At 48.9% G+C, this 57,671-nt stretch carries 52 protein-coding genes and 1 other annotated feature (2 of these 53 cut by a window edge); of the genes, 37 read left to right on the top strand and 15 right to left on the bottom strand.

Annotated elements, in window-relative coordinates; genetic code table 11:
• The 9 genes from eno to HFE64_00485 all read left to right on the top strand — a co-directional run.
• Positions 1-1,144, top strand: partial view of a phosphopyruvate hydratase gene (gene eno, locus HFE64_00525; protein ID MCI8631961.1) — the 3' portion only. Its footprint begins 122 nt before the window's first position; the window shows 1,144 of its 1,266 coding nt (coding positions 123-1,266); the start codon falls outside the window, past its left edge; the stop codon is at positions 1,142-1,144.
• Between the two features lie 77 nt (positions 1,145-1,221).
• Entirely contained in the window at positions 1,222-1,548 is a 327-nt protein-coding gene (locus HFE64_00520; protein MCI8631960.1) for a cupin domain-containing protein, read from the top strand.
• Positions 1,549-1,722: 174 nt separating this feature from the next.
• Entirely contained in the window at positions 1,723-1,983 is a 261-nt protein-coding gene (locus tag HFE64_00515) for an AbrB/MazE/SpoVT family DNA-binding domain-containing protein (GenBank protein ID MCI8631959.1), read from the top strand.
• A gap of 1 nt (position 1,984) precedes the next feature.
• Positions 1,985-2,380: a putative toxin-antitoxin system toxin component, PIN family gene (locus tag HFE64_00510; GenBank protein MCI8631958.1), complete on the top strand. Its 396-nt coding sequence runs from the start codon at positions 1,985-1,987 to the stop codon at positions 2,378-2,380.
• 86 nt (positions 2,381-2,466) lie between these two features.
• Positions 2,467-3,624: an MFS transporter gene (locus HFE64_00505; GenBank protein MCI8631957.1), complete on the top strand. Its 1,158-nt coding sequence runs from the start codon at positions 2,467-2,469 to the stop codon at positions 3,622-3,624.
• Entirely contained in the window at positions 3,621-4,460 is an 840-nt protein-coding gene (locus HFE64_00500; protein MCI8631956.1) for an ROK family protein, read from the top strand. Before HFE64_00505 ends, HFE64_00500 begins: the two co-directional genes overlap by 4 nt.
• 153 nt (positions 4,461-4,613) lie before the next feature.
• Positions 4,614-5,621 (top strand): sugar phosphate isomerase/epimerase, encoded by a 1,008-nt coding sequence (locus tag HFE64_00495; protein ID MCI8631955.1) that lies wholly within the window; start codon positions 4,614-4,616, stop codon positions 5,619-5,621.
• 66 nt (positions 5,622-5,687) lie between these two features.
• On the top strand, positions 5,688-6,614 hold the full coding sequence (locus HFE64_00490) for a sugar phosphate isomerase/epimerase (GenBank protein ID MCI8631954.1): 927 nt from the start codon (positions 5,688-5,690) through the stop codon (positions 6,612-6,614).
• An 11-nt stretch (positions 6,615-6,625) separates the two neighbouring features.
• A complete protein-coding gene (locus tag HFE64_00485; GenBank protein MCI8631953.1) occupies positions 6,626-7,540 on the top strand; it encodes a sugar phosphate isomerase/epimerase in 915 nt (304 codons plus the stop codon).
• Positions 7,541-7,611: 71 nt separating this feature from the next.
• On the opposite strand, the gene HFE64_00480 is transcribed toward HFE64_00485, so the two are convergent.
• On the bottom strand, positions 7,612-8,208 hold the full coding sequence (locus tag HFE64_00480; GenBank protein MCI8631952.1) for a sel1 repeat family protein: 597 nt from the start codon (positions 8,206-8,208) through the stop codon (positions 7,612-7,614).
• 157 nt (positions 8,209-8,365) lie between these two features.
• On the opposite strand from HFE64_00480, the gene HFE64_00475 reads away from it, so the two are divergent.
• Genes HFE64_00475 through HFE64_00465 form a run of 3 tightly spaced genes read left to right on the top strand, consistent with a single transcriptional unit; the run spans position 8,366 to position 10,830 of the window.
• The gene (locus HFE64_00475; GenBank protein MCI8631951.1) at positions 8,366-9,826 is read left to right on the top strand and encodes a hypothetical protein; all 1,461 of its coding nucleotides are present in this window, start codon (positions 8,366-8,368) and stop codon (positions 9,824-9,826) included.
• 57 nt (positions 9,827-9,883) lie between these two features.
• Positions 9,884-10,339 carry a GNAT family N-acetyltransferase gene (locus tag HFE64_00470; GenBank protein MCI8631950.1) on the top strand — a complete coding sequence of 152 codons (456 nt, stop codon included), beginning with the start codon at positions 9,884-9,886 and terminating at the stop codon, positions 10,337-10,339.
• Between the two features lie 26 nt (positions 10,340-10,365).
• Complete coding sequence (locus tag HFE64_00465) at positions 10,366-10,830, top strand: AAA family ATPase (protein ID MCI8631949.1); 465 nt, start codon at positions 10,366-10,368, stop codon at positions 10,828-10,830.
• 6 nt (positions 10,831-10,836) lie between these two features.
• On the opposite strand, the gene HFE64_00460 is transcribed toward HFE64_00465, so the two are convergent.
• Positions 10,837-11,718, bottom strand: a complete 882-nt coding sequence (locus tag HFE64_00460) for an EamA family transporter (protein MCI8631948.1) — start codon at positions 11,716-11,718, stop codon at positions 10,837-10,839.
• Between the two features lie 170 nt (positions 11,719-11,888).
• On the opposite strand from HFE64_00460, the gene HFE64_00455 reads away from it, so the two are divergent.
• The 5 genes from HFE64_00455 to HFE64_00435 all read left to right on the top strand — a co-directional run bounded on the left by HFE64_00455 (position 11,889) and on the right by HFE64_00435 (position 17,884).
• On the top strand, positions 11,889-12,983 hold the full coding sequence (locus tag HFE64_00455; protein MCI8631947.1) for a hypothetical protein: 1,095 nt from the start codon (positions 11,889-11,891) through the stop codon (positions 12,981-12,983).
• A gap of 40 nt (positions 12,984-13,023) precedes the next feature.
• Positions 13,024-13,284, top strand: a binding site (T-box leader).
• Positions 13,285-13,321: 37 nt separating this feature from the next.
• Complete coding sequence (locus tag HFE64_00450) at positions 13,322-15,064, top strand: proline--tRNA ligase (GenBank protein ID MCI8631946.1); 1,743 nt, start codon at positions 13,322-13,324, stop codon at positions 15,062-15,064.
• Positions 15,065-15,083: 19 nt separating this feature from the next.
• Positions 15,084-16,460 carry an MATE family efflux transporter gene (locus tag HFE64_00445; GenBank protein MCI8631945.1) on the top strand — a complete coding sequence of 459 codons (1,377 nt, stop codon included), beginning with the start codon at positions 15,084-15,086 and terminating at the stop codon, positions 16,458-16,460.
• Positions 16,453-17,313 carry a metallophosphoesterase family protein gene (locus tag HFE64_00440; protein MCI8631944.1) on the top strand — a complete coding sequence of 287 codons (861 nt, stop codon included), beginning with the start codon at positions 16,453-16,455 and terminating at the stop codon, positions 17,311-17,313. Before HFE64_00445 ends, HFE64_00440 begins: the two co-directional genes overlap by 8 nt.
• Before the next feature lie 82 nt (positions 17,314-17,395).
• The gene (locus HFE64_00435; GenBank protein ID MCI8631943.1) at positions 17,396-17,884 is read left to right on the top strand and encodes an ATP-binding protein; all 489 of its coding nucleotides are present in this window, start codon (positions 17,396-17,398) and stop codon (positions 17,882-17,884) included.
• Between the two features lie 323 nt (positions 17,885-18,207).
• On the opposite strand, the gene HFE64_00430 is transcribed toward HFE64_00435, so the two are convergent.
• From HFE64_00430 to HFE64_00380, 11 genes are all read right to left on the bottom strand, one after another.
• A complete protein-coding gene (locus tag HFE64_00430; GenBank protein ID MCI8631942.1) occupies positions 18,208-18,696 on the bottom strand; it encodes a GNAT family N-acetyltransferase in 489 nt (162 codons plus the stop codon).
• A gap of 27 nt (positions 18,697-18,723) precedes the next feature.
• Positions 18,724-19,362: a hypothetical protein gene (locus tag HFE64_00425; protein MCI8631941.1), complete on the bottom strand. Its 639-nt coding sequence runs from the start codon at positions 19,360-19,362 to the stop codon at positions 18,724-18,726.
• A 441-nt stretch (positions 19,363-19,803) separates the two neighbouring features.
• Positions 19,804-20,706, bottom strand: coding sequence for a DUF4097 domain-containing protein (locus HFE64_00420; GenBank protein ID MCI8631940.1), 903 nt, complete (start codon positions 20,704-20,706; stop codon positions 19,804-19,806).
• Positions 20,703-21,305 (bottom strand): DUF1700 domain-containing protein, encoded by a 603-nt coding sequence (locus HFE64_00415; GenBank protein MCI8631939.1) that lies wholly within the window; start codon positions 21,303-21,305, stop codon positions 20,703-20,705. The genes HFE64_00420 and HFE64_00415 overlap by 4 nt, the downstream gene beginning before the upstream one ends.
• Positions 21,298-21,618, bottom strand: coding sequence for a PadR family transcriptional regulator (locus HFE64_00410; GenBank protein MCI8631938.1), 321 nt, complete (start codon positions 21,616-21,618; stop codon positions 21,298-21,300). The genes HFE64_00415 and HFE64_00410 overlap by 8 nt, the downstream gene beginning before the upstream one ends.
• Before the next feature lie 128 nt (positions 21,619-21,746).
• On the bottom strand, positions 21,747-22,229 hold the full coding sequence (locus tag HFE64_00405) for a hypothetical protein (GenBank protein ID MCI8631937.1): 483 nt from the start codon (positions 22,227-22,229) through the stop codon (positions 21,747-21,749).
• Positions 22,230-22,243: 14 nt separating this feature from the next.
• Complete coding sequence (locus HFE64_00400; GenBank protein MCI8631936.1) at positions 22,244-25,321, bottom strand: hypothetical protein; 3,078 nt, start codon at positions 25,319-25,321, stop codon at positions 22,244-22,246.
• Position 25,322: 1 nt separating this feature from the next.
• Complete coding sequence (locus HFE64_00395; GenBank protein MCI8631935.1) at positions 25,323-26,429, bottom strand: hypothetical protein; 1,107 nt, start codon at positions 26,427-26,429, stop codon at positions 25,323-25,325.
• A gap of 20 nt (positions 26,430-26,449) precedes the next feature.
• Complete coding sequence (locus HFE64_00390; GenBank protein MCI8631934.1) at positions 26,450-27,841, bottom strand: MATE family efflux transporter; 1,392 nt, start codon at positions 27,839-27,841, stop codon at positions 26,450-26,452.
• Positions 27,842-27,870: 29 nt separating this feature from the next.
• Positions 27,871-28,365 (bottom strand): 8-oxo-dGTP diphosphatase, encoded by a 495-nt coding sequence (locus tag HFE64_00385; protein ID MCI8631933.1) that lies wholly within the window; start codon positions 28,363-28,365, stop codon positions 27,871-27,873.
• Positions 28,366-28,386: 21 nt separating this feature from the next.
• Positions 28,387-29,319, bottom strand: a complete 933-nt coding sequence (locus HFE64_00380) for an AEC family transporter (GenBank protein ID MCI8631932.1) — start codon at positions 29,317-29,319, stop codon at positions 28,387-28,389.
• A 167-nt stretch (positions 29,320-29,486) separates the two neighbouring features.
• Here HFE64_00380 and HFE64_00375 point away from each other — a divergent pair, with 167 nt between their 5' ends.
• The 9 genes from HFE64_00375 to HFE64_00335 all read left to right on the top strand — a co-directional run bounded on the left by HFE64_00375 (position 29,487) and on the right by HFE64_00335 (position 41,286).
• Positions 29,487-31,082, top strand: a complete 1,596-nt coding sequence (locus HFE64_00375; GenBank protein MCI8631931.1) for a DUF3502 domain-containing protein — start codon at positions 29,487-29,489, stop codon at positions 31,080-31,082.
• Positions 31,079-32,602, top strand: coding sequence for a hypothetical protein (locus tag HFE64_00370; GenBank protein MCI8631930.1), 1,524 nt, complete (start codon positions 31,079-31,081; stop codon positions 32,600-32,602). Before HFE64_00375 ends, HFE64_00370 begins: the two co-directional genes overlap by 4 nt.
• 169 nt (positions 32,603-32,771) lie before the next feature.
• Entirely contained in the window at positions 32,772-34,475 is a 1,704-nt protein-coding gene (locus HFE64_00365) for a family 20 glycosylhydrolase (protein MCI8631929.1), read from the top strand.
• A 294-nt stretch (positions 34,476-34,769) separates the two neighbouring features.
• Complete coding sequence (locus tag HFE64_00360; GenBank protein ID MCI8631928.1) at positions 34,770-36,182, top strand: AAA family ATPase; 1,413 nt, start codon at positions 34,770-34,772, stop codon at positions 36,180-36,182.
• Positions 36,172-36,888, top strand: a complete 717-nt coding sequence (locus tag HFE64_00355; protein ID MCI8631927.1) for a hypothetical protein — start codon at positions 36,172-36,174, stop codon at positions 36,886-36,888. The genes HFE64_00360 and HFE64_00355 overlap by 11 nt, the downstream gene beginning before the upstream one ends.
• Before the next feature lie 48 nt (positions 36,889-36,936).
• Positions 36,937-38,688: a M3 family oligoendopeptidase gene (locus tag HFE64_00350; GenBank protein ID MCI8631926.1), complete on the top strand. Its 1,752-nt coding sequence runs from the start codon at positions 36,937-36,939 to the stop codon at positions 38,686-38,688.
• 649 nt (positions 38,689-39,337) lie between these two features.
• Complete coding sequence (locus HFE64_00345; GenBank protein MCI8631925.1) at positions 39,338-39,766, top strand: NUDIX domain-containing protein; 429 nt, start codon at positions 39,338-39,340, stop codon at positions 39,764-39,766.
• Positions 39,767-39,779: 13 nt separating this feature from the next.
• Positions 39,780-40,784, top strand: a complete 1,005-nt coding sequence (locus tag HFE64_00340) for a beta-lactamase family protein (GenBank protein MCI8631924.1) — start codon at positions 39,780-39,782, stop codon at positions 40,782-40,784.
• Positions 40,747-41,286, top strand: coding sequence for a hypothetical protein (locus HFE64_00335; GenBank protein MCI8631923.1), 540 nt, complete (start codon positions 40,747-40,749; stop codon positions 41,284-41,286). The genes HFE64_00340 and HFE64_00335 overlap by 38 nt, the downstream gene beginning before the upstream one ends.
• Before the next feature lie 7 nt (positions 41,287-41,293).
• On the opposite strand, the gene HFE64_00330 is transcribed toward HFE64_00335, so the two are convergent.
• A complete protein-coding gene (locus HFE64_00330; protein ID MCI8631922.1) occupies positions 41,294-41,854 on the bottom strand; it encodes a GNAT family N-acetyltransferase in 561 nt (186 codons plus the stop codon).
• A gap of 490 nt (positions 41,855-42,344) precedes the next feature.
• On the opposite strand from HFE64_00330, the gene HFE64_00325 reads away from it, so the two are divergent.
• Genes HFE64_00325 through HFE64_00310 form a run of 4 tightly spaced genes read left to right on the top strand, consistent with a single transcriptional unit; the run spans position 42,345 to position 47,495 of the window.
• A complete protein-coding gene (locus HFE64_00325; GenBank protein MCI8631921.1) occupies positions 42,345-43,412 on the top strand; it encodes a DUF1016 domain-containing protein in 1,068 nt (355 codons plus the stop codon).
• 29 nt (positions 43,413-43,441) lie between these two features.
• Positions 43,442-43,807 (top strand): hypothetical protein, encoded by a 366-nt coding sequence (locus HFE64_00320; GenBank protein ID MCI8631920.1) that lies wholly within the window; start codon positions 43,442-43,444, stop codon positions 43,805-43,807.
• Complete coding sequence (locus HFE64_00315; protein MCI8631919.1) at positions 43,804-44,904, top strand: DNA repair exonuclease; 1,101 nt, start codon at positions 43,804-43,806, stop codon at positions 44,902-44,904. Before HFE64_00320 ends, HFE64_00315 begins: the two co-directional genes overlap by 4 nt.
• A 2-nt stretch (positions 44,905-44,906) precedes the next feature.
• Positions 44,907-47,495, top strand: a complete 2,589-nt coding sequence (locus tag HFE64_00310; protein ID MCI8631918.1) for an AAA family ATPase — start codon at positions 44,907-44,909, stop codon at positions 47,493-47,495.
• 93 nt (positions 47,496-47,588) lie between these two features.
• Here the strand turns inward: HFE64_00310 and HFE64_00305 are convergent, their stop codons facing one another.
• Positions 47,589-48,539 (bottom strand): alpha/beta hydrolase, encoded by a 951-nt coding sequence (locus HFE64_00305; protein MCI8631917.1) that lies wholly within the window; start codon positions 48,537-48,539, stop codon positions 47,589-47,591.
• 288 nt (positions 48,540-48,827) lie between these two features.
• On the opposite strand from HFE64_00305, the gene HFE64_00300 reads away from it, so the two are divergent.
• The 7 genes from HFE64_00300 to HFE64_00270 all read left to right on the top strand — a co-directional run.
• The gene (locus HFE64_00300) at positions 48,828-49,361 is read left to right on the top strand and encodes a TetR/AcrR family transcriptional regulator (protein ID MCI8631916.1); all 534 of its coding nucleotides are present in this window, start codon (positions 48,828-48,830) and stop codon (positions 49,359-49,361) included.
• A gap of 154 nt (positions 49,362-49,515) precedes the next feature.
• On the top strand, positions 49,516-50,622 hold the full coding sequence (locus tag HFE64_00295) for an anaerobic sulfatase maturase (protein ID MCI8631915.1): 1,107 nt from the start codon (positions 49,516-49,518) through the stop codon (positions 50,620-50,622).
• Between the two features lie 86 nt (positions 50,623-50,708).
• The gene (locus HFE64_00290) at positions 50,709-53,729 is read left to right on the top strand and encodes a DUF4981 domain-containing protein (GenBank protein ID MCI8631914.1); all 3,021 of its coding nucleotides are present in this window, start codon (positions 50,709-50,711) and stop codon (positions 53,727-53,729) included.
• Positions 53,729-54,613: a hypothetical protein gene (locus HFE64_00285; GenBank protein ID MCI8631913.1), complete on the top strand. Its 885-nt coding sequence runs from the start codon at positions 53,729-53,731 to the stop codon at positions 54,611-54,613. Before HFE64_00290 ends, HFE64_00285 begins: the two co-directional genes overlap by 1 nt.
• 465 nt (positions 54,614-55,078) lie before the next feature.
• The gene (locus tag HFE64_00280) at positions 55,079-55,993 is read left to right on the top strand and encodes a sugar ABC transporter permease (GenBank protein ID MCI8631912.1); all 915 of its coding nucleotides are present in this window, start codon (positions 55,079-55,081) and stop codon (positions 55,991-55,993) included.
• A 19-nt stretch (positions 55,994-56,012) separates the two neighbouring features.
• Complete coding sequence (locus HFE64_00275; protein ID MCI8631911.1) at positions 56,013-56,936, top strand: carbohydrate ABC transporter permease; 924 nt, start codon at positions 56,013-56,015, stop codon at positions 56,934-56,936.
• 108 nt (positions 56,937-57,044) lie between these two features.
• Positions 57,045-57,671, top strand: the beginning of a protein-coding gene (locus HFE64_00270; GenBank protein MCI8631910.1) for a hypothetical protein. Its footprint extends 1,122 nt past the window's final position; 627 of the gene's 1,749 nt are visible here — the first part of the coding sequence; it begins with the start codon at positions 57,045-57,047; the stop codon falls past the right edge of the window.

Here is a 57,671-nt window from a genome sequence, read left to right as displayed (position 1 = left end):
CGGTGCGTCGACCGGTATCTATGAGGCGCTGGAGCTGCGCGACGGAGATCCGTCCCGTTATGGCGGCAAAGGAGTCACCAAGGCCGTGCATAATGTACAGGGCTGCATTTTCCATGCGCTCAAAGGGATGAACGCCAGCGAGACGATGCAGATCGATACGGCCATGCTAAAAGCAGACGGTACACCGGACAAGTCGCGCCTTGGCGCAAATGCCATTTTGGCCGTTTCCATTGCCTGTGCCCGCGCAGCAGCCAAAAGCCTCAGGCTGCCGCTTTACCGCTTTTTAGGCGGAATCAATGGCAAGGTGCTGCCAGTACCGATGATGAACATTTTAAACGGCGGTGCGCATGCAGCCAATTCGCTTGACGTACAGGAATTTATGATCATGCCGGTGGGCGCGGCAGATTTTAAACAGGGACTGCGCTGGTGCAGCGAGGTGTTCTGGATGCTGAAGGGTATTTTAAAGGAAAAGGGTCTTACGACGGCTGTTGGAGATGAGGGCGGATTTGCGCCGGATCTGCATAGTGACGAGGAAGCGATTGACTGCATTCTGGAGGCCATTGTCAAGGCAGGCTATGAGCCAGGCCGCGATTTTAAGATCGCGCTCGATGCGGCGGCCAGTGAATGGAAGGCCGAGATGACCGGAAAGTACCGCATGCCTAAATCGGGCAAAGAGCAGAGCAGCGATGAGCTGATCGATCACTGGGAAAAACTGTGTGATCGCTATCCGATTGCTTCTATTGAGGACGCGCTTGATGAAGAGGACTGGGAAGGTTGGCGCAGGCTCACCGAAAAGCTGGGAGACCGCGTGCAGCTGGTAGGCGATGATCTGTTTGTGACCAATACCGAGCGGCTGCAAAAAGGGATCAGCATGGGCTGCGCGAATGCAATCCTGATTAAGCTTAATCAAATTGGGACGCTTTCTGAGACGCTGGACGCCATTCAGATGGCACAGAAGGCAGGCTATAAAACGATCATTTCTCACCGATCCGGCGAGACGGAGGACACGACGATTGCAGATCTGGCGGTGGCCGTGAATGCAGGACAGATTAAAACGGGCGCGCCGAGCCGCAGCGAACGCGTGGCCAAATATAACCGTCTGCTGCAGATTGAAGAGGAAAAAAATCTTGACAGACGAGGGTAAGCCGCACTACAATGAACGAAAAAAGAGCCGGTGAAGGATAGCCGGCTCGGAACATATATGGAAAGGAAAGATGGATCATGAAGACAGTAGTTATGGAAGAGGCTTACGGCGGCAAAGGAAATGTAGTGCTGAAGCATCTGCTGGATGAAAAGCAGCTAAACGGAAAGTGCGGTCTGTATGCAGAGGTCACGATTGCGCCGGGCTGCTCCTTGGGCTATCACGAACATCATCATGAAAGTGAAACCTATTTTATCATAAAGGGACAGGGAAATTATAATGATAACGGCAGCATCCGCCCGGTGAAGGCAGGCGATGTGACCTTTACGCCGGATGGCTGCGGACATGGCATTGAGAATACAGGCGATGAGGATCTGGTCTTCATGGCGCTGATCATTTTGGATTAAAAACGAAGGAAATATTATAGAAACGTGCAGTTTGCATTGCAAAGCGTAAAGCCGGTTGCAGCAAGCTGCACGTTTTGTATATTTAAAAATAGGTTTACTTTTTATTAGAAAAGAGTATAATAAAAGTAAATCTCAAATTTCCTTTAGATTTAAAGAATAGAAAGGGGAGTTTTTATGAATTTAGCAAAAATTTCTGCAAACGGACAAATTACTGTGCCGGTAGAAATTCGTCGTTTACTAGGTCTAAAATCAGGTGATAAGATTTTATTTTACCAAAAGCAGGACGGAGAGATTGTTTTGAGCAATGCCTCCGCACAGGCAATTCACAAAGCGCAGGCCGCTTTTTCAGGTGCCGCTGAGGCTATGGGAATTACAAGTGAGGAGGATGTGCAGGCGCTTGTAGACGAAGTACGGTACGGAAAAAAAGGAAAGTAAAATGAGAATATTGGTCGATACAAACATTCTTTTTTCTGCGCTGGTTTTTCCAAAGTCAAAACCAGCGCAAGCTTTGTTTTATATAGCTGATAATCATGAGATGGTATTGTGTGATCGCAACATCATGGAATTACGGGATATCTTAAGGCGGAAAGCCCCTAATTTTTTGCCAGATGCCGAAATTTTCTTGGCGGAAATGTCTTATGAGCTGATCCCCGCGGTGAATTATACAGAAAAACTGATACGTGATGCAAAGGATCAGCCAATTTTAAATGCGGCTATTGTATTTGATGTGGATATCATTCTGACTGGAGATAAAGATTTTTTAAGTCTTGAAATGGAGCATCCAAGATGCATGAGTGTTGCACAGTTTTTTGAAAGTTACGGCTGCGACTAAGATATGCTTGACAGTAGCAGAGTCTAAGCAATACAATGCAGGTAAACAGATATGGCAAATTGATATGCAAAAGGGAGAAACAGAAAATGGACGCATACAAACGCATTAACCGCCTGCTGCGGGTGATTCAGTTTACCTACCTTTCGGCACTGGCAAGCTTTATCAACTATCTGGTTCTATATCTTAACGATATTGGATTTTCAGAGATGTATATCGGCGTGATTCATGCGGCGGGCGCCGGCATGATGCTGGTCATTCAGATGGCGCTGGGCAGGATTCTGGACAAAAAGCAGTGCTTCCGGCAGGTTGTAGCGGCCGTGCTAAGCTTCTGCATCCTAGGCGTGGCAGCCATGCCCTTTGTGAAAAGCTGGATTTTTTTGGAGCTTGTGATTATCATTTTGCTGTACGCTATCATCAAACAGTTCGGCAATGTGTTTGACCTGTGGACCTATCAGCTCAAGGCAGAATATCCAGAGGTAACCTACGGCAGTACGCGGGGAATCGGGTCGGTAGGTGAAGGTGTGGCCACCTTTGCGCTGGGCTATTTGATTGCATGGTTTGGCTTTGGCGCGATGTTTATTGTCACGGTCGTGCTGCTGGCTTTGGCTTTATTTACGGCCATGCAGATGCCCAATCCGGCGCGGCAGCCGGCTGCAGAAGCAGAAGCGAAAAACTGGCGCATGGTTTTAAATAGCCAGCTGGTGCTGTATTTAATGAGCTTTTTAATCATGAAAATTGCGGTAACGCTAATCAGTACTTTTTGTTCGCTCATGGTACAGCGGCTGGGCGGCGGCAGCGAATGGTACGGCTTCATCATTTTGCTTTGCGGCATTACAGAGCTGCCGGTGTTCATCTGGCTCGGACGCTCCTGCAAAGGACCGAAAGCGCAGCTGTGGTACAAGATCTGCATTCTCATAGGACTTACCGGCAGTGTAATGGATGCGTTGGCGCCCAATATCCCGATTTTTGTTGTAGGGCGCGTTATGCTCACGGTAGTCTATGTAATTTATACAGTAGCGAATCTGGAATATGTGAGAACCCATGTGAATCCAGCCTACCAGGGGCAGGTCATGCTGCTGATTGGAGCAGTTTCCAGCAGTATCGGCTACATGGCCTCCAGCCTGCTCGGCGGATACCTGCTGGAGCTTGGCGATCAGGTAGTGATGGCGGTGGTCATGGCAGCCTTATTTGCCATATCATGGATCTTACATAGTGCGGCATTCAATAAAAGGAGGAGCATATGAGCTTAGAAAAATGGATCGGAGTTGATCAGGGCTGCACCAAAATGCTGCTTACAGCTGAGTACAACGGACAGTGGATCGATGAGAAGGTGCCCACGGGTCTCGATGTAACGCAGGCCTATCTGCACGAGCAGATCGACGCTTTCATCGCAAGGCTGCCCTTTAAGCCGGAAGGCATCGGCATGGGCGTGGTCGGCCTTGTGGAGAAGGATGAGCTGGTGCTCAGCGACACCAAAGGGCTGCAGGGCATGAAGGCCGCAGACTTTGCGAGCCCCGGCTGCCCCTGCCACATCATCAACGATGTGAAGGCAGCCACGGTAGAAGAGGCCTCTTATTACGGCGATGAGGACTGCATGGTGCTGATCATGGCCGGAAGCGGCTTTGCCATGGGCGTCAAAGAGCAGGGGCGCATCCTGCTGGGCCGCCATGGCTGGGCCGGTGAGCTGGGCTCGTTGATCTATCCGCTTGATGGAAAGCTGCAAAGCCTCGATTCCATTTCCGGCGGCCTTGGCATTTTAAAGCGCGCCGGCATCAGTGCACAGGAGGTGCATGAGCGCCTTGCCGCACAGGATCCGGAGATGACAGCGCTCATCCGCCAGGCGGGAACCTATTTCGGTATCGCCTTAGTGGATATCGTCCATACCTTTAATCCATCCCATATCGTGATCGGCGGCAGCACCCCGAGCTATCCGGGCTATATGGAGGCCGCTAAAGAAATTCTTTTGCAGCATGCGCTGCCTACGATGCTGGCTGATTGTGAGCTTGCAGAGCCGCATGACCTTAAACGCATTGTTGCACTGGGGGCCCGCAGGTTCGCATATGCCCAGAGTCGCATATGAAAAATCTAAAATTGTTCAGGATAATACATGGACGAATTGACAATTAGATATTAAAATAACTTTAAAAAGATCCGAAGAAAGATCGCTGGATCGTTTTGCGCCTTAGGCGCGCATGCGTGAAAACGCAAATTAAATTTAAAGGAGATTATACCAATGGCTATGAATTTAGGTATTAGCAGCTACTGCCTGTCCAGAAAGCTGTACACTGATGAAATGACCCTGTTCGATATCATGGATTGGGCAAAAGAGCATGGTGCTACTCATTTTGAGATCGTTCCGTTTGGTCTTCCGCTGATGCAGGAAGATGGCAAAACTCCTAACAAAGAGTTTGCTGAGCAGATTAAAGAGCATGCTGCAAAATTGAACCTGCCTCTGTCTGCATTCTCTCTGAATGCTTGCTTCATCAGACCTGCTGATGAGGAAGAGACTGTTGAGCAGAAGTATGCTAACGAGCTTGCTCGTGTAAAGGATTATATCAACCTGGCACATATCATGGGCATCAAGAAAATGCGTGTAGATATGTGCTCCGGTCAGCAGCCCCACGGCGAGAACACTCCCGAGCAGTTCGAGATTGATTTCCCGCAGCTGGTAAAGGCAGCTCAGGAAGTGGCTGATTATTTGGCTACTTTGGGCATGGGCCTGACGCTGGAGAACCACGGCCTGTACGTAAACGGCGCAGACCGCGTAATCCGTATTCTGAAGGCAGCTAACCGCCCGAACATCGGTCTGACGGTTGACGTTGGTAACTTCCTGTGCGTAGACGAGGATCCGGAAGTGAACGTAGCAAAGGCAATCAAATATGCTGATATGGTTCACTTGAAAGACTTCTACATCCGCAGCAACGAGACCATGTTCCCGCAGGATGGTATGTACACTACCTTTACCAACATGTCTAAGCCGGTTAGACAGGATGGCAAGAGAAAAGAAGAGAACGGCCCGAAGATTGCTAGATTCGGTTATGTTGGTACCGCTGCTAAGAACAAAATCCTGCGCGGCGCTATCATCGGCCAGGGCGATATGAATATGTGGAAGATTCTTGAGATCATCAAGAAGTCCGGTTATGAGAAAGAGATTTCTCTGGAGTTCGAGGGTATGGAAGATTGTGTTGCTGGTACCTACTATGGTCTGGAGACCGCTCGCTATATCTGGGATCGCATCTAATTAGCACCTTAAACACTGAAAAGGCTCAAGCGTATGCTTGGGCCTTTTTTGATCAAAGGAGGAAGCATGCAATACGGATTCAGCAATTATAGCTTTTGGAGTCTGCTCGAGAGCGGTGCGCTGTCGCTGGAGGGCCTTTTTGAGTGGCTGCACCAAAATGGCTGCGACCATGTGGAGCTGGCTGATTTTGCTCTTGACCTGCATCAGCCCGGCATGCCGGAAAGAGTGGCGGAGCTGGCTGCTCTTCACCAGCTGTCCATATCCGCCTACAGCGCCGGATCGAGCATAGCGCAGCTGGAGGGCCAAGCTTATGAGGCAGAGCTTGCCAGACTGAAGGGCGAAATCGATATTGCGCATCGGGCAGGCGCGCCGCTGCTTCGCAGCGATCTGGTCAAAGTGCTCACGCAAAGGGATGCCACGGATATAGAGGAATATGAAAGGCTGTTTCCCATTATGGTGAAAAGCGCGCAGGCGCTGGCAGATTATGCGGCGCAGTACGGTATGGAGGTGACAGTTGAAAACCATGGCACGCTGATGAATGGCGGCGACCGCGTGCGGCGGCTTATTTTGGCGGTAGATCGGCCCAACTACGGCTGTACGCTGGATGTGGGCAATGCAGTATGTGTGGATGAGGATCCGCTCGTCTGCGTGCAGACGCTGCTGCCCTTTGCAAAGCGCATTCACATCAAGGATTTTTATATCCGTGAGGATGCTTATGCAATCGGCGCACGCTTTAAAGATGGGTACGAGGTTGGCGGCGGTCCGCGCGTGTTAGGAAACGGCAGCTGGCTGACCACCAAGCACAAGAGATATCTGCGCGGTGCGATTGTCGGCCATGGCGATCTGGCGCTGCGCGGCATCCTGCAGGAGATCGTGGCCTCCGGCTACGACGGACATTTAACGATTGAATTTGAAGGTATGGAGGAGCCCATGCTGGCCTGCCGGATTGGTATGCAGAATCTTAAGCAGCTGACGGCGCTGGCAGAGGAATAAGGAGGAATAAAATGAAATTTGGAATTAGTAATTATAGCTTTTTTAAAGCATTATCCAGCGGAAAGATGTCTTTGGAGAATGCTTTTGAGTGGCTGCACGAGCTAGGCTGTGATCATATTGAGCTGGCTGATTTTGTTGTAGATTTGCACCAGCCCGGCATGGCCGAAAAGGTGACGGAGCTATCGGCAAAATATGGACTGGCTGTGTCTAATTATAGTGCCGGTTCGAGGCTGGCGCAGGTAGAAGGCGAAGAGTATGAGGCAGAGCTTAGTCGTCTTAAAGGGGAAATCGATCTGGCACATGCCATTGGTGCGCCGGCAATCCGCTGTGATCTGGTGCGGATGTTTGGCAGTGATGACCCCACCAGTATTGAAGAGTTTGACCGGTTATTCCCCAAAATGGTGAAGGGTGCGCAGGATCTGGCGGATTATGCGGCTGGCTATGGCATGGACGTACTGCTGGAAAACCATGGTACGTTTGCCAATGGCGGCGACCGTGTGCGCCGGCTGGTACTGGCAGTGAATCGACCGAACTATGGCTGTACAATCGATGTGGGCAATGCGCTTTGTGTGGATGAGGATCCGATGATCTGTGTGGAGACGCTGCTTCCCTTTGTAAAGCGCGTGCATATTAAAGATTTTTATATTCGTAAGGATGCCTATGCGATTGGCATGAAATACGGAGATGAGCAGCAGCCAAAGGACATCACAGGAAATAGATGGTTTACAACCAGACACCATCGCTATCTGCGCGGCGCCATTGTCGGCCATGGCGATATTGATCTTCGAAGCGTAATCGGGACGCTTGTAGCTTCCGGCTATGACGGAGATATGACCATTGAATTTGAAGGCATGGAGGATGAGATGCTGGCCTGCGAGATCGGCATGCGCAACCTCAAGCAGATGGTAGCGATGGCGCAGAAGTAAGTGATTGAAAAGTATAATGAAAAAGCGTTAAGGCCGAAGATGACCTTAGCGCTTTTTTTTGCGTTGGTGTTTTAAAAATGCTCTTTTAAGAAGGCCTCCGCAAGATTGCCGGAGTTGATGGTGGTTATCAGATCCAGATCTGCAATTTTATGAACAAAATCATGCTTTGCCTGCTGGGCGGCTTTCTGAAAATAAGCTTCGGCCACGCTTTTAGAGGCGGGAGAACCCTTGCCATGATAATACATCAGACCGCATTCATAGGAAGCGGGAGCAGAGCCGCCTGCGGAAGCCTCTTTATAGCAACCGAGAATAAAAGCGTTATCCACCGGATCGCCATGTCCCTGCGCATGAAGCAGGGTATAGTAATACTGCGCTTTGGCGTATCCCTCTGAAGCAGCATCGGCAAACCAGTTGATAGCATCATAATAGTTCTTGTTTGGATTGAGGTCCGAACAGCACCACAAGCCGCATTGTACCTGAGCTTCGTGGTGTCCCTGCTTGGCGGCCTTTTGGAACCAGATATAGGCTTTTTCATGATCGGGAGGAGAGTTTTTCAAAAGCGTTTTAGCATAATAAAATTGCTCTTCTGCATCAGTCGGTTCAGGTGACGGCTTAACGGCTTCGATCGTTTCGATTTTCTTTTTCTTGCCAAATCCAAATAAACCCATTGTCAATTCTCCTTAAGTAATTTTATACCTCATTATAAAAAAGAAAAGATATGGATGCAAGGGAAAATTTGTCTAATAAAAAGTATAATTGACGAACCATTTTGTTGATGATAAACTGGATGCAGATCAATATAGATGAGAAGAAAGGGGACTAATTATGAAGAGAAAAATGTATGCTGTTTATGTGGTCCTATGTGTCTTTTTAGGAGGGATTAGCTTATTTGGCTGCAATCAGAAGTCATCTACGATTTGCATCGGATGGAGCATTTCTGCGGAAAATGCCTCTGCCAGCTGGCAGGAGACACTTTCCCAGAAAGAAGAAAAGGATAATGCATATCTGCAGGAGCAGGGAAAGTCATATCGACTGGAATATCGAATGATCGTTTTGGATGAGACAGCAGATTTGAAAGAGCAGCTAAAAGGAATCGATTTATTATATGGAAGTGATTGTAATTTTACGATTGAACAGCTGCATGAGCATTTTTTGGATTTATCAAAAGAGCTTACAGACGGAAGGCTTCGGTCCTTATATGACAGTATGCCGGAAATGTACTGGGAGTCACTGCAGCTTGAGGGCGCTATTTTTAATACGGTCAGGTTTACGCCGCCGCCCACACAGGGGCTATGGATTGATAGATCGGTTTTAAAGGAGCTGAAGCTGGAAGTGCCAGAGGAACTTATCGGGCAGCCGCTTGATAAGTGGAAGGATTTTTTTGCTGCCATTTATGAGGCGAATGGACATAAACCATTCATTGATCGGCCTGAGATAACAACTAGCAATGCATCGCCTGTTTTAGTGGGAAACACTTGGGAGGCTCATTTTCAAATGATTGCACCGCATTTGGGAATTGCCTATGATGAACCGGAATTAGGTGTGCAGTGTGTTTATGAAAGTGAATACGCAAAAAAGATGAACCAGATTTGGAAGGAATATTTTGAGGCTGGGTATATAGGTAACCGATGGGATCCGGCTGATAAAGAGACATTGTTTGTCAGAACCCATGTCAGCTATGCGTTGAGACCGCATGATATACAAGAGGTTTACTGGGTATATCCGTTACAGGAATATGGATATAGTACGAATGCATGGACAGACAGGCGAAATCCATATAATTTAGAGCTAGAGGTCACAAAAGCTGCTGCCGATAAAGATAGTGTATATGAGTTCCTATGTAATCTGGCAGAAGATCAGGAGTTTGCGCAAACTATCTGTGCACAGGAGGTGGGGTATAAGTTTTTTACGCCTATGACACAAATCATGAACCCTATTGGCGGGGCATCTACTTTGCTGAATGGGTTTACAGAACCACAGCAGGAAAACAGAAGTCTGATTATTGAACAGTATGAGAAGATGAAGCACTGCCCGGCCCCGGGATTTGTATTTATGCGGACAGAAGCTATAGAAGAAGAGCTACAAAAGATAGACCGGCTCATTTATGCGGAGAGCGATGCAGGCACAGTGCGTTATAATGTAATTGGACAAATGGTAAGTGGCAGCATGGACTGGGCCGATTATGAAAAAGCACTGGATACTTTTGTACAGCGGCTTTATGAGGAAGGCCTGGAGGAAGTGATCGAAGAAGCCAATCGTCAGCTAAAAGAATATATGGGTACTTAAAATACGAGGCCGCTCTCCGGCCATATAAAAGAAAAAATAAAGAAAAAGGAGGAGAAGATGCGAATTATTCAATATGAGGATGCCTACCGGGATGACATGATTTTCATGGTCTTAGAAGCAAAAAACGCCCTCGGGCGCGTGCCGCGGCTGAACGAAGACCTGTTGGATATTCACCGGTATTATCTTTCATGCGGCGGCATGTTTTGGCTTGCTCTTGATGAGCAAAGTAGAGTTGTTGGCTGCCTTGGCTATAACCGATACAATCAGGACACCGCAAAGCTGCACCGCCTTTACATCAAATATACCATGAAAAGGCAGGGGCTGGGGTCCAAACTGCTGGAGACGGCCGAGCAGTACCTAAAAGAAGCAGGGTACCGCTATGCCATCGTGCATCTCGGCGGCAAGGAATACTTCGAATCCAGGCAGTTCTATCCCAAACATGGCTACAGAGAATATAAAGAAGCCCATATGTATAAAGATTTACTTAACATACAAGGAGGCAGGTTCAGTTGAAGCATATATATCTGATCGGCGGGGCGATGGGCATCGGCAAAACCACAGTATGTCAGATCCTAAAGCGCAAGCTGCCAAACGCCGTATTTTTAGACGGAGACTGGTGCTGGGACGCCAGCCCGTTTCAAGTAACAGAAGAAACAAAGGCCATGGTCATGGACAACATCTGCTATTTGCTGAATCAGTTTATTCATTGCAGCGCATACGACAACATCCTCTTTTGCTGGGTCATGCACGAGCAGTCCATCATCGATGCGATTCTTGCCCGCTTGGACACAGAAGGCTGCCTAGTGAAAAACATTTCTCTTATCTGCAGCGCAGAAAAATTGACCAAGCAGCTGCAAAAGGATATCCAATCCGGCGTGAGAATGCAAAGCAGTATAGAGCGTAGCCTAGCAAGACTCCCATTGTATGCAGGACTGAAAACGATAAAGATCGATACAGAGAAGCTCACAGCCGAAGAGGTGGCGGATCAAATTAAAAACGGGTAAATCGATTTACGAAATCCCCAGCAGAACAATACTGACAATACCAATCGCGATCATCAGATAGCCGTACTTGGTACGGCCTTCTTTATAATGCAGCAGAGAAAGCAGATAAACGGAAACGGTGGCAAGCGTACTCTGCAGCGGATAGACAACGGTAGAAGGCAGATACTGCAGCGAATACATAATCAAAATATTGCCGCCCGAAGAGCCGAGGCCGCAGAGCAGCGAGCTGGTCAAAAAAGCCTTAGGCTGCGCTGTAATTTCAGAAAAATGTCCTCCGCGTAATTTATGTACCAAAAGCATCAGCCAGCAAACCGAAGCGCCAATCAGAAATGCCCAGAAATTAAACACCATGATGCTGCTATCCTGAGCCCATTGGACCGACATGTTTTGAATCGTACTTAAGCAGCCATTGAGCAGCGTAGTCAGCAGTGTAATCGGCAGCCATATCTTAGCCGGTATATAAACGGAAGTGCTGTTTTTAGCTTCGCCGTCACGCCAAGAAAGAATCAGCACCAGCAAAACACAGAGAAGGCCAAGCCCTTTAGGCAGGTTCATGGGCTCGTGAAAAAGCGTTAAGCCAACCGTAATAGGTACCACGGAGCTCATGCCGTAAATGAGCTGGATAAGCCCCATCGGTCCCTTGGAATAGGCAATCAGCAGGAGATATACCGTGGCCACAAAGATGATGCCGAACAGAGCGGCAAGCAGCAAAAGCAGTCCGGAGGGTTTGGCGATCCCCCCTGTCAAAGCACTGATCACACAGGTTATGGTCAGGCTGATGGCATTAAAAAACAAGTTGGTTTCGCGGCGGGAAAAATGCCGCGTGTACTCTTTGTTGCAGATGGTGCGCATAAAAAAGGATAGATAAGCGAGGATGAAAAAATGCATGAGGACACCTCCCGAATAAAGAAATGCCGTACTTTTTAAAGGCATTTTAAAATATAAGCAGCCAAAAGTCAATAGAAAAGAATAGAGAAAACAGCATTTTTTGTTGAAATTTGCCAATTTTTGTTTTATAATGAATATTAACTATTTTTTATAAAGAGGAGAAGAGAAAAATGAAAAAGCGAATACTGAGCTTAGGCCTCGTCATGCTGATGATGCTATCTACCCTGACGGCTTGTCATGAGCATGAATGGAAGGAAGCCACTTGTACGGAGCCCAAAACCTGCAATATTTGCAACGATACAGAAGGAGAAGCGCTTGGCCACGATTGGAAGGACGCTACCTGCCGGGCCGCCAAAACCTGTGAGCGCTGCGGCGAGACCGAAGGCGATCCGCTCCCGCATACATGGAAGGAAGCCACCTGTATAGCAGCGAAAACCTGCAGTGTTTGCGGCAAGAAGGAAGGAAATGCACTCGGCCATACATGGCAGGATGCTACCTGCAAAACAGCGAAAACCTGCAGCGTCTGCGGCAAGACAGAAGGAAAGCCATTAGAGCATAGCTCTGCCAATGTAACCTGCACACAGGACGGAACCTGTGATCTGTGCGGTGAGGCCGTTCCGGCCACCGGTCATAGCTGGCAGGAAGCTACCTGCAGTGAGCCCAAAACCTGCAGAACCTGCGGACAGACCGAAGGCGAAGCGCTTGGACATTCAACCGATAATGGCGTTTGTAGCCGTTGCAAAGCAGAGATCTATGCAACGCAAACCGGCAGCGGAGACGATGTGGTTTCCGGCATCAGCGTAGGAGATGGCATATACCGCGTACACTTCACCAACTCCGGCAGCCGCAATTTCATTGTGCATGCCTATGACGCTTCCAACGATAAGAGCTATCTGGTTAACGAGATCGGCAGCTATGACGGCTATGTGCTGCTTTCCGGTGATGCGCCTTTTTCCTTTGAGGTGCAGTCAAGCGGCGAATGGACCTTTACCATTGAACGGCTGCCCCAAACAGCCGAGACCAGCTTCAGCGGTCATGGCGATTATGTGACGGGCATCTGCTCTGCATCTTCCGGCACATGGGAATTCACACATGACGGCAGCCGCAACTTTATTGTTCATTTGTATACCACAGACGGCCGCAGCCATCTAGTCAATGAAATCGGTGCATATAACGGCAAAAAGGTCGTCAAAGTGCCCAGCGGCAGCAAGGCATTCTTTGTCGTCCAGGCAGACGGCAACTGGACCATCAAGCCCGCTGCATAAAACGCTTGACAAAGCCTGCCGGCCTATGATACAGTAAGCAGCATAAACGACGATAAGAATCAGTATGCTTAGCTCCTTGGCGCAGAGAAAAGACGGTCGGTGCAAGTCTTTCCAAATCTAGGCAGAACCCATCTTTGAGTAACGCGTGAACGGCTTTCCCGCACGGCGGGAAAAGGATGCCGCAGGCAGCCTTAGGGGCCGGTAAGCGCTGTCGGGTAACCTCCGTTATCGGGTAGACGAGTGCAAGGCCGCAGTGCCTTGAAGTCAGGTGGTACCGCGAAATGCAAAATTCGCCCTGAGCCAATACGGCTCGGGGCTTTTTATTTAGGAGGAAAACAATGAAGGTTAGAAATTTGGTAGGAGAGCGGTTTAAGGAGCGTCCGTCGGACTGCGTGGTGGATAGCCATGCGCTGATGATTCGCGGCGGCTATATCAAACCGGTGGCGAACGGGATTTTTTCTCTGTATACGCCAGCTAAGCGGATTACGCAGAAAATCGAGCAGATTATCCGCGAGGAGATGGACATGCTGGACGGGCAGGAAGTGATGTTCCCGGTGGTGCTGCCGGGTGCGCTTTGGGAGGAAAGCGGCCGTTTTCAGTCGGTGGACAGCACGCTGGTGCGCTTTACCGACCGTAATGACACCTCGATGGTGCTGGGTATGACGCATGAGGAGGCGAGTGTGCAGCTGGTGCGTGAGTATGCCAACAGCTACAGCAAATATCCGTTTATGATCTATCAGATCCAGACGAAATTCCGCGACGAGGCCAGACCGCGCGCGGGGTTGATCCGCGTGCGGGAGTTTACGATGAAGGATGCCTATTCGTTCCACACCTCGCAGGAGGATCTGGAGCAGTATTATGCGCGCTGCCTGCGCGCTTATGAGCGGATTTACGCCAGAGCCGGCGTGCCGGAGGTCATTGCTGTGGCCGCCGATTCGGGCATGATGGGCGGCAGCGTGTCGCATGAATTTATGATGCTCACGCCGATTGGCGAGGATTCGATCGTGATCTGTCCGCAGTGCGGCTACCGCGCGAACATGGAAGCGGCGGACAGTATTGTGGAGAACAGGAATCAGCTGCCGGCGGCAGAGCTGACCAAGGTGCACACGCCAGGCACAAAGACGATCGAGGAGCTCACGGCGCTGCTCAAGGTGCCGGTTGAAAACACGGCGAAGGCTGTGGTCTATCAGAGAAATCAGGATGATAGCTTTGTGGTGGTCTTCATCCGCGGCGATCTGGAGACGAATGATACCAAGATCAAAAACTATCTGGGCGACGCAGTGCATCCGGCGGCGATCGATGCAGACAGTCCGGTGGTAGCCGGCTTCATTGGGCCGGTGGGCCTTTCTGACAAGGTGACGGTACTGTTTGACCGGTCGCTGGAGGGTATCGATTATCTGGTGTGCGGCGCCAACGAGGAAGACTATCATTATACCGGACTCAATCTGAAACGCGATCTTGGCGAGGTGTCTTATGTGGATGTGGCCAAGGCGGTGGACGGCGGCATTTGCCCGCACTGCGGGCAGCATAGCCTGACGATCTCGCGCGGTATTGAGGTGGGAAATATTTTCCAGCTGGGAACGAAATATACAAAGGCGATGAATATGACCTATACCGACCCGGAGGGCAACAGCCAGTATCCGATCATGGGCTGCTATGGCATCGGCGTGGGCCGGCTGGCGGCTTCGGTGGCGGAGGTGCGTCACGATGAATACGGGCCGATCTGGCCGATCAGCATTGCGCCGTGGCAGGTGCATATCTGCTGTCTGCGAGCGGATAATGCGGAGGTGAAGGGCTTTGCGGATGCGCTGTATGAGGAGCTGACGGCGCAGGGCGTGGAGGTGCTGTATGATGAGCGCGACATCCGGCCGGGCGCGATGTTCTCGGATGCGGATCTGCTAGGCGTGCCGGTGCGCGTGGTGGTGAGTCCCAAGAATCTGGATCAGCAGGTGGTGGAGATCACGACGCGGGATAAGTCGGTTTCGCTGAAAGCGCCGAAAGAGGAGGCTGCGGCGGAGATCCAGCGGGTGATCGCGCAGCTGAAGGCAGAAGTGGCGGCTAAGGTGCCGCAGTCAATTTAAACATAATGCGGGGGTGGCTATGCGCAAGGGAGCAAGTGTGAATCAGATCACCGAGGGCGTGATCTGGAAGCAGCTGCTGCTGTTCTTTTTTCCGATCTTGCTGGGGACGTTCTTTCAGCAGATGTATAACACCGTGGACACCATTGTGGTGGGCCGGTTTGTGGGCACAAATGCGCTGGCGGCCGTGGGGGCCTCCGGCGCGCTGATCGATCTTTTGATTGGCTTCTTTACGGGTCTGGCGTCTGGCGCGACCGTGGTGCTGGCGCAAAAATACGGCGCCGGCGATGGCGAGGGCGTGAGCCAGGCGATCCATACGGGCATGGCGCTGGCCATCGTGAGCGGCGGGATCGTGACCGTGGCAGGGCTAGCGGCGGGGCCTTGGGTGCTGCGGCTGACCGGTACGCCGGAGGCCGTGTTTGAGGATGCGAAGCTTTATACGCTGATCTATTTTGCGGGCTCGCTGGCGATGGTGCTCTATAACGTGGGCTCAGGCATCCTGCGGGCGCTGGGTGATTCGAGGCGCCCGATGATATATCTGATTGTGTGCTGTCTGGTCAATATCGTGCTCGATCTGGTCTGCGTGGTGGGGCTTGGCATGGGCGTAGCCGGCGCGGGGCTGGCTACGGTGCTTTCGCAGGTGGTGAGCGCCGTGCTCGTGACCTTCCGGCTGATGCGGCTTGATGGCGACAGCAGATTGATGCTGCGCCGCATCCGGTTTCACAGAGGCATGCTGAGGAGCATTCTGCGCATCGGTGTGCCGGCCGGGCTGCAGTCAACGATGTACAGCATTTCCAATCTGATCATCCAGTCGGGCATCAATTCCTTCGGCGAAATCACGGTGGCCGCATGGACGGCGCAGGGCCGCATGTGCTCGGTGGTGTGGATGATCAATGGTGCATTTGGCGTGTCGATTACCACCTTTGTGGGCCAGAACTTTGGCGCGCAGAAGTACGACCGCATCCGCAAAAGCGTGCGCACCTGTCTGGCGATGTCCGCCTTTTCCGTGGCGGCAGTGAGCGCAGCTCTGATTGCGCTGAGCTCGGTGCTGCTGGGTATTTTCTCCGGTGATCCGCTGGTGATCGAGGAGGGCATCAAGGTGGTGTGGTACATCGTACCGTTTTATGTGGTGTATGTGCCCATCGAGGTCTTTTCCGGCGCCATGCGCGGTTGCGGCGATTCGTTCTGGCCGGCCGTGATCACCTGCGTGGGCGTATGCGTGCTGCGCGTGCTCTGGATCACGCTGATCGTGAGCCGGTGGCATACGCTGCTCATGCTGTCGCTTTCTTATGGTGTGAGCTGGGGTATCACGGCGCTGGTGTTTGCCGGATATTATCTGCAGGGCGGCTGGCTGCGAAAGCGCATTCGCGCGGTGCATGGAGGAGCGGAGCATGCGTAAGCTGGCAGTGCTTTCCGACATCCATGGCAATGCAGCAGCGCTGCAAAAATGTGTAGCGTACTGCCTTACCCAAGGCGTCCGGAGCTTTTTGTTTCTGGGGGATTATCTGGGAGAGCTGGCCTATCCGCAGAGGACGATGGCGCTGCTGTATGAACTGAAGGAGCATTATGACTGCCGGTTTATTCGCGGGAATAAAGAGGAATATTGGTTTGGCGATACGGCAAAGTGGAAGGAATACGACTCGACGACGGGCGCGCTGTATTACACGTATCATCAGATGACGGAGGCGGATTTTCGCTTTTTTGAGGCGCTTCCATGCAGCATGGTGTTTTCACAGGAAGGGCTGCCAGCACTGACACTGTGCCATGGTTCGCCGCGGCGCGTGAATGAAAAGCTGCTGCCGGATGATGAAGCTACCTTTGCTGCCATGGAGTGCTGTGAGACGGAGTATATCCTTTGCGGGCATACGCATAGGCAGGGGGAGATCCGTCATGGCGGCAAAACAGTGTGGAACCCGGGGTCAGTCGGTGTGCCGCTGGGCAGCGGCGGCAAAGCACAGTTTATGATTATAAGCGCTGACAGCACGGGAGCTGCTGAGGGGTGGCAGCGTGAGTTTGTTTCGCTTTCCTATGATGCAGAGGCGGTAATTGAGGATCTGCATAGCTCCGGGTTGTATGATCATGCGCCAGGGTGGTGTGCGGTTTCAGAGCATGTGCTGCGCACAGGACTAATTTCGCATGCGACGGTGCTGAACCGGGCGATGGCGCTGTGCCGCGAGCAAACAGGCAGCTGCACATGGCCGGAGATTCCGGAAACCTGCTGGCAGCAGGCGGTGCAAGAACTGCTGGGATAGGCAGATGAATTTGATTCGCAGGCAGGCGAGCGAAGGCGAGGCTGTCTGCAAATTTTTATATACACGGACAGGAGGATGTAGGATGGCGAAGGTAATCATGATTTGCGGCAAGATCAGCAGCGGAAAGAGTACTTATGCGGAGCGGCTGCGGCAGAAGGGGCATGCGGTGGTGCTTTCTGTGGATGAAGTTATGCTGTCTCTTTTTGACCCGTATTTGGGAGAGAAGCATGAGGAGTATGCCAGCCGTGTGCAGCGGTTTTTGTTTAAGAAGTCGGTAGAGCTGATTGCTGCCGGCGTGGATGTGATATTGGACTGGGGATTCTGGAGCAGAGAGGACCGCCGGCAGGCACGAGAGTTTTATGTAAAGCAGGGGATTGCATGTGAATTTCATTATGTAGCGGTGGATAATGCGGAATGGAAGCGACGAGTAGCACAGCGGAACGTGCAGGTATTGGCCGGGAAGAGCGATGCGTATTTTGTAGACGAGAATCTGATGAAAAAATTTGAAGAAAAATTTGAAGAGCCAGAAAAAGGCGAAATAGAGGTTTGGATGGAGGAAAAGGGGAAATAAATGCTATTTCGGTAGATGCCTCTTCAAAATTATATTTGGTAAAAGTATTTATAAAAATGATCTCTTACAATTGATAGAATCAGTATAATTGTAAGAGATCATTTTCTATTATTTGATATCTTCGGTTTAATGATTAAAAGATCTTGTCTTATATAATCTATACAACACACAAACCAAGTTAACAACCAAGCATCCACCTATCACGATAGCCTCTGCTATTATGTGATCAGGATTCATATGCCCATATACCTCAAACCCTAATAAAGTCACAGCAAAAACCTCAATTATGAGAACGATAATCTGTAGCCAAAACATAACCCTTTTCATTTTCTCAGCTTCCTTTCCATATATCCGCATGTAAACGGGAAAAAGTCAAACTTTTTAGTGCCTGTGTGTACAAAGCCATAGGTCTCATACCATTTACGAAGCACCTGATTTTCTTCCACAATACCGATCTGCATCATGTCACAATTTAACCGGCAAGCCTCTTCAAAAGCATGAAGCAGCAACGCTCTCCCGATCCCGTGATGGCGGTAGGTCGGTAGTACAGCTAAATTATTGAGTTCACACTTTCTATCCTCAAGTAGAGCAAGTGAATAATAGCCTGCAATTTGTCCGTCTGTTTCATAGATATACATAGGGCGCTGCTCGGTTTCGTAGTGGTAAAGAAGCCGTGCTTCATCAGTCGCAAAGGCAGTAAAGCGAGGTGCGTTAGCGGCGGTAAAGCCGAATTCATCGGCAACCGTCATAAATGCCTTCTGAATCACCTGCACACAGGCTGCGATATCTTGTTTTTGCATTTCTCGAATCATGGGTATACCTACCTTCCTTTTTCTCTCTTACTTCGGCTCCCCGCATTGATAGCAGGTGCGCCTTGTCAACGGATTTTTATGGCCGCACGCTTTGCAGGTCCACGAAGTGACGCTTTTCTTGACAGGAGCGCTTTCAACCAGCACCGGCATAATTACATCAGGCTCTTTGGGCGGAATGGAAGCGGATGCGGGAGCCGCTGCGGCATCTGGATTTAAGAGCCGCTTTTTTTGATGATTAAATTCAGCTTCGCTGATTGCGCCCATATCTAAAAGCTCTTTGTATTCTTTTAGTTTTTGAATGTTCGCTAATTCAGTTGTATCATCCCTGAGCAGAGTCTGTCCCTCAGCAACCCATCCCTTAGGCGTGCCGCAGCTGCAGGTGCCAACGTAGGGATAGTTTATTTTTCCGCATTTATTGCACTTCCAGCCGTTTGGGATGCTAGAAGCGCCGGCTAAAGAGGCTTTTCCTTCGCTGGAATTCCAGTCAGTGGAAGTATTCTGGCTATAGACAACTGGTTTAGCAGAGGCAACGAGAAAGGCGATAAAGCCAAATAAAAAGCCCCAGATAAACCAATTCTCAGTATATCCTTTATTTTCAATTACCTTTTTAGTAGCCACACCCCAGATTACAGCCCAAGTAAGTAATAAGATTAAGTAAAATAACATCGTTATTAGTCCTCCTTATATTTTTATTAATATCATGACGATATCGGAGTTTGCCAGAGGCAAACTCATAGCGCAGCACAAGCACTTGAGTAGGCGAAATATTTCCTGCTACGCAAAAGTTCGGCTTTGCCGAACTTTCCAAGAAATCCCTGCGGGATTCTTGTGGTCGTATAAGATTGCCAAAAGGCAATCTTACTAAAAATGATCTAAAGATCATTTTTATATCATGACGATATCGGAGTTTGCCAGAGGCAAACTCATAGCGCAGCACAAGCACTTGAGTAGCCGAAATATTTCCTGCTGCGCTTATTATATCATATTTTGGTATCTCCTGCCTTGATTTTCTGCGAGACTGGTAAGCGTTGTTAGAGTAAGATATACAAAATAAAATCCGATGCTCGTTACATATGTAGTCATAGGGAGATAGTACACTGCTGTTTACTATCCAATATCAATATCAATGTCGCCGGTGCTTGTTGTAATCTCACACGTACCACCGCTTGTAGTTTTGGGAACGCTGACTCTCCCGGTGGAAGTGTCTGTAATAAATATCTTTTCCGAAAGCAACGTTCCTTTGACATCACCTGTACTTGTATTAATCATTATATCGGCAGCGTCACAGCCGCCAAATTCAACTCCGCCTGTGGTATTTTGGACTTTAATACTTTCTTCAGCAATCACATTTTTGAGTTGTATATGTCCTGTGCTGCTTTTTGCCGTCAGCTTATTGCAAGCAATATCATTCATGAGAATTTTTCCCGTTGTTGCAGACAACTTTACAGTCTCAGTTTGGGCAGAACTCAAAGTAATATTTCCCGTTGTTGTATTTACTTCAACACTCTTGGATACTTGAGCATGGCAAGTAATATTTGATGTCGTTCCCGAAGCGGCAATGGTTTCAAAGCTGAATTTGTCGGGAATTTCAACGTTACCTGTTACCGTCTCAACAGAAAGAGAAGCATATACTTCTTTCGGTAAATATACAGTAACCTTTGGTAACCAAAAATTTATACAGATATAGTCATACCATTTACGATTATTAACTGCCGATATAGTAAGAGTGTCGTCCTGTATTTTTGCAGAATGTTTCAGGCTTTCTTCTTCAACACACTCAATCTTGCATACATCATTATCTGAAGGAACAAAGGTAACGGAGGCGGTTTCCACATTTACAAATATGTTGTCAAAATCTTCGTTAAACTCGTAGGTATTGGTTTCTATTTTTTGTGTAGAAAACTTTGTAAAATCAAAATGCATGATAGACAATGCTCCAACAAAAACCAAAGCACCTGCAATGGTTAGAATAACCGCTGCTAAAAGCCATTTTTTACTACACTTGTTCATTCTGTCGCCTCCTTTTTCATAAAACAGGATTTAATCCATATAAATATCCTTTTAGAAAATTTAAAAATCGCGTTTGTAGCATACTTGCAACCATAGAAACCTAAAATTGCAATACCAACACATGTAATTCCTGCACCGAGCATAGCTGCTCCGGGCACAATGCTTCCTTTTACCATGAAAACAACAGAGGAAAATGCACCGGCCACTGAACAAGCAACCAACGAAAATTCGATTGCCCAAAGTGAAATAATGATGCTCCATATTACTGCATATATGGAAATAACGATTGCAAACAAAGCAATTAAAAGTGGAAGCCATATGGGAGCGCCTAATACCAAAAGTACAACTTCCCATGCTCTAAGCGCCCTGCTTGGTTTAACTTTTTCTTTGACAAACTTTGTCAGTGGAATTTCAGACATAATCTGCATCGTAATATCTTCTAATGATCCAAGTTCTGCAACAGCATCTTTTTCTGTCAGTCCTTCTTCCATACGGTCATCAATTATCTCACTGTAAAAACCGATTTGTCCCTCTATATCTTCTTGCGACATTCCGGTTAGCTTAGCTTTTAATTCTGCAAGAAATTCTTGCTTATTCATTCGCCATATCCTCCTCTATCACAAATTTATATATTGCCATAATTTCTTTCCATTCATCTTTGAACTCTTTAATGCGTTTGGCTCCTGCCTGAGTAATATGATAGTATTTCCGCAGTCTGCCACCGTGTTCTACTGTTCTGACTGTCAACATATTTGCTGATTCCAATCGTTTTAGAATGGTATAAAGCGTAGATTCCGATAATTTAATGTATGGTTTCAGGTCTTTTATAATCTGATATCCGTATGAATCTTGGTTTTTAATAGCAGCCAATACGCATACATCCAACAGCCCTCGTTTCAACTGAATATCCATATCATACCTCCTATTACATAATATATCATATTGCGAAGTATTGGCTTTGTCAACAGATAATTACATGAAAAGGGAGAGGCTACTTCCTTATGTAGCCTCTCCCTTTGGCAGTCTCTTTTTCAATCGGATCAAAGCAGATCATCCGACCAACCCACATCCTCTCCATCCTGAGGTGTAGAGGGTGTTGTGGGCGGAGGTGCTACCTCGCCGCCGGAACTGGAAGAACCACCGGCAGATTCACTGCCGCCGGAGCTTCCGCCGCCGGATGGATAGCTTGGATATTGGGTTGGCGGTTCTACGGGGTCGGGTTCTTTCTCTTCTTTTGGTACCTCGCCTATGAAAAGAGCAGCGGGACGAGTTTCTGCAGCCGGATAAGCATCCCAATATGCGGCAGCAGCGTAAGGGTCGCTTTCCTTCAGCTGCTGCAGCGTGCCGACCAAAGTCCATTCGGCGCCGGCAGACCATTCTACAGTGCCATTGGATGCACGAACCTGGATTTGCGGCGCAGCCGCAGGCGCCGGTTCCTGATGAAGTAACAGCCAGCCGTTTCCGATGCCAGCGGCAAAAAATAGAATAGCGGCAGCGCAAATTAAAAGAATTGTTTTCTTCATATAAGGTCCTCCTCTTATTTGGCATCCGTAATCAGGCGGCGCAGGAAGCGGTCTTCCGGCGATCCTACGGCATAGTCCTTGCGGGCAATGAGCTGCTCGGCAATCGAATAGATGCTTTTCGCCATCGGCGGTCCGTAAATGGTATAGGTTTTTCCGTTCTTTTGCAGGCTGATATACCCGCGAAACGCGAACTGTGTTTTATAGCGCTCGGCGGGCAGACGCACCAAAACCGAGGTAAAGCGCTGACGGCCCTGAACCGTCTCGAAAACACGGTCATTTACAACGCCGTTTTGCTTCCAATAGCTGCGTCCCGAAGCAACCTTATCGCCGCCCAGCACAAAGGCGTAGCCCTTGTCAATATTCTCCTGCATCATAACCAGCGTGCCGTACTCTGTCAGATGAAAGCCATCTAACCCCGCGCTGCTCAGCAGCAGCTTTTTAGTGTTTGCGGAAATGCCTGTCTTGAAGCGGATGCCCGTATCACCAGAGATGCGAATGGAAAAGCCGTGATAGGTCAATAAATCCTTTAAAGCGTCCTGACGCTGCGCAGTATATTTGCCGTTAGCAAAAGAAAGCAGCCAGACCTGCATGCCCGTTGGAATCCCACTGGCATTGGTCTCATAATATGTGGCCGTTGCCGCGCGTCCGTCAGACAGCGTAACCCTTAAGGTGCTGCCGCTGATCTGCCCCTGATATGCGCAGCCATCTATATAAACCCTAGCATGAGTAGGCGTTTTGGCAAACGTCAGTGAAACCGTATAATCATCCTTAGGTGCAGGCGGCTCCTCCGGCACAGCAGCGGGCGGCTCCAACTTGTGAGACCGAATCAGCAGATTCTGCGTTCCCTGCGCCACATATGCCGCATAGCAAACGCCCTTCACCATGATGATATCAGAAGCAGAGCTATCCACGGGCGAAGCGATCGGCTTACCCACCTGCATCCAGCCGTCCGCCGTCTTTTTTTGCAGCACCATTTGCAGACTCTTGTTGATATAGCTCACATAAAGATCACTGCCATAATAAAACATCTGAACATTAAGCGCGCCGCGCGCAAATGCGGCGTCTTCGCTTTTCCACTGGCTTCCATCATACAGAAATAGTTTCGTTAGGCCGGCATCATTGCCAGCAATAAAGGCTAATGTAGAGGCGTTTTTGGCTACGGCATGGAGTTTACCGGCGGCAATACCGGTATCCAATACCTCCGTCCAGCCGTTTGTACTGGCTGCGGAAACCTTAGTCGTGTTTTTGCTGGTCATGAAATCACTGTAGATAGCAAAAACCCTTCCGTTCCAGCTGCAAACGGCTGGATTGCACAGGTAGCTGGTTACGGTGAGATTGGCAAAAGCGTTGCCACTGCCGGCAATCTTTTGTGTAGCCAGCGTTTTGCTGCCGCTTTTTATATAACAAAGGTAGAGCGCATTTTGATGCTCCAGCCATTGCGGCTGCATAGCATAGGTGTCGGAAGAAACCCAGCGCTGCGTCCATGTGCTGCCGACAAGCTGATATACTGCTGGCCGCCCGCCGCTTTGCAGCACCCCGAGATAGAGGGAGCCCTGATACCATCTTAGGGTAGCATCTGGGAATGTATCAACTCCGCTGAGGGTTGTGATCTGCGTCCAGGTCTTGCCATCTTTATTTTGCAGAAGACGCAGGCTTCCGGTGCTGGTACAGGAAACCGTATAGAGCGTACCGTCGCTGCCCATTGCCAGAGAGGCGCCGGCGCCCTTGATGCCGCTGATGGTTTGGCCGTATTGCTGCCAATATTCATCACCGCTTGTATCGGCAAATGTGACGTCAAAGATCAGCAGCTCGCCGTCCTGTGAATAATGGGCATTGGAGATGGCAATGCCGCTGTTTTGGCCTCCGGCATAATAAAGCGTATTGTCCGTAAAGGGAGCATCCAGATTGGTGCTGCCATAGGAGGTTTTCCCCTTTTCAATATCCAGAGCCGCATATTCGCTAAGATAGGTCGAGCCATTCATATCGCTTGCCTTTTCAGGATCCGTCACATCAGGACGGAATACATAGATATAGTTTTCGCCCCGGTAGTTGCTGTGGTCTGAGATGGATTCATCTACCCGGTACATCAATAAGCCGCTGCTGGGAATATAGCTGTCAAAGGTTGCGCCCGCTTCTTTTTTTCGGTATTCGACGACGAAGAACTGACTATCTGATTGCGCTGTCTTTAGCTTGAGCGCCGTGGGATAGGAGCCATTCCAGCGATCGCTTCCGCTGGCAACACGCAGGGTATAGGTGCCGGATTGGGTGATCTCGGGAATCTGGATCCATCCAAGCAGCTCGCGGCAATATTCCAGAGGATACTGTAAATAGCAGAGGGTTGAAGCCATGATGCTCCAGCGGCCGACGGGAGAGCCGCCGCTGCTGCGGTATAGATCGGGCAGTCCCAGCGTATGCAAAAATTCGTGTGTAATGGTACCCTGTGCACCGGAGACGTTGACACTGGAGGTGCTTGTACGAATGAGGATATCCGAATTTAAAAGGTTGTAGCGGCGCACCAGAACACCGCTGCCAATTGTTTCGTAGCCGCTGTAAACGGAGCTGTGCGGCCAAAAGCCGTCGCTCATACTAGAAGCAGAGCCCTGCACGATGATAGTTAGATTATCTAATACGCCCGCTTCTCGATAATCGAGCTTTTCGCCGTTTAGAGAAATGCGTCCGTCTTGTATTGCATGAATGGCATCCAGCACCAAAGCGCTTTCATTATTTTTATAGTAGTCGGCAGTATGATCCAGCTGCAGCGAGGAGCAGATGGTTTTGCCGTCCAGCAGGGCTTTTTGTGGAAAAAGATTATGGACGGTTAGCTTTCCATCGGAGATAGCCTTCATATAATTTTTAAAGGAATCCTCTGCTGTATCATACATGTCCATCACCTTTTCCCAATGGGCAGCATTTTCAAAAATATTATGTGCATCATCCGAATCGCTGAAGCGAACGCAGATGACAAGATTGGCAAGTGCACCTTCATTTTTAGCAGCCTTTACAGGGATTTCCGGAATCAGCGGCGCTAAAAAGCAGAGACAAAGCAAGGCAATGAGACAAAAGCGCAGAAGGCCTTTCTTTTGGATCTTCATCTTACTGTCCCTCCCATACCTTGGCGGCCGGCAGCCAGAAAATGCTCACGCCATCCTGCGCAGACAGGCCCTCCGGGATATGCAGTGCCAAATATTTCTCATTGCTGCCATCGTAGCCGACAACAACAGCGTCTTCAGCGCTCTGCTGCTGAGCCTGCGGATGACCGTCTTCACTAAAAGATCCGCTGAAGGTCCCGGTAGGTGTATCTTCACGATGCTGCCAGCACTCTGCTGCCGTCTCGGCAGGAGCGACAGAAAACAGCTGAAAGATTGCTGATCCGCTAAAAAGGTCATGCTGCAGATTCGCGTCTATATGGTAGAAGGTTCCCGATGAAATTTCTAAAATTTCTGCTGATGCAGCGCCGTGGTAAGTACCTTCATGGATGGGTGCGGTGATTAAAGAAATGGCCTGCGGCGAAATGCAGATGCTTTTTTCTATCCTTTCGGATGTTAATAGCCAAACAGTAGTGACAGGCGTCTGATCTGTCAGCTCGGCAGCAATCCGGATGCGGGTTCCCTTTTCTTCTGTTTCATAAAAGCGGCCGCCGGCCCCGGTCGAGGGCATTGCGGCATTGAGCCACTCGGCGCTTTGCAGCAGGGAAATCAGATCGCTCATGCGTTCCTCGCTGGCGGCGCTGGCAGCTTGCAGTAAATAGGTCTGCAGCGCTGCATCCTCTTGATCAAAAGGGATGGTCAGATTTTGCAGTAAAGCGTAGACCTCTTCATGATTCTCTCTTCGCAAGGAGAGCTCATAAAGGTCGCGTGCCTTAAGCAGGTCTCCCTGTGTCTGATAATGCTGCCCCAATGTTTGCAGCTGCGCTGCATCGAGCTCGCCCCTTCGGCAGAGCGTTTCATAGGCTGCGAGGACAGGAGCCTGTTCGAGATCCTCTTTTGCTTGAGCTAGAAGAAGCTGATAAAGCGCGCTGTCCAGTTCTCCGGGATAGAGCGCCTCGGCTTGCAGAATAAGCTGGCAGGCGTTTTCTGTATTGTTTTCTTCTATTGCTGCATATGCCTGCTGCTGCAGGGCGTCCAGCGTCTGGGAGCTGCGGCAGCTAAGGCAGGACAGCATGAAAAATAATAGAGTAATAAATAAAGAGATCCGTCGCATAGAGATATCCTCCAACTTATTTAATGCATCTTTACAGTACGGCCCTGATGGAGCGGATTCCATTTGCCCTTTACATAGCAGATCATAAACAGGACAAAGAGAAGTAGATTGTGGGCGATCATACAGCCCCAGGCCAGAATCAGGCCGGGCACGTCAAAGGGCAGGAGGCCGGCGTTTAGCAGGCGCACACACAGGAAGGTACCGAGGATGCGGATGCCCCACATGCCGATGATGTTATAGATAAACGGCTCCTTGGTTTTGCCTACGCCCTGCATCATACCTTCGATGATGATGGAGAAGCCATAAAACGGCTCGGACACGGCTACCATGCGCAGCACGGCGGTGCCAAGCGAGATTACAGCCTCGCTGTCGGAGAAAAGGCCGAGCAGACTGGGCGCGAAGATGAAAAGCAGACCGCCGGAGAGGATCATCAGTCCGATTTCGATGGGAATGAACATGCGCGCCAGATCGCGCATGCGGTCCCGGTCGCCGGCGCCGTAGGCATTGCCGGCCAGCGTGGCGGCGGCTGTCTGCATGCCGTAGCCAGGGATGTAAAAGGCTGATTCCACGGTATTTGCAATGGTGTGTGCTGCGGTGGCGATCTCACCCAGAGAATTGATCATGCTGGCGAAGGCCACATAGCCCAGCGAGGTGCCGAAGCGCTGCAGCATATTGGGAAAGGCCACCTTGAAGCAGGGCTTTAGAATCTGCATATCAGGCTTAAACCGCTGACCGCGCGGCGAAACAAAAGGATGCCGCCAGAGCACGATTGTAATCAACAGGCCGCCGGCTGTAAAGGCGATGGCGCTGGCGATCGCAGCACCGATCACGCCGAGGCCTGCGCCGGGCATGGTAAAGGAAAGCGAAAATACAGACAGCGTGCGCGTGGGGTAAATGAGCAGAAAGTTCAGAATCACGTTGATCACATTGACGATTACGCCGATTTTCATAGGCGTTTTCGTATCGCCGGCCGCACGCAGCACAGTGCCAAAGATGATGGAAGCAGTGCGCGGCAGCATGGGGATGTATAAAATAAAGAAGTAGCGGGAGGCTGTTTCGCGTAAGGCCTCATCCACCTGCATCCATGCGGGGATCGCGCCGCTGAGCGACAGCGTGAGCACGGTAAAAAGCACGCCAGCGGCAAGCGTGATCAGCACCGATTGGGAGACGGCGCGGCTTGTGGTGTCGCGGTCCTTTGCGCCGCAGGCGCGGGCGATCAGCGAGAGAAAGCCAATGCTCAGCGCCGAGATGGTGCTGCCGATCAGCCAGTTGACGGTGCTGGTTGCGCCCACGGCAGCCGTGGCCTGCGTGCCCAGCGAGCCCACCATGGCAGTATCGATATACTGCACAGCGGTCTGCATGAGCTGCTCCAGCATGGTCGGCCATGCCAGGCTGAGGATGACAGCCATCATTTTTATATCCAGCTTTCGGGTTGTTGGTTTCATGCGCGGGAGGCTCCTTTGTGAATTTGCCAGTCGATCAGTTCGCCCCTGCAGTAGCGGATTTTCATGGAAAAGAATGGTTCATCCGCCAGCACCATAGGCATGAAGATCCGGTCTCCCTCCCACAGAGAAAGCTGCGGAATCTCATCCTCGGGCACCCAGCGCAGCTCACCCTCAGGGCAGTCTGCTGTTAGCTCGCCGTCAAAGGTATCGCAGACATAGATAAACATGTACTCCGTATCCCAATCGGCCAATGCGGCCTCCGGGTTTTCAAAATTAAAGGTTACTAGTCCGCGGAGCCTTGGCTCGATCAGGCGTAGGCCCGTCTCCTCCAACACCTCGCGGCAGATGCATTCCTCGGGGCTCTCGCCGGGCTCGAATTTACCGCCCACGCCGATCCACTTGCCGTGATTGAGATCTACCTTCTTTTTAATGCGGTGCAGCATCAGAATTTGGCCATTTTGGCGCAGATAACATATGGTTGTCAGTTTCATTGGATTTAATCCCTTCTATAATTAGTGTAGGATAAAAACGGCAAAAATCAACGGAATGGTCAGCAGCGACAAGACGGTAGAAAACACGACGCCGACGGAAGCGCTCATCGAATCGCCTTTATATTCCTTGCAGAGCATGACCGTCATGGCGGCGCAGGGCATGGCAAAGGTGAGCGTATTGATGCCGATGATCACGCTGTCGCTGAAGAGCAGCACCGAAAACACATAGGCCAGCGCCGGCAGCAGCAGCAATTTGACAAAGAGCATCAGGTTGAGCCGTCCGTCCTTAAACATGCTGGCAAGCGGATAATCCGCCAGCACGCTGCCCAGCAGCAGCATCGAAAGCGGCGGCGTCACGTTTCCCAAAAAGCCCAGCGTATCCTGCACGGCGGACGGCAGGTGCAGTCCCGAAAAGTAGAGAACCAAGGCCAGCACGCTGGCAACAATGCCGGGGTTAATGAGCTGGCGCAGGCTGATCTTGTGCGCAGTAGAAGTCTGGGCATCTCGCGTGAGCAGGTAGACGCCGTAGGAGTAGATCAGAAAGTTGAAGGGCAGATTTAAAATCGAGCAATAAAATACGGCGATATCCCCATATAGGGTCTGCAGGACGGGGATGGCCATGAAGCCGGTGTTGGAAAAAATGAGCAGAAGCTGCGCGGTATTTCTCTTGCTGCGCTGGATGCGAAACAGCCGGACCATGAAAAATGCCAGCACGAGCAATAGCATATAGAAGCCGGCTCCAAATAGCACAAGGCGGAGCACGTCGCTCTTTGTGCTTGCGCCTGTGGCGCCCAGTGAGGAAAGGATGAGGGCCGGATTGGTGGCGTTGACGATCAGGGACGAAATGCCGTCGTCGGTATGGGTGTCGAGAATTTTTTTCTTATGTAGAAAGTAGCCCAGGAGCAGCAGAAAGAATAGCTTGCAGAGGGCAATGATGATGTTTGAAAAATCCATGAAAATCTCCGTTTCAAAGCGTGAATGGTCGGGCGAAATGCCGGGCGCTGTATACACGCCATTTTATCATAGACGAAGAGCGGGTGCAAGGGGCGGGAGGGAGGATAACTATTAATTGACGATGTCAAGGCGGTATGATATGATCAAAATAAAAAGGGGACAACCTTATGAGAAAAATGATAAGAAATAAAAAAACAATATGGGCACTTAGCATTTTAATTTTATTAGGCATGGCAGCGCTGGTATGCTGCAGGCAAACAGAGCCTCTAACCACAGAAAACAATTCTAAGCAGGAAAATAGTCTCGACCGGCTCTTTCCCGAAGAAGAATCAAAACAGGAAAGCGGTGCAGCAGCAACTCAGGAGAAAACCGCGGCAGAATACCATTTTTATCCGGAAGATATGTCCATTTATGGTGATAAAACGGTGATTCATTTAGGCGTGCTTAATTTTCTGCCCGGCGATAATTTCCGCGGAATCTATGAGCAGGAGCACCAGCAGATTGAATGCTTTAATGAGTATTTAGTAAAGCAGAATGCACCCTATGTTGTGCAGATCGTAGGCTGCACCAACCGGTCACAGCTGTACGATGCGCATTTGCTGGAACAAACCGAAAGAGAGCTCGGCTTTACCTTTGATCTTGTTAATTTTTGGGGCCATTTCTTTTCAGCAGATGATTTAGCACAGTACATGGAGCCGATGGAGGAGCACCTGGCAGCAGAATTGCTGCCTCTTTACGAAACCAGACCGACCAATTACTGGAGCCTATTGCGGGAAAACGGCCATATCTATAATCTATATGATCAGACAAATGATTTCTATTCTCTAGCCATTATTTATCAAAAAATATCATATGGGGAAGATCATTGCATTACAGAAGGTTTTTTAAACAAACTGGCGGAAAATCAGGAAATTACGCAATCACTGGGAACCATACAAGAATTTTTGTTGCAAAACACAATGAAAACATGGCATTTTTCTGCCGGGACAGGTACGCGGTTTTTGCAGAACGGAATGCAAAGGATACCATTTACAAACTGGTACCCGGATACATACTTTGCCAGCGTAGCGCCGCTCATTGGCGTTGACTTTGTATCGGGATCAGAGGAAATAATCAGTTTATTGGATTCGCCCACGTTTCAGGCGATCACAGAGCAATACCGATTTATCAAAAAAGAGCGCTACCTATCCAATGGTGACGGTACTTTTGCCATTATTAACCGTGTAGGAAGATCCTTAGAAGAGTATGATATCCTGCTTCCTTTTGAGCAGCCAATTTATTATAACGAGCCCTACGAAGACGGACATCGCTATATGACGGTTCGCAAAGACTCAGGGCATAAAGAAGAGGTTATGGATTTAATCATAAAGCTTACTACCAATCGCGAAGCGGCAGAAATCTTTTATATGGGAAATGCAGCAGAGATTAAAGAAAATACTTTTTTCCTTCCTTATTATCGTTTTATAAATGGAAGATCCCTTGTCTCCGGACAAGATGCAGAGCAGGTGAATGCCATGATTGAGCAGGCGCTTCCCACGCCGGTGACAGGCTTTGTTTTTGATAAAAAGCCAGTTAAGGATGAGATTCTGGCAGTTGAACGCTATCTGGAGCAATCAGCAGCATTAACAGAGCTGGAGAAAGCAGAAAACTGGGACGAGTGGGACAAATGGTATCATCAGCTTAAAGAAGAATTAGATGAGCTTGGTTTCCAGAAAATCCTGCAAGAAGCAAACCGTCAATATCAGGAGTGGAGGACGCAATGAAAAAATGGACAATTTATCTTCTCGTTATTATGCAAACCATTCTCCTATGCGCCTGCGAAGGGCGCGCTGCCAGCAGCCAAAAGGGCGAAGCCGATTCCTTTGACCGCAGCGTACCAATTACGGTTTATATGGTTTCGCAGATGCTGCATGCGTCCGGAGAGCAGGAGAGCGAAAACGCGGTATATTATCACGACTATCGCATGGGAGAGTGCTGGAACTCTCCCTACGGAAAGACGATTTATAATGAAGCAATCGACGCTTTTTCGGCAGAGTATCATCTGCCAATCCATGTTTTTTATTTTGAGTCACCGTATGTGATGGAAAAGCAGTTAAAAGAAGATTTTCAAAATCATAGTCTGCCGGATCTGGTCATTTGTGACGCTGCTACGACACAGGAGATTTACGCCCTGATTAACGAAGGCGGAGCGCTGGACCTTGCTCCGTATTTAACGGAGCGAGAGGATAAGTATACAGAGAGCATTATGGAAGCATGCCGTAAGGGCAAAGAGCAATACATACTGCCTCTACTTTATAATATGAATGCTTTATATACAACCCGTCCGAAATCGGAGGCCTCTTTTTTAGAAGTCAAAGAAGCGTTTCAGATACTCGAAGAAGAAATGAATCGCCTTTGGCAGCAGCCGGGTGTGAAAGAAGTATTATATGCCGTTCCTACAGGCAACCCGGTAACGATCAATTATATTTTCTGGAATGCGCTGGGATATTCCAGAATTGATCAGGATACGCAGACTCTGTTAGTGGAGGAAGAAAACCTGCAGGCGCTGGCTGAATTCGGGAAACGATATCAAGCGTTTGAACAGGATTTTGCAGTGGAAAATCGGGGAGATGCGCCGAATAGAAGCAATTACCTAAGTGTTTTTCTTTCTGAGAATTATTTGATGGCGCCCAGCAAGGAGGCGGCCCAGAGCCTGTATAAGGATTACAGCAGTCAGATTTCCTATTGGCTTGACGGCGTTTCAGGCTGTAACTGGCCGGCTACCTCTATGGCGGTTCAGGCGCAGTATTATGCGAGTCAGCTGCAGGCAGACGGACAGGAGATGACGCTGATTCCCATTTCGATGAGAGAGGACAGGCCAGCCTATAATGCGGCCATTACACTGTTTGGATTTGTATGCGCCGATTCGGAAAATCCGCTTGCCGCAGTCGAATTGTTAAAATATTTGCAGGATTACGAGACAGATGTACGCTATGGCTTTTCTGTCAATCAGGAAATCACAAAAAAGCAGTTGATCGATTTAACAGAGACAGAGTGGGAGATTCATAATTTTAATATCAATTCGCATGCGCTGGGAATGGTCCATCCGTTATCTAAAGCGTTGGCTGAGCAAATTTACGAAATCGTCCAGCAGATCGAGACGGCTTCACTTCCCAACGGGAGCCTGGAGATAGAGGTGTTATATCCGGTTTTGCAGGATTATTACAGCGGAGCAGACTGGGAGACATGTTATCAAAAGCTGCAGGAAACGGCTAAGCGATATATTGAAATGCAGTGGCAGTAGGAAATCCTGCAGCAGAGCCTGAACCGGAAATGACTAACTTATCTATATTATACGAAAGGAAAGTCTGTTTTACCGAGTATTTTGGAAAAATATGCATTTCCTTTAAAAGAAAGAATCTGTATAATAAGAGGTAGAAAACTTACGATTCAGACAGAAAGGTTGTGTAAACATGGCATATAGAGCAGCGACAAATGCAGGCGGCGTAATCGAGCAGCGCCTGCAGGCAATGAAGGCCGAGCCCTGCGAGGTGCAGGCAAAGGATTATTACTGCGTGGTCACGCGGGCAGATTTTGTGAAGCTCCCGCCACTTTCAGCATATCTGAAGGAAAGCCCCGACGGCTACCGCCTTTATGCAGACGAGCAGTCCATCGTCATTCAGGCGGCTTCGCCGCGCGGTGTGCTGTACGGCTGGCAGGAATGGAAAAAGCAGGGGCATATTCAGGTAGGCCTCTTTAAGGAAGATGCGCCGGAGCTCAGCTTCCGCGCCGCGCATATGGATCTGCGCTATGGATTTCCCAACCGGAAGCGGCTTGAAGGCATTCTCGAAAACCTGATTGATCTGCGCTACAACACATTGATTCTGGAGACTGAAAACCGTTTGCCGTTTACATCCCATCCCGATATTGTAGAAGAGGAGCATTTTACAGCGGATGATCTGCAGTGGCTGAATACTTATGCCAAGGAGCACTATCTGGAGCTCATTCCGCTGCAGCAAACGCTCGGGCATCTGGAATATGCGCTCAAAAAGCCGGCCTACGCCGAGCTTCGCGAGGTGCGTCATCAGCCCGAGAACGATCCGCTTTATTATCCCGGTGTGACCGGCGGTATGCATTATCATGACTTTGATGAAATCTGTCCCTGCCGCGAGGCGGGCTATGAGCTGGTCGAATCACTTTTGCAGGAGACCATGCAGTTCTTCCCCGAAAGCCGCTACATCCACATCGGCAGCGACGAAGCGTGGAATCTGCTCTATTGTCCGGACTGTCGCAAAAAATATGAGAAGACCGGCAAGACAGGGCTTTTGCTGGAGCATATTAACCGCATTGCGGACAAAGTGCTGTCCGCTGGCAAGACGCCAATCATCTGGGATGATATGTTGCGGCACATGACCCCGGCAGAGCTTGGTAAGCTGAATCCGGAAATTATTGTCATGAGCTGGCTATATTACACGCCGGACAGCGTCCCCTTTATCAGCGATTTTCAGAAAGCAGGTCTGCAGGTGCTCGGCGCCGGCGCCGCCAAATGCAGCGTGGGTAAGGTGGAAGCACTTGATATGCCCGATTATGAAGGCCGGCTGGCCAACGTAGATTGGTGGATCCAGCGCTGCGCCGACTTCAGCCTCGCCGGCTTCGCCATGACGGTCTGGTCCAACTACAGCGGCACAATCGCGCCGCCGCATCCTCAATTTGAAACCGCATGGCTGCCGCTGAGCTATGCCGCGCAAAAGATGTGGGATCCATCGCTAAGCCAATCCGATTTTCTGCAAAGCTTTATGAGTGATTTCTTTGGCGTTTCGCAGCCGCTGACAGGACTTGGCATAGGTGCGCTGCTGCCACAGGCAGAAAAAGCTGCCGAAGCTGCTAAACAGCATTCGTTCGAGGCTCGTATGTGGCATCTGGCGTTGACGGCGCAAATCTACCGGCAAAAATCACAGTTTGTGATGCGGGAGCTGTATCGCTACCATCAGCCGATCACAAAGGCGGAGAAGGAGCTGCTGGATCGACGGGTGGCGGAGGTAACGCGCCTGCGGGAGTGGCTGAAACCGCAGCTGCAGGAAGCACTGCAGAGCTGCTATAGCGTCCGTGAGACGAATATATTTATGGCATCGCGTTTTGAAACAGATGAGATAATCTATAAGGCATATGAGGGGTGAAACAGGCAGCACGTCCGCGACTACGGTGGTATGTCATGGACGTGCTGTCTGTTTAATAGTAAGTTGCAAGTTGGTTGCGTTGCTGGTTTGGTGCTGACCAGCATGCAAGAGGGCGAGCTATGGCCTCTTTGGCTCAATGCAAACCGACATGCGATGGCAAACAATTGCGCCGTAGTCTATGGCACATAGAACAGGAAAATAAGAAAAAGAAACATTTTGTGCCGAATGACAGTTTTTAATTGATTCATAGGGCATACTATGCTATGATGCTACTAAATAAAGGAGGCAATCAGAATGAAAACAAAAACGGTTCGCCTGACAAAGATTGAAATCACCAACTTCAAAAATGTAGAGCATGGCGTTTTAAGCTTTGAAAACACACGCAAGGCCTACAGTGCCAGCATTTTAGGGCTGTATGGGCAGAACGGCTCTGGCAAAACGGCTTTGATTGACGCTCTTTCTCTGCTTAAGTATGCGCTGACAGGGCAGTCGCTGCCGGCAAGCTTTGTTGACTTTGTTAATGTCAATGCGGAGCATGCAAAGGTAAAATATACACTGCAGATTGCCAATCAGGACACAGACGGCATCTATGACGTACAATATGAGCTCTGTATCCGCAAGGAGGCTGATGAATCCGGCCCCAATATTGAGCAAAGCCCCCATGAGCCTGTTCAGTACAAGGCCGCTATTTTTGACGAGGTGCTGGCCTGTGCTTATCAGGAAGAGGGCAAAAAATATAAACTGCAGCCGGTCGTAGACACCCGTACGGAGGACGTCTTTGGCCCGGCCAGCAAATATAAACTGCTGGTTGGACATAATGCCAAGACGGCAGCAACGCTGCTGGCCGGCAAGCAGATGGCGGCGCTCGTGTCAAAGTCGTTTATTTTCTCTGCAGCGCTTTTGAATGTTCTGCGGAAAAACTGCAAAGAAACGCTCTATTTAGATCTGTTTGAAAGCCTCATATGGTATGGCAATTATGAGCTGTTTGTGATCAATACAGCCCGTGCCGGCCTAATCACAATGAATACCCTGCCGCTCACCTTTCAATATAAAGAAGGCAACCGATCATCGGCAGGCAGCCTGATGATCCATCTGAACGCGCCCTCACTGATTCCGCAGGAGGCGTTGGAGCGGGTGGAAAAGGTCGTCCGTAACATGAACGGCGTTCTGGTGCAGCTGGTCCCCGGCCTCACAATTGGCGTCAAAAATTTGGGAACCGAGATGTTTCCTACCGGCGATGCCGGTATAAGGATTCAGCTGGTGTCCCGAAAGAACAGTAAGGATATTCCGCTGCAATATGAGTCTGAAGGCATTAAGAAGATCGTGTCGGTGCTGCAGCTTTTGATCGTGGTGTATAATCAGGCGTCCATCACGGTGGCCATTGATGAGCTGGACGCGGGCGTGTTTGAATATCTGCTGGGCGAGCTGCTGCGCATCATATCGGAAAAGGGCAAGGGGCAGCTGATTTTTACGTCGCATAACCTGCGCCCGCTGGAGACGCTGGATAAAGGATTTATCGCGTTTACGACCTCCAATCCGCGCAACCGCTATATTCGTTTTGCCAATATCAAAACGAACCACAATCTGCGTGATTTTTATTATCGTGATATCGTGCTGGGCGAGCAGAGTGAGAGTGTTTATGAGCCCACGGATAACTATGAGATTGCGCTGGCATTCAGAGAGGCTGGTGAGCTCAGTGGCTCGTAAGCGGATTGTTTTTGTGATTGTAGAGGGACCCTCGGACGAGGAGGCACTGGGCGTGCTGTTGGGACGGATCTACGACCGGAGCTCTGTGTTTGTGCACATTATGCACGGAGATATCACCACGCAAAGAGGGGTCTGGCCGGAGAGAATCGAGGGCAGGCTGGCCAAAGAGGTACAGGCGTATGCGTCCTCTAACCATTATACGAGGACAGATTTTCGGGAGATCATTCACATTGTCGACATGGATGGAGCCTATATTCCGCCGGAAAAGGTGGTGCAGGACGCTGCCGCGCGGCGGGTGACGTATGCGGAGACGGAGATCCGCACGAGAAATAAAGAGGCGATTGAAAGCCGGAACCAGCAGAAGGCGGCCAATCTTGACCGGCTGTGCGGGTGCGACAGCATCTGGGGCGTGCCCTACCGGGTATTTTATATGTCCTGCAATCTCGATCATGTACTGTATAACAAGCTAAACAGCAGCAATGCCCAAAAGGAGGAGGACGCCTATCAGTTTGCCAAGGCATACCGCAATGCAATTCCGGAGTTTTTGGCCTTTTTATCGAATTCGGATTTTTCAGTGAGGCTGGATTATGAAAGCTCTTGGGCGTACATCAAGCAGGGGCTGCACTCCTTGGAGCGGCACACAAACCTAGGACTGTGCTTCCCGAAGCAGGCGGCCAAGGCTGCGGCGCTGGACAAATCGAAATGACAGTGTTATAATGACCTTACTAAAATGATTTTAAAAAGGAGATTACTTATGAATTCTGAATGGTCTTTAGACGTGCTCTATAAGGGCACACAGGATCCTGCGCTGCAGGCAGACATTGAGAAACTGCAGCAGCAGATCGATTCCTATAAAGAGCTCATCGCCTCTCTCGGCAGCGAGGCGCCGGCAGTAACGCTGCGCAAGGTAGTGGAGGCCAAGGAGGAACTGCAGGTTCTGCAGCGCCGCCTGATGGGATATTTCAGCCTGCGCCGCTCGGCCAACAGCTCCGACTCGGAGGGTGCGGCCTATCAAACCAAGCTTCAAAATATGACAGCTGGTCTTTCCAAAGAAAACGTAATTTTTGAGAAATACGTAGGCCAGCTCGAAAATCTGGACGAAATTTTAGACAGCGACGACGTATTAAAGCAGTATCATTTTTATTTCCAGCAGGTGCGTCAGTCCGTTTCCCACAAAATCAGCGATGAAGGCGAGGATGTATTCGCCAAGATGAACCTCTCCGGCGGCCAGGCATGGCATGACCTGTTCGATTATCTCACCTCTGTTGTGGTAGCAGATTACAACGGCGAAGAGGTCACACTCGCCGGCATTCGTGCGCTGGCTGGCAGCGACGACCCCGAGGTGCGCAAATCCGCCTATGAGGCCGAGCTCAAAACCTATGACAAGATCAAACACGGCATCGCCTATGCGCTCAACAGCATCAAGCTGCAGGTCAATACCGAGGCCGAAATGCGCGGCTTCGCAAGCCCGCTGGACATGACGCTGGAGCAGTCCCGCATGCAGAGAGCCACGCTCGAGGCTATGCTTGAGGCCATGCGCGAATACATGCCCAAATTTCACGCCTATCTGCGCCACAAGGCCGAGCTGCTCGGCCACAAAAACGGCCTGCCGTGGTACGACATCGCGGCCAGCGTGGGCAAGGCCGGCTCCCAAAAATTTACCGTCGAAGAGGCGCACGAATATCTGGTGGAGCACTTCAACAACTTCGCGCCCGATCTGGCGCAGATGGTTGATCAGGCCTTTAAGGAAGAATGGATCGATTTTTACCCGCGCGGCGGGAAAGTAGGCGGAGCGTTCTGCTCTAATCTGCCGTTTGTCAAACAGAGCCGCATCCTTACCAATTTTACGGGCGGCTTCGGAGACGTTGTTACGCTGGCGCATGAGCTTGGCCATGCATATCACGGCATGCAGATCCAGGATCACCGTCCGCTGAACACGGGCTATACGATGCCGGTGGCGGAGACGGCTTCTAACTTTAATGAGCTGATTATCATGAATGATGCGATTGCGCATGCGACCGGCGAGGAGAGGCTGCAGCTGATCGAGAGCCAGATTCAGGACTGCACGCAGGTGATTGTGGATATTTATTCGCGCTTCCTGTTTGAGGATGAGGTGATCCGCCGCCGCAAGGATACGTTCCTGTTCCCGGAGGATCTGGAGCAGATTATGATTAACGCGCAGAAGGAGGCATTTGGCGATGGGCTCGATCCGGAGTATCTGCATCCGTACATGTGGTGCTGCAAGAGCCATTATTATCGGCCGGGTCTTAGCTATTATAACTTCCCCTATGCATTTGGCTGCCTGTTCTCTCGGGGCCTGTATGCGAAGTATTTGGAGGAGGGCGAGGCGTTCCTGCCGAAGTACCGTGAGCTTTTGAAGGCGACGACGGTAGATACTGTGGAGCACGTGGCGCAGATTGCCGGCATTGATCTGACAAAGCCTGATTTCTGGCGCGCGAGCCTGGACATTATTGCAGAGAAGATTGATTTGTTTTTGGAAGCATAAGGGTAAAAAGATCGCTCCTCGGTCGGCTACGGTGGTACGCCTTCCGTGGAGCGATCTTTTTATGTAGTGTGAGGCTGGGGAGCGATTGAGTTGGTGCTTGGAAGGCTCCCCGACTTTATAGATTGTGGATATTAAGAATCCCCAAACCGTTGCAATACGGTACGGGGATTCGTTCTTTTGTCTGAATGGATTTGTAATTTCTTTTGCCTACTGGCATTATAGGATATGCAAAAATTTTTCTCAATTGCAACCCTCTTTTTCTTCAAGTACTCGTAGATCTTTGCATGAGGATTCATCGGATATACTGTATTTTTTGATGGCGCTCTTTAATAAACATAACCATATCTCCAAATTAAAAGTAATGTAGCATCGAATTCGATATCACCATTATACAATATATTCAATATATTCGGTAATCGATTTTGCTTATATTTAATGAATTGCATACTTTAAAAGTGAATTTCAATTATACAAATCCAGTGGGGAGAAATAATGAAACTATGTGAATAGAAATTTAGTTGCGCCTTAGATACAAAACATGATACAATCGCACACAAAATGGAATACCTTTTATGACAGAAAACAAAAGATTCAATTGATTGTAAATTCTTTAATAATGCCCTGAGCTGGATGAAGGAGGAAGCCTACCATGAAAGAAATCAGGTTCTATGAACAGGTAGAAGATGAGCTGCTTAAGTTTGCTGTTATCATATCTAAAAATAGGGGACAGTATATTTTTTGTAAGCATCGAAGCCGCAGCACTTGGGAAATTCCTGGCGGTCATCGTGAGCCAGGTGAAACGATTATGGATACGGCGAAGAGGGAGCTGTATGAGGAAACGGGCGCCTTGGAATTTGACATAAAACCCGTATGCGTATATTCTGTTACAGACCCCGAGCGCTTCAACGGAGAAGAATCCTTCGGCATGTTATTTTTTGCTGATATAACACGCTTTGAGGCAGAACTGCATAATGAGATTGAAAAAATTATAGCTATGGACGCATTGCCGGAGCAACTGACCTATCCGGATATTCAGCCTGCTTTAATGGAGGAGGCAGGGAGACGGGGTTATCGATAAGGAGAAATCATTCATGACAGATTTAAACCAGAAGCTAAAGCGCTATATTAATGAAGAGATGGAGTACTGGGATTTTTCCGGTGTGATTAGGGTCATACAAAAGGGAGAAATTCTATTTGAGAGCTGCCGCGGGTATGCTAGTATTGAGTTTGGCGTTAAAAATACAATGGCCACTCGTTTTACGGTTGCATCAGTTACAAAACAGTTTACGGCATTTGCAATTATGCTTCTGCAAGATAAAGGATTGCTGCAGCTGGACGAAAAGGCAAACCGGTATTTGCCGCCCCATCTTCAGCTGCCATCGGAGATAACGGTCCATCATCTTTTATCCCATACATCAGGATTACATAATAGCTATAATTTTGAAGATGATTTTTATGTGAATGAGGACAGAAAGCCCTATGATAAAGAGTTGTTTTTTAAAAACTGGATTGTGAAGGAGCCTATTAGAAAACCAGGAGAAGTATTTGAGTATAATAATTTTAACTATACTCTACTGGCATGGATCATTGAATTTGTTTCCGGACAGAGCTATCATGAATTTCTACAGCAGCATATATTTTCTAAGCTTGAAATGCATGACACGACATTTGACAATGATCAGGACATTCTGATTAACAAAGCCAGCCAGTATATGCGTAACTATGGTATATTGGTCAGGATTCCCTATACTAACAATTTGTATGGCATAGGTGCAGGGGCACTGGTTACGAGCTGTGATGATTTGCAGAAATGGTATGAATGTCTTAAAAATAAATGCATTTTATCAGACCGCGGATATGAAATCTATTTATCAGAAAATAAAAATCACTATTGCTATGGGTTGGAGCGATGTGATGAGGCCGGTGTTATCAGCTATATGCATGGAGGGGATTTTTTCGGAGTGTCTGCTTATACACGGTATTATTTTGATGAGGATCTTTGTATTCTTATCATGACCAATACAGAATCTGTAGATCAATACCGTCTAGGAAGCTCGATTGGAGAAATTCTGCACGGCGGCGAGCCTGCGAGATAAAATACAGTATCGGTTAATGACAAATCACGACAGCATCGAAATCTCAGATAAGATATTCGGCTTTGCAACGCCGGCGCAGCGGGAGTTTAATGCTGTTTTTAGAGAGAAGGCCTTTGAGCTGGCAATTAAACATCAGGTGAACCTATTGTTTACCTTTGTTTGTGCTTTTGAAGATCCGGAAGAAAAAGCATATTTAAAAGGGCTGGAAAGTCTGTTTCGCGCTAGCGGCGGTGAGTTTTATTTTGTTGAGCTCAGTGCTGCACTGGAAACGAGACTTGAAAGAAATGAAACGCCGCATCGAATGGAGATGAAGCCCTCCAAACGCAATGTCCAGTGGAGCAGAAATGACCTTTTGCGTAGCACAGAAGACCATAGACTCAATACATACGAGGATAAGGTCTGGTTTGAAAATCATATGAAAATTGATAACACAAATCTCATGCCGGATGAGGTGGCCGATTTGGTTATTGAAAGGTTTGGTCTTGCGCGCAGCGAGCAATAAGGAGGCATTAGATAGAAGACTTTTCCCAGTCGCTTCTGAGAATCCCGTATTCGGATATATCAAGAAATTCACCGTCTGCGGTTTTAAAATATTCACGCTTCGTTCCTTCGAGAGTGAGTCCGCATTTCTGAGCTACCCGACCAGAGGCCGGGTTTTTAACGGCATGCGATATGCCGATGCGATTTACACCAATCTCTGTAAATAAAAAGTTTATAACAGCCTTGGCAGCTTCCGGCATAAGACCCTTGTTCCAATAAGCATAGCCCATACAATAGCCAAGCTCTGCCCATTCGTTTTTTTCGTTGATTCGAACAACACTGATGTTGCCGATAGGCGCACCTTCGTATTCCAAAACCCAATTATAGGTATCGGGCTTATAAGCAGCACACCAGAGATCAAGGAGCTTTTTAGTGGATTCCGGAGATGTATGAGGGCACCAGGTCAGATAGCGGGTCACTCTTTCGTCGCTTGCCCAGTTTTCAAACATGGCCTGTGCATCGTCAACGGTGAATTTTCGCAGTATAAGCCTTTCAGTGTGTAAAGTCTGCGTTCCCTTATGTGTAATCATCTGTTTTACCTCCTGAAAATTTTAAATAGTATAGGGTTTGGGCTTTTAGTTGTCAAGGAGTTTCAGTAAAGTTGTTTAAAAATACGCATAGATTCCCTGTATCGGAGGAGTGTATAAAACGCTGAGAAGGGTTGAAAACACAAAAGAAAAAGATGGCTAAGCGATCATGAAAATGATATAATAAGCGCAGCCAGATATATTTTGGCTATTCAAGCAATTGTGCTGCGCTATGAGTTTGCCAGAGGCAAACTCCGATATCGTCATGGTATAAAAATGATCTAAAGATCATTTTTAGTAAGATTGCCGAAAGGCAATCTTATACGACCGCAAGAATCCCGGAGGGATTTCTTGTTTTATTTGGCCTATGTCAAACGAATGCTCAGCGAAGGATGGACTGAACATACGGTATGGTATAACTTTGTTCATTAGTCAATATATTCAATTGAATTACTTTTGGCACGAATAGAAAATGTTATAAGAGGGTGAAATTATGAGCGAGTTAATGCGTATTGATGAGGAATATAGAAGTTGGATACAGGAGCTTGGAGATAGATATAGGACCAGCCAGATTAAAGCTTCTATTCGTGTGAATAATGAGATGTTAATGTATTATTGGTCAGTAGGAAAAGATATTACAGAAAGACATGCTAACAGTAAGTGGGGAAATAAATTTTTTCAAAATATGAGTATGGATATATCCGAGATGATTCCGAATACAAAGGGATTTTCTCCGACTAATTTGCGTTACATGATGCGTTTTTATGAATGTTTTAAAGATTTAGAATTTGTTCCCCAAGTTGAGGAACATTTTGAGATGGCATCGAATAAGGTGTTTATGATTCCGTGGGGACATATCAAGTTGTTGATTGATAAGTGTCACGATAATCTGAGGAAATTTAATTTTTACATTGATAAGATTATTGAAAATAACTGGTCAAGAGCTGTTTTATTGAATTTTTTGGGAACAGACTTATATGAACGGCAAGGACACGCAATTACCAATTTTCAGTATACATTGCCTAAAGAAACAGGTGATTTGGCACAGGAAATAACCAAAGACCCATATAATTTCGACTTTATAGCAATTCGCCAAGGATATAATGAAAAAGAATTAAAAGATGCATTGATGGATAATGTGCAGAATTTTCTAATGGAACTAGGAAGCGGATTTGCGTTTGTAGGAAGAGAGTACAGGTTGCAGGTTGGTAATACAGAGCAGTATATTGACATGTTGTTTTACAATGTAAAGCGTCATTGTTATGTGGTTGTTGAAGTAAAAGTTGTTGAATTTGAATCAGGATTTATTTCGCAGACGGCTATATATGTTTCAGCGGTAAACCATATTCTTAGGGGTGAAGGAGATACACAGACGATAGGACTTCTTATTTGTAAAACTAAAGATAATATATTGGCAAAATATGCAGTAGAAACATTCACAGAACCAATAGGAATATCTGAATATGAATTAAATGCATTGATGCCAAAAGATTTTAAAGGCACATTGCCTACGATAGAAGAATTGGAGCGGGGCTTGAGTAAAGATACGGTGAATTATTAAGTAGGTCAATATTAAACAGGAGGCATCAGATGACAAAGAAAAATACAGTGATATACATAGTTTCCTTACTAATATTATGTGCGGGGTTCCTATTGTGCCGGTATGTGTTTTTGGAACTGCACGGCATGCATGACTGGCCGCTTGTTTTGTTTATATTTAGTTTATTTGCAATCGGCCTGGCCTTTCTTTTGAAGACCAAGAAAGCGCCGGTTTTCATATCGCTGGCCTATCTTGCCGGTTTTGCGGCAGGTTTAGTGTTTCAGACGAACGGCGTAGATCCGGGAGGCGGACATACGAATAATCTCTGGCTGATCTGGACAGCCGTACTGGCAGTAGCATCGGCAGCGGCACTGCTGGGCGAGCTCGCACTAAGAAGAAGGAAGGGACAGCGATGAAATTCATTCACTGTGCGGATTTGCATCTGGATTCCAAGATGAATGCGAATCTGGATAAGGAAAGGGCAAAAGAAAGACGGGGCGAGCTCCTGCACACCTTTGAGCGCATGGTCGCCTATGCCGAGCAAAATGAGGTCGGCGCTATTTTAATTGCCGGAGATCTGTTTGACACCAAAACCATCTCTGCAACGGCCCGCAATACCGTGGTTCATCATATGATACAGCATCCGCAGATTACATTTTATTATTTGAAGGGCAATCACGATCAGGATCCCTTTCTTGCTGAAATAGAAGAGACGCCTGCCAATCTAAGGCTTTTTACTTCGGAGTGGACAACCTATGAGGAAGCAGATGGCCGTATCACTGTTTCCGGCCTTGAGCTTTCGCAGGATAATGCGAAAGCGGCCTATGTGTCCTTGGTGCTGGACTTTCAGAAATTCAACATTGTCATGCTGCACGGACAAGAGTCCGAGAGCACAGCAAAGGACCGAGCGGAGATCATCGAGCTTAAGGCGCTGAAAAATAAGGGGATCGACTATCTGGCGCTGGGGCATATCCATGCCTATAAAAAGGAACGGCTTGATGCCAGAGGTACCTATTGCTATCCGGGCTGTCTGGAGGGCCGGGGCTTTGACGAATGCGGAGAGCATGGCTTTGTCATTATAGAGGTGGACGAGCAGACCGGCGCTTATACGCATGAATTTATTCCGTTTGCGCAAAGGAAGCTGTATACGGTTACGGCCGATGTGACGGACTGTCAAACAACGGCCGAGATGATTGCCGTCGCTGCGTCAGCCCTGCAGGAGGCAGGCTGTACGGCGGACAGTCTGGTCAAGCTCGTGCTTACGGGGAGCCTGGACGTTGCCTGTGAAAAGGATATTGCTTATCTTCAATCCCGCTTTGCGGGCAGCTTTTACTTTGTTAAGGTTTACGATGAAACCGCGCTCAAAATCAATATTGAGGATTATTTACTCGATGAATCGCTAAAAGGAGAATATGTGCGCCAAGTCATGAAGGATGCCGCGTTATCGGATGAGGAGAAAGCGCAGATCATCCGATACGGCCTGCAGGCGCTTGCCGGAGAGGAGATTGAGTAGCGATGAAATTAATTTCCTGTCATATTGAAAATTTTGGAAAGCTGCAGGATTACTCTGCGGATTTTTCAGATGGCGTCAATGTCATCTGCAAGGAAAACGGCTGGGGCAAAAGCACACTCGCGGCCTTTATCAGAGCCATGTTTTACGGCCTTGAGGGGGAGAGAAGGCGCAGCCTGCAGGACAACGAGCGGAGACGCTACAAGCCCTGGCAGGGCGGTGTCTTCGGCGGTCAGCTTGTGTTTGAAACAAGCGGCAAGACCTATCAGATCACAAGGATATTTCAGGATAAGGAAGCAAACGACACCTTTGAGCTTCGCGACGCGAAGACCAATCTGCCGTCCAAGGATTACAGCAAAAGGATTGGCGAGGAGCTATTCAAAATTGACCGCGAATCCTTTCTGCGGACCGTCTTCATCACGCAAAGCGCATGCGAAACTGCGGCGACAGATGATATCAATGCCAAAATCGGCAATCTTTCCGATAATACGCACGATCTGAATAATTTTGATACCGCCAGCACGCGGCTCACAGACATGCTGAACCGCCTGACGCCGAAGCGCGCCACCGGCTCTCTCAGCAAAAGAAGAGAGCAGATTGCCGCCTATGAGCGCCTGGTGCAGGGTGGTCAGAGCCTTTCCGCCAGTATCGATGCTTACCGTCAGCAGCTGCAGGCCGAGCAGGACGCCTATGAGGCATGTAAGCTGCAGCAGCAAAATGCAGCCAAGCGGCAGGAAGAGCTTGCCAAGCAGCACACCGCCGCGGCGGCAAAATCCGAATGGAGCCGCCTTCAAAAGGCGGTGCAGGCAAGAACGGAAGAAGCTGTGCAGGCCCGGCGGGAGCTGCCCGGACAGCTTCTGAGTGCAGAGGAGATCAAAAATAAAGTCATTGCCTGTACAGAGCTTGAAAAAGGACAGGAGAGAAGTTCTTTATATAAATTAACGCCGGAAGAGGAGGCAGAGCGGAGTGCTTTGTCGGAGGCTTTCTCCGGAGGCATTCCTGAGGATATAGATGATAAAATCGAGGAAGCCACTAAGCTTAGGGACTTGGAGCAGGAGCTTAATGCTAAGCGGCTGACAGCAGCGGAAAAAGAGCAGCTTAGCCGGCTGGAAGCGGACTTTGCAGATGAGGCTGAGCCGCTGACAGAGCTTGCCGCTGCCTGGCATAAGCGGGGCAGTATAAAGGCGGCGCTTTCCTCTAAGGCGGCTGCCCTGCAGGCGCTGCAGACAGCACAAAAACAGCGCGCAAGGCGGGTTTCTCCTCTTGCAGCAGCAGGAGTCATAGTCATTTTGTTAGGCGCTGTTTTGGCTTTTGCAGTTAAGATGAGCATCGGCGTCATTCTTGCCGCCGTGGGCGGCGTGCTGCTGCTCATGGGGCTGGTTGGCAATAAGAAGCAGCCGTCACCGGAGCTTACGCAGCTGCAGCAGGAGGTAGAGGAGGACCGGGCGTTTATCGGGCAGACGGATGCGAGAATGGCGGCATATTTTGAGCGGCACGGCAGGGTGTTTGCGGAGGATACGGTGGATGCTGCGCTGCAGGAGCTGACGATGGAGTCGCTGGAATATGCATCACTTAAGAAAAAGGCGGCGCAGGAGCCGGATCCTGCAGAGGCGCAGAGGACAAGGGAGGCGCTGACGGCATGGCTGAGCGGATATGGTATGGCTGCGCCGGAGGACCGTTTGCAGGATGCGCTTTATGAGCTTAGGAAGCAGGCGGCGCGGTTCTCGTTTTTGCAGGATAAGTATGAGCATTGGCAAACGGAAAGGGCGGCCTATGAGACTGGGCATCAGGAACTGACGGAGTTTCTGCGGCAAAGCGGATATCAGCCGCGCAAGGATTTGGCGCAGCAGCTTCGTGAGATACAGGAGCTTACCGGACAGCACCGGATGGCGGCTAGACTGCAGGCGGAGGCGGAGACGGAGCTGAAGGAGTTTGAGGAAAAGCATGATCCGGCGCAGCTTGCAGCGCTGCCGGATGAGGCGGAGCTGCCGTCCTTGGAAGCAGTGAATGAGCAAATACAGCAGCTGACGGACCAGATGCAGGAGGCGCAAAATAGGATAAGCGACTACCGTAAAACGCTGGCAGACCTGCAGGAAAAGCAGGAGGAGCAGGAGGAAAACAGCGCACAGCTGCAGCAGCTAAAGGAAATTCAGCTTGCAGAGCAGGAAAAATATGCGGCTGTCAGCATGGCCAAAGAGAAGCTGATATTGGCTAAGGAGGCGATGACGGCTCGCTATGCGGACCCGATACGAAGGGCCTTTGGCATGTATTATGAAAAGATTTCGGGAGAGCCGGCCGAGGCGTTTCATGTGGATGCCAATACCAATGTGACGGTGGATGAGTTTGGCAAGCAACGAGAGATTGCTGCGCTTAGCGCAGGGTATCGTGATTTGATAGGGGTTTGTCTGCGCATCGCTTTGGTTGACGCGATGTATCAGGAGGAAGTGCCGGTTCTGATTATGGATGATCCGTTCACCAATTTGGATGATGAAAAGAATGCAGCTGCCGCAGCGTTTTTAAAGGAGATTGCGGAAAAGTATCAGGTGATCTATTTTACCTGCAGCACGAAAAGGGAAATGAATATCATACAATAAAACAGAAGACCGCCCTTAAAAATAGGGCGGCCTTTTTATGTGCAATTTGTTCTACAAAAGCTAGTATGATTATACAAGCCAATCTCACGGCAGTTAATTCACCGGCATATATTGATTCAGATATTGCTCTACGGCTTCCATGTATTCTTTGTAGATTTTGTCATCATTTTGCAGTCCGTGACCGGAATGCGGACATTCAAAATATTTGTAATCCACTGAATGCTGTTTATAAGCTTCCAATAATCTTTGAGAGCCTTTATATGGCTGGATTTTATCGTATTTTCCATATGCAACAACACTCGGAACAGTATTTTCATCCACCCACATGACTGCCGATATGGGTTTTAACTTTTCTATATAAGAGCCGTCCTTTATCATTTGCGGCGTCAATTCCACACCGCCCATAACACCTAAAAGACCGGCGGCGCCTTTTCTTGATTCATTCGTGTCCCGATCAAAGCCGTAAATATCCCAATCTTCCGCATAAAAGCTGGAAGGTCCCACAGCGCCAAATAATAACTTGACTGGAACCGGCGATTCGTCTGCATCTCTGTAAGCGTAAATCATAGCAAGCGCATGACCGGCCGAGCCGCCTGCCATAGCCAATTTATCTATATGGTATCCAAGCCTTTCCGCTTCTTCCACGACCTTCGGCATAGCTTCTTTGATTTCCATTGACTGAGAATATACGCTTTTGTTATTTGTTTCGTTACGCAGCGTATAGTTGATTCCTGCCGCAACATAGCCTTTGGAACACAGCCATGAAAGCATTTCAGCGTCCCCCGACTTATCTCCTTGTGTAAATCCGCCTGCGTGGAGATAAATCACCAAACCGTAACTTTCCTTACTTCCGTCTGCAGGAACATACAGGTCAAATTTGTTGGCTTCGCCGTCACCGTAGGAAATATCTTTATAAACCTTTCCGATCTCATCCGTTAATTGAACAGAGTATTGTTTTGCCCATGACGGCCGAATCGCAAATTTTGAAGCGACTCCAAACCCAAAAGAAACAAGAAACGCTGCTATACAAATAAATATAAACATACCTCTACCTTTCTTTTTTTCTGGTTTCACAGAAAATTACCTCCAAACAATGTTCCGCCGAGCAGAAGATTCATAATCCCTCGGACTGTCAGCCGTCCTAAAAGGGCGGCGATAATGACGATGATCAATACAATCATCAGCCGTTTTTGTGTAAGTGTCATTTCTTTTTTCCTTTCTGCCATTTACTATTGACTTTTGTTTTCAGCGTGTTATGATAACGATGAAACAATTGTCTTGATGATCTATTTGTATCATCGAATTTTCTTGGTGTCAATAGGAGACGGAAAAATGAGACAGACCCTGAAAAATGTATCACCGTTTAGCAACGAAGCAAGGAACGCTTATGTCATAGAGCATATTACGGACGCGCTTCTAAAGTTGCTGCGGGACAAGCCAATCGGAGATATATCCATCAGCGAATTGTGCGACCTTGCCGGCATCGGCAGAGCTTCCTTTTATCGAAATTATGAAAGTAAGGAGGATATTCTGCGGGGATATATCCATAAAATATTCAAGGAATGGACGGACGAAGCAGAGCGAAAGGATAACAGACCATTAAATGAATTGCTCGGCTTACTGTTTGCACACTTTGAAAAAAACAGAGATTTTTACAGCCTATTAAATGAAAGAAATCTCGTGTACCTTTTGAAAGATGTCATTATCGGACTATGCGGACCGAAGCCCGAGCATTCAAAGGTGGAAGTATACGCAAGAGCATATGTAGCATACGCGCTGTACGGCTGGATCGAAGTTTGGTTTCAGCGTGGAATGCAGGAAACCGCAGAGGAAATTGCGGGAATGTTCAGAGATCAGGGGCTTTAATGCAGAATTTGCTGCAAAGATATGAAAAAGGCCGCTGGATGATATACCATCGTGGTCATCCGGTGGCCTTTTTAGAGATTGCCCCTTGTCATGCTCTGGCGGCTGGTGCTATAATAGGCGCAACAAAGACCGAAGCTACAGGAGAGGAGGTTCTATGCCGCCTATCAATCTACTGATCAAACCAGCGTCCGGAAGCTGCAATATGCGCTGCCGGTACTGCTTTTATATGGATGAAACCAGCAAGCGTGAAGAAGAAAATTATGGCATGATGAGCGAGGAGACGCTCGAAATCATTCTGCAAAAGGCGCTTGCCGAAACCGAGCACACGCTTGACCTTGGCTTTCAGGGCGGCGAGCCTACGCTCGCAGGGCTCAGCTTCTACCGAAGGCTGATCGAGCTTGAAAAAAAGCATAATCACAGAGGCATTTCCATTCACCATGCCATTCAAACTAACGGATACCTGATCGATGATGAATGGGCCGAATTCTTTGCGCAAAACCAGTTTTTGGTCGGGCTTTCCATGGACGGACACAAGGATCTGCATGATCTGTACCGGCTCGATGCTGCTGGCAAAGGGACGCACAGCCGCGTGCTGCATGCGGCTCAGCTTCTAAAGAAGCATAAGGCCGAATTCAATATTTTGATTGTCGTCACCAAGGAGCTTGCCAAAAGCATCGGCAAGGCCTACGGCTTTTTCTCCAAGCAGGGCTTTACCTATCAGCAATATATCGCCTGCCTCGATCCGCTCTATGAACAGGAGGGGCAGCAGAATTATTCGCTCACGCCTCAGCTGTACGGCCAGTTCCTATGTGATCTGTTCGACCTGTGGTATCAGGATCTCAGCAAAGGGAACTGGGTCTACATCGGCTACTTCATCAATCTCATCAATATGCTGCGCGGCGGCCGGCCGCAAACCTGCGGTATGAGCGGAAGCTGCAGCCATCAGCATGTCGTCGAGGCCGACGGTCGCGTATATCCCTGCGACTTCTATATGCTGGACGAGTACTGTATCGGCAATTTGAGAACCGACAGCTTTGCAAAGATCAGTGCAAACCGCGACCAGCTAGGCTTCATCCCGCTTTCGCGGCAAATTGACCCTGCGTGCAGGACTTGCCCCTATGCGTTCATCTGCCGGGGAGGCTGCCGGCGCAACCGTGAGCCAATCGTCGACGGGCATCTGTCGCGCAATTACTACTGTCAGTCCTATCAAATGTTTTTTAAATATGCAATGCCGCGCCTGCAGGCGCTCGCCCAGGGCTAAGCAGCAGAAAAGAGAACAAGTTTGTGTCTGCGCTGCGACACAAACTTGGCAATATGCGCAAAGGACAGCGCAGAAAAGAGGTAATTATGAATATTCCTAAGTATTATGAAGATCCCCGCACCCTGCATGTGGGGACGGTGGACAACCGCTCCTATTATGTACCGTTTTCTACCGTGGAAGAAGCGCTCCTCGGAGACCGCGAAATGTCCGATCGCTTTTTGCCGCTGAGCGGCCTTTGGGGCTTCCATTATTATGACAGCGTGTATGATCTGCCGGATAATTTCTGGAACGAGGATATCTCCAATGACCAGATCCCGGTTCCCTCTGTGTGGCAGAATCATGGCTATGACCGTCACCAGTATACGAATATCAATTATCCGTTTCCCTATGATCCGCCTTATGTGCCGGCGCAGAACCCCTGCGGCGTATATCAGCGCAGCTTCGAGATTGGTGAAAAAGGGACGGACCGCTATTATTTAGGTTTTGAGGGCGTGGATTCCTGCTTCTATGTGTGGGTCAACGGACAGTTTGCCGGCTACAGCCAGGTGAGTCATTCGACCAGTGAGTTTGATATTACGGAGCTTCTGGCAGAGGGAGACAATGATCTGACAGTGGCCGTTTTGAAGTGGTGCGACGGCAGCTATCTGGAGGATCAGGACAAGCTGCGCATGAGCGGCATCTTTCGCGATGTGTATTTGATGCTGCGGCCGCAGCACCATATCCGTGACTTTTTTGCCCATGTGGATTTAACGAATGGATACAAGGACGGCAAGCTGAGCGTTGACGTGGATTATGTCGGGGGCAGCGTACCGGTGAAGGCGACGCTGCTGGATCCGGACGGCAAGGCTCTCGCAGAGCGGCAGCCGGGCAGCGGTATTGAATTTACGGTAGAGAATGTGATCACCTGGAATGCGGAGCAGCCAAAGCAGTATACGCTGCTGCTTGAGTGTGAGGAGGAAGTGATCGCACAGAAGATCGGTTTTCGCAAGATCGAGGTGCAGGACGGCGTAGTGCTGCTAAATGGTCAGAAGATTAAGTTCCGCGGCGTGAACCGCCACGACAGCGATCCGTTTACTGGCTATACGATCAGTCCGGAGCAGGCTATAGTGGATCTGCAGCTCATGAAGGAGCATAACATCAATGCCATCCGTACCAGCCATTATCCCAATGCGCCGTGGTTCCCGCAGCTGTGCAGCGAATATGGCTTTTATGTGATCTCTGAATCCGATCTGGAGTCGCATGGCACTGTGCCGCTGATCGGCGGCAACTGGGTGGACAACTACTGCCTGCTGGCGCAGGATCCGATGTTTGAAGAGGCAAATCTGGACCGGCAGAAGCGCAATGTAATCCGTGATAAAAACTGTGCCTCGGTTGTGATCTGGTCGATGGGCAATGAAGCCGGCTATGGAGAGAACTTTGAAAAGTCAGGCCGCTGGATCAAAGCCTATGATCCTTCTCGTCTGCTTCATTATGAGCGCTCTGTGGAGCAGCCCACCGGACATACCAACGATGTAAGCATGCTGGATCTGTTCAGCCGCATGTATGCGCCCACCGAGCAGATTGAGCGCTATTTTGCCGGCGAGGATCAGGGAGCCGGCTGCAATCCGGGCGGCACGCCCAAGCCTTATGTGCTGTGCGAGTATATCCATGCCATGGGCAACGGTCCCGGAGATGCCGAAGATTATTGGCAGATCATCCAAAAATACGATGGTTTTGTTGGCGGCTTTGTCTGGGAGTGGTGCGACCATGCCGTGTATGCCGGCACGACCGAGACCGGAAAACCCAAATTCCTTTATGGAGGCGATTTCGGCGAATTTCCGCATGATGGCAATTTCTGTATGGACGGTTTGGTGTATCCGGACCGTACGCCCAGCGAAAGCCTGCTTGAGTTTAAAAATGTGATTCGTCCCGTACGCGCTGAGATGGTGGACGGCGCCAAAGGAACGGTCCGCTTTACCAATTATTATGATTTTACCAATTTGAAGGATGCAGTGGCCGGTTATTATGAGGTCGAGCGCGACGGTCAGATTCTGCAAAGCGGCTTGCTGCCGGAGCTGGAGGCAGGTCCGCATGAATCGGTCGAAGTGACACTGGACTTTGCCATGCCGCGCAAAGGAAACTGCTATCTGAATATCATCTATGTGCAGCGCGGCGATCAGCTGCTCACCGAAACGGGGCACGAGCTTGGCCGCGACCAGCTGCAGCTGCGCAGCGAAGCCATCACGCTGCCCGAGCAGAAAAACAAAGGCGATTTCAAGCTGCAGGAAAATGAAAAGGAGCTCGTCATCAAAACCGACAAGCTGCGTTACACCTTCGATAAACTCACCGGCCAGTGGACACATCTGGTCTATAAAAATCAGGACCGCATCACAAAGCCCATGGGCTTTAACATCTGGCGCGCGCCCACCGATAACGATCAGTATATCAAGCTCAAGTGGATCGAGAGCGGATTTGACCGCGTGCTTGCGCATGTATACAGCGTCAAGGCAAAGGCCAAGGACGGTCTTTGCAGCGTGCGCTGCAAAATGTCGCTGGCTCCCATCTATCTACAAAAGGTATTGGAGCTCGATGTGACCTATCTGATTGGGACGGATGGCAGCTTGGATATGACGGTGAAGGCAAAGAAGGAGATGAATATGCCGGATCTGCCGCGCTTTGGTCTGCGTCTGTTTATGCCAAAGGCAATGGATCAGGCGGAGTATTATGGCTATGGTCCGTACGAGAGTTATGTGGATAAGCATCAGGCTTCCTATATAAGCCGGTTTGAGACGACGGCGGCGGAAAACCATGAGGATTATCTGAAGCCGCAGGAATCGGGCAGTCATTATGGCTGCTTGGAGGCTAAGGTGACGGATCAAAACGGCGTGGGCATTCAGGCTGTTTCGGAAGAGGGCTTCAGCTTTAATATTTCACGGTATACGCAGGAGGAGCTGGCTGCCAAGAAGCATAATTTTGAGCTGGAGGAGGCGCCGGATACGGTGGTGTGCCTGGATTATGCGATGGCCGGTATTGGCTCTAACAGCTGCGGTCCGCGCCTGAAGGAAAAATATCAGTTTAATGAAGCGAAGTTTAAATTCCACATTCGTATCAATATGGAGGAAAAATAATGGATTTATGGCAGCCGGGGAAGCGCTGGCTTAAGGGGAATCTGCATGCGCATACCACGCAGTCGGACGGAGATAAAACGCCGGAGGAATGCATTGCCCTTTATAAAGCGCAGGGGTATGACTTCTTGGCAATTACCGATCACCGAAAGCGCTTTGCCGGATATGAGGACGATAGCTTTTTGGTGATTCCGGCAGCGGAGTACCACCGCAACTTTTTAAAGGAAGCTCCGGAATATGCGTATCATATCACGGGCGTTGGCCTTGCGCATGATATCGCGCAGGATGACAGCTTTTCGCCGCAGGATATTGTGGATGCGATCCATGCGGCGGGAGGCTTCTGCACGCTGGCGCATCCGATCTGGTCGCTGATGACGTTTGAGCAGGCGCTGGAGCTTAAGGAGTATGATGCGATAGAGGTATACAATACGATTTCGGATGTGTACAGCGGACGGGGCTATTCGGAGCTTTATATCGATATGCTGGCAAGCCGCGGCGTGTATAAACGGATTACGGCCGTGGATGATGTACACCGCTATGACCGCGATATTTTCGGCGGTTATATCATGGTGCAGGCTGAGCATAACAGCTGGCCGGAGATTCGGCAGGCGCTGATGGAAAACCGGTTTTATGCGTCGCAGGGGCCGGAAATTAAACGCATTCAAATAGAGGGGGATCATGTGAGCGTAGAGCTTTCACCGGTACAGGAGGTCCGGTTTATGACGAACAGTCTGTATAATGGAAAGCGGGTAGTATTTGGAGAAGGGCTGACCCATGCGGAGTATATAATGGCAAAGGCAGAGCGCTACGTGCGGATTGAGGCACGCGACCGGGAAGGAAAGATGTGCTGGTCCAATATCATTGTCAGAGAGGAGCATCGTTCCTGATGAGGGACGATGCTCTGTTTTGTTCAAAATGACGAAAGAAATTTAGGCCTCTCGTCAAATTCACCAAAAAGCAAAATTATGGACAAGATATGTATAAAATGTGGATTTTATATGCTTTTAAGCTGATTTTTTACCGCAAGAAAAGTGACAAAGTGGGAAAAGAAGCCACTTGAGAGCGCTTTTGATTTTTACAGTTCGTTCATATTTTCTTTACAGAGTAGAAAAAAATATACAAAGCATATTGACAAGATAACCATGGTGCATTATAATAGCAAATACAATAATTGTGGAAATTACACCAGAGGCGAATCAACGAATAGTAAATTTGCATAGATTTAGCGGTTTTTAAAAGCCTTGTGTTAAGGAAATAAAAGCCGGTAAACTTTCTTTGGCGTAATTCTAAAAATCTGAAAGGAGAGGATGAATTAAATGAGTAGTAACGCTATGGCGCCTGCGAAGAAGAAAATGACGAAGCAGCGCAAATTGATGCTGCTGAAGGATAACGTTGAGCTATACACCTTAATGCTTCCGGCCATCATCATCATATTCATCTATTGTTACATCCCCATGTACGGTTATGTAATCGCATTCCAGGATTACGCGCCTGGTGCACCGTTCTGGGGCGCAAACACCAAATGGGTTGGATTTAAGCACTTTATCAAATTCTATGAAAGTATTTACTTCAAGCGTTTGATGGGTAACACCCTTTGGCTGAGCTTTTTGAACTTAGCATGGGGCTTCTGGGTTCCGATTGTATTTGCACTTCTGTTAAATGAAGTCAATGTAATGGGCTTTAAGAAGTTCGTGCAGACTGCATCTTATCTGCCGTACTTTATTTCTATGGTAGTTATGTGTGGTATGTTGATCTCCTTCATCAACCCAGCCGGTATTATCAATAAGCTGATCGTGGCTCTGGGCGGTGAAGCAAAAGCATGGAGAACGGTTCCCAGCGCCTTCCCGACGATATATGTATTGTCAAATATCTGGAAGAGCTTCGGATTTAACTCCATTCTGTACATGTCTGTTATTACTTCTATTGATACTTCCATGTATGAATCCGCACGGCTGGACGGCGCTAACCGTTTCCAGCAGGCCATTCATATTACACTTCCGAGCATCATTCCTACCATTGCTATCATGTTGATTATGGCAGTTGGTGGTTTGTTGGGTGCTAACACGGATATGATCCTGTTGCTGTATGTGCCTGCTACGTATGAAGTAGCCGATGTTATCGGTACCTACATCTACCGTGAAGGTCTGCAGGGCGGAAAATTCAGTTATACAACTGCGATCGGTATGATTCAAACAGTTATCAACTTTGGAATGGTATTCATTGCAAATAAGATTTCTGATAAGCTGACCGGCGCAGGCTTGTTCTAAGGAAGGAGGAGAATGAATTATGTCTAAGAGAAATCCGAATCATATTAAAAATGGCTCCTCCGTTGCTACCGCAATTGTATATGCTATCTTGATCGTTCTGGCATTGATCTGTATCTACCCGGTATGGTATGTTATCATTATCTCTGTCAGTGAACCGATTGCTGCCCGTACGATGGACGTGTTCCTGTTGCCTAAGGGCTTCTACTTTGGTTCTTATGCACAGGTGGTAGAGGATAGTCAAATCTGGGTTAGCTATGGCAATACGATTCTTTATGCAGTCTCATGTACAATCGGTATGCTGATTGTCTGTGCAATGGCTGCATATCCGCTGACTTCACCGTATATGCGCGGAAAGAGACTGATGTCCTTCTTCATCTTGATCCCCATGTACTTCAGCGGCGGTTTGATTCCTCAGTTCATTTTGATGTCTAACTACCTGCATTTGTATGATACCCGCTGGGCAATCATCTTCCCTGGTATCGTAAGCATGTGGTATATCATTTTGGTACGTACCTTCTTTATGAGTATTGATGAAGCGCTTCGTGAATCTGCTCGTATTGATGGTGCTAACAACTACCAGATCCTGTTGCACGTTTATGTGCCTACTTCCAAGCCGATTATGGCCGTTATTGCCATCTATACCTTGGTTGCACAGTGGAACTCCTGGTATGCTGCTATGATTTATTTGCCCAATGCCAGCAAGCAGCCGTTGCAGCTTTATCTGCGCCGTATGCTGATTTTGCAGGAGAAAGTGGCACAGCAGCAGAGCGGTACGCAGGGCGGTACTTCTGAGGATGGTGAAGCAGCCATGCTGGCAGCTCTTTCTGCTGAGCAGCTGCGATATACCATGATCGTAGTGGCAACGTTGCCGATCATGCTGGTATATCCTTTCCTGCAGAAATATTTCGTAAAAGGCGTAATGGTTGGTTCTTTGAAGGGCTGATGCATAAGCCTGCACTTTAAATCTGTGATAATCAGTAGGGGGTTGCCGCTTAGCGGCGGCCTCTGGCTGTTATCAAATAAATCACAAATCTTATAAGGAGGATTTGACATGAAAAAGCTATTAGTAACACTTTTAGCTGCGTCCATGTGCCTGTCTATGCTGGCTGGCTGCTCTTCTGACAACGAAGACTCCAAGACCAACAGTGGCACTACGGACAGCACCGCTTCCAATGAGACCAGCGAGCCTCAGGGAAATGTCGAGATGCAGGACTTTACTGTTCTGGGTGATGATGCAAGCACTCGTTTCGATTATGCAACCGAAATGGATGACATGTATGCATTCAAGGCATTCCGTGAATTGATGGAAGCTAAGGGCATCAATCTGGTAATGGAGTATGTTAAGGATGACCAGTATCTGACGACTCTGCAGACTCGTTTTGCAGCTCAGAACAACATTCCTATGTATGCTTCTATGTATCAGATGACCGAAACTGACGTATTGAAGTTTGCTACTCAGGGCGTTCTGTTGGATATCAACGAGCTGCTTGAGAAGGGCGACGGTACGGCTAAAGACTACTGGTACAATGATACCTATGGCAAACAGGGCCGCAACAAGGCTATGACTCCCGAAGGAAACTTCTGGTGGCTGCCTAACTTGTACATCTCTCTGTGGGAGAATGGCGAATACACCGGTACCGGTACTAACCTGACCAGCGTTATCCGTAAGGACTGGTTG

It is taken from the genome of Lachnospiraceae bacterium (assembly GCA_022794035.1).
Taxonomy (GTDB): domain Bacteria; phylum Bacillota; class Clostridia; order Lachnospirales; family Bianqueaceae; genus CALWPV01.
Note: the sequence above shows the minus strand (reverse complement) of the source record. Positions and strands in the feature narration are given on the sequence as shown.

Coding starts and splice junctions, on each gene's coding strand:
- HFE64_00520 (MCI8631960.1), top strand. CDS start 1,222: ATGAAGACAGTAGTTATGGAAGAGGCTTACGGCGGCAAAGGAAATGTA.
- HFE64_00515 (MCI8631959.1), top strand. CDS start 1,723: ATGAATTTAGCAAAAATTTCTGCAAACGGACAAATTACTGTGCCGGTA.
- HFE64_00510 (MCI8631958.1), top strand. CDS start 1,985: ATGAGAATATTGGTCGATACAAACATTCTTTTTTCTGCGCTGGTTTTT.
- HFE64_00505 (MCI8631957.1), top strand. CDS start 2,467: ATGGACGCATACAAACGCATTAACCGCCTGCTGCGGGTGATTCAGTTT.
- HFE64_00500 (MCI8631956.1), top strand. CDS start 3,621: ATGAGCTTAGAAAAATGGATCGGAGTTGATCAGGGCTGCACCAAAATG.
- HFE64_00495 (MCI8631955.1), top strand. CDS start 4,614: ATGGCTATGAATTTAGGTATTAGCAGCTACTGCCTGTCCAGAAAGCTG.
- HFE64_00490 (MCI8631954.1), top strand. CDS start 5,688: ATGCAATACGGATTCAGCAATTATAGCTTTTGGAGTCTGCTCGAGAGC.
- HFE64_00485 (MCI8631953.1), top strand. CDS start 6,626: ATGAAATTTGGAATTAGTAATTATAGCTTTTTTAAAGCATTATCCAGC.
- HFE64_00480 (MCI8631952.1), bottom strand. CDS start 8,208: ATGGGTTTATTTGGATTTGGCAAGAAAAAGAAAATCGAAACGATCGAA.
- HFE64_00475 (MCI8631951.1), top strand. CDS start 8,366: ATGAAGAGAAAAATGTATGCTGTTTATGTGGTCCTATGTGTCTTTTTA.
- HFE64_00470 (MCI8631950.1), top strand. CDS start 9,884: ATGCGAATTATTCAATATGAGGATGCCTACCGGGATGACATGATTTTC.
- HFE64_00465 (MCI8631949.1), top strand. CDS start 10,366: ATGGGCATCGGCAAAACCACAGTATGTCAGATCCTAAAGCGCAAGCTG.
- HFE64_00460 (MCI8631948.1), bottom strand. CDS start 11,718: ATGCATTTTTTCATCCTCGCTTATCTATCCTTTTTTATGCGCACCATC.
- HFE64_00455 (MCI8631947.1), top strand. CDS start 11,889: ATGAAAAAGCGAATACTGAGCTTAGGCCTCGTCATGCTGATGATGCTA.
- HFE64_00450 (MCI8631946.1), top strand. CDS start 13,322: ATGAAGGTTAGAAATTTGGTAGGAGAGCGGTTTAAGGAGCGTCCGTCG.
- HFE64_00445 (MCI8631945.1), top strand. CDS start 15,084: ATGCGCAAGGGAGCAAGTGTGAATCAGATCACCGAGGGCGTGATCTGG.
- HFE64_00440 (MCI8631944.1), top strand. CDS start 16,453: ATGCGTAAGCTGGCAGTGCTTTCCGACATCCATGGCAATGCAGCAGCG.
- HFE64_00435 (MCI8631943.1), top strand. CDS start 17,396: ATGGCGAAGGTAATCATGATTTGCGGCAAGATCAGCAGCGGAAAGAGT.
- HFE64_00430 (MCI8631942.1), bottom strand. CDS start 18,696: ATGATTCGAGAAATGCAAAAACAAGATATCGCAGCCTGTGTGCAGGTG.
- HFE64_00425 (MCI8631941.1), bottom strand. CDS start 19,362: ATGTTATTTTACTTAATCTTATTACTTACTTGGGCTGTAATCTGGGGT.
- HFE64_00420 (MCI8631940.1), bottom strand. CDS start 20,706: ATGAACAAGTGTAGTAAAAAATGGCTTTTAGCAGCGGTTATTCTAACC.
- HFE64_00415 (MCI8631939.1), bottom strand. CDS start 21,305: ATGAATAAGCAAGAATTTCTTGCAGAATTAAAAGCTAAGCTAACCGGA.
- HFE64_00410 (MCI8631938.1), bottom strand. CDS start 21,618: ATGGATATTCAGTTGAAACGAGGGCTGTTGGATGTATGCGTATTGGCT.
- HFE64_00405 (MCI8631937.1), bottom strand. CDS start 22,229: ATGAAGAAAACAATTCTTTTAATTTGCGCTGCCGCTATTCTATTTTTT.
- HFE64_00400 (MCI8631936.1), bottom strand. CDS start 25,321: ATGAAGATCCAAAAGAAAGGCCTTCTGCGCTTTTGTCTCATTGCCTTG.
- HFE64_00395 (MCI8631935.1), bottom strand. CDS start 26,429: ATGCGACGGATCTCTTTATTTATTACTCTATTATTTTTCATGCTGTCC.
- HFE64_00390 (MCI8631934.1), bottom strand. CDS start 27,841: ATGATGGCTGTCATCCTCAGCCTGGCATGGCCGACCATGCTGGAGCAG.
- HFE64_00385 (MCI8631933.1), bottom strand. CDS start 28,365: ATGAAACTGACAACCATATGTTATCTGCGCCAAAATGGCCAAATTCTG.
- HFE64_00380 (MCI8631932.1), bottom strand. CDS start 29,319: ATGGATTTTTCAAACATCATCATTGCCCTCTGCAAGCTATTCTTTCTG.
- HFE64_00375 (MCI8631931.1), top strand. CDS start 29,487: ATGAGAAAAATGATAAGAAATAAAAAAACAATATGGGCACTTAGCATT.
- HFE64_00370 (MCI8631930.1), top strand. CDS start 31,079: ATGAAAAAATGGACAATTTATCTTCTCGTTATTATGCAAACCATTCTC.
- HFE64_00365 (MCI8631929.1), top strand. CDS start 32,772: ATGGCATATAGAGCAGCGACAAATGCAGGCGGCGTAATCGAGCAGCGC.
- HFE64_00360 (MCI8631928.1), top strand. CDS start 34,770: ATGAAAACAAAAACGGTTCGCCTGACAAAGATTGAAATCACCAACTTC.
- HFE64_00350 (MCI8631926.1), top strand. CDS start 36,937: ATGAATTCTGAATGGTCTTTAGACGTGCTCTATAAGGGCACACAGGAT.
- HFE64_00345 (MCI8631925.1), top strand. CDS start 39,338: ATGAAAGAAATCAGGTTCTATGAACAGGTAGAAGATGAGCTGCTTAAG.
- HFE64_00340 (MCI8631924.1), top strand. CDS start 39,780: ATGACAGATTTAAACCAGAAGCTAAAGCGCTATATTAATGAAGAGATG.
- HFE64_00330 (MCI8631922.1), bottom strand. CDS start 41,854: ATGATTACACATAAGGGAACGCAGACTTTACACACTGAAAGGCTTATA.
- HFE64_00325 (MCI8631921.1), top strand. CDS start 42,345: ATGAGCGAGTTAATGCGTATTGATGAGGAATATAGAAGTTGGATACAG.
- HFE64_00320 (MCI8631920.1), top strand. CDS start 43,442: ATGACAAAGAAAAATACAGTGATATACATAGTTTCCTTACTAATATTA.
- HFE64_00315 (MCI8631919.1), top strand. CDS start 43,804: ATGAAATTCATTCACTGTGCGGATTTGCATCTGGATTCCAAGATGAAT.
- HFE64_00310 (MCI8631918.1), top strand. CDS start 44,907: ATGAAATTAATTTCCTGTCATATTGAAAATTTTGGAAAGCTGCAGGAT.
- HFE64_00305 (MCI8631917.1), bottom strand. CDS start 48,539: ATGTTTATATTTATTTGTATAGCAGCGTTTCTTGTTTCTTTTGGGTTT.
- HFE64_00300 (MCI8631916.1), top strand. CDS start 48,828: ATGAGACAGACCCTGAAAAATGTATCACCGTTTAGCAACGAAGCAAGG.
- HFE64_00295 (MCI8631915.1), top strand. CDS start 49,516: ATGCCGCCTATCAATCTACTGATCAAACCAGCGTCCGGAAGCTGCAAT.
- HFE64_00290 (MCI8631914.1), top strand. CDS start 50,709: ATGAATATTCCTAAGTATTATGAAGATCCCCGCACCCTGCATGTGGGG.
- HFE64_00285 (MCI8631913.1), top strand. CDS start 53,729: ATGGATTTATGGCAGCCGGGGAAGCGCTGGCTTAAGGGGAATCTGCAT.
- HFE64_00280 (MCI8631912.1), top strand. CDS start 55,079: ATGACGAAGCAGCGCAAATTGATGCTGCTGAAGGATAACGTTGAGCTA.
- HFE64_00275 (MCI8631911.1), top strand. CDS start 56,013: ATGTCTAAGAGAAATCCGAATCATATTAAAAATGGCTCCTCCGTTGCT.